A 56,745-nucleotide genomic window follows, 5' to 3' on the forward strand; every position below is an offset into this window, starting at 1 on the left:
AGAGGGGTTTTGGTTATCTAGTTCATTTATCTCTTAATCGTATTCGCCAGTCCCATCATTTCATCGGCCATCTTTATCGCCTGGCTCTGGAATTGAAGTAACCGCTGGGTTGAGATCATCTCGGTCGTTTCGTTCGCTAGATCAACGTTCGACATTTCGAGAAATCCCTGTCTCGTTTTAAATTCTTCCCCAGGAGCGACAAGCTCAAGCTGCTCAGTATCTTGAAGAGAGAATTCATTTCCTCCCACATTGGTGAGAGCCTCGGGCCGATTAATCTTGGCGATGCTAAGTTGATAGGTTTGTTCATTTCCAGTTGCATCTGTCGCCACAATTTCTCCAGTATCAGAGATGGCAAGTTTAGCCGGATCGCTGTTAAATGTAATCGCATTTCCGCTCGTGTCTAGAATCGGGTTACCGCTATTATTCACGAGTGACAAAGTCCCATTCTGATTTTGTAGTTCGAATGATCCGTCCCTTGTGTAGTGAATACTATCACCATTTTGAGTTCGGAAATAGACGTTCTCTCCTTCAAGCATGACGTCAAGATCTCTGCCAGTTTCTTGTGCTGATCCTTGTTCATTACGAAGGGTTGTTAAGCCGATTTTTGAGCCGAAACCAACGCGAAGATTTTCTGGTGTTTCTCTTCCAGGCTCCGTGGCCTCACCTGTTTGGTTCGCATACGTTTGAGTTAATAGATTTTGAAACGTCGCTTCACGGCTTTTGTACCCTGCTGTATTCACGTTCGCAATATTATTTGCGATTGTATCTATTTTCTTTTGTGTCTGACTAAGTGAAGAAGAGGCTGTGGCCATCTGGATATTCAATCGTAACCCTCCTAGTAAACGCGACCAACATCATTGACTGACTTGTCGATGCTTTGATCATAAGTTTGTAGTACTTTTTGGTTTGCTTCATATAAACGATAAGTATTCAGCATATCGGTCATCGTGGTCGTCATATCAACGTTCGATCCTTCGAGAAATCCTTGCTTCACGGCGTACTGGTTGATGTCTGTCGTCTGGATATTTCTCGGTGCATCATTTTCATTACCTTCCCATTCGAAGACACCATTTCCTTGCTGTGCTAGCTTGGATGGATCGCCCGTATAGCCAATCCATATTTGTTGCTCATTTCCGTTTCTTTCACGAATTGTTCCATCGTCGGTCATTGTAAAAGAATCATCATTGAGTTGAATTGGCTGAAGATCTTCCCCAAGAACTTGGTATCCTTCGCTCGTTGTTAGAAATCCATCTTCATTTACTGAGAAATTTCCATTTCGTGTATAGCGAATGTCATTATCTTCAAGGCGAACACCGAATAAGAGTAGGCCTTTTTTACCGGTTTCTGCATCAATTGGAAGGTTCTCATCGTTGAGAGCCATGTCTGTTTGTTTGCTCGTTTCTTTAAGGGAACCGTTTGAGAAATTAGGAATGCCTTCTTGTGTATAGACGCCTTGTTGAAGAGTGCCAATGGAAGAGTTAGGGGTAGGTGTGTTCGTATTTCTTTCTTTTAGTAGATATTCAGGGAAGGAACGGAAGGTTGCTTCATCCTGTTTGAAGCCCGGTGTTTCGGCATTTGATAAATTATTCGTTAAGAATTGTTGCTTTCGCTCACTTGCCATCATACCGGATGTTGCCGTATACATGCCTTTAAACATTATTTCGCTCCCATCGTAGTACTATCGAACGCGTACATTGAATTTTGTAACTCTATTATACCGTTTAAATATGGGAAAATTAAGTGAAAAAAGTCGTTTTTTAGGTTAAAACACTCATTTACTATTATTTTTGACAATGCTATGCTATCACTAACGAAAAAATTGTCGAATGAGTATAACTATGGTTTTGTATCCATTTTTTAACTTTAAAAACAGTTTTATACAAGGAGTGTGAAAAGCTTCGTGAACGTTTTTCAATCGATTAGACCGCTTGAACAAGCATTGAATGCGTCGATGGTGCAGCAGCGTACTATCACATCAAATATATCAAATGTTGACACCCCTAATTACAAACGTCAAACCGTTTCATTTCAAGACACCCTGCAGGATGCAACAAAGAATCTGCAGAGCTACAAATCCAACCCCAAACACGTCCCTTTTAGTAACGAAAATAATGCATCAAAGACCGTTGTCAAAACGGATCAAAATACACTTAATCAATCAAATGGCAATAACGTCGACACGGATGTTGAAATGGCCGAACTTGCCAAAAATCAACTCTGGTACAATGCGATGATTGAAAAGACCAACAGCCAGTTCCGTGATTTACAGAAAGCAATTAGAGGGAGCTAAATCATATGAATTTATTTAATGGGTTCAATACGAGTGCTTCAGCTTTAACTGCAAACCGTCTTAGAATGGATGTTGTTTCGTCCAATATCGCAAACGCTGAAACGACTCGCTCTGAGCTCGTCGATGGGGAATGGCAGCCATACAAGCGAAAAGTGGTAGAGCTTAAGGAAAATTCGTTCGAGAGTAAGCTTCAAGCCGCAATGGGAAATGGCGAAGCGCCAACAGGAGTGAAAGTGTCGAACATTAAAGAAGATAATGCTCCTAATAAACTTGTTTATAATCCCGCTCATCCCGATGCGAATGAAGAAGGTTATGTGGAAATGCCAAACGTGGATATGGTGAAAGAAATGGTTGATATGATGTCAGCATCTCGTTCCTATGAAGCGAACGTAACAGCGTTAAACGCAACCAAAAGTATGTATATGAAAGCGCTCGAACTTGGTAAATAACGGTCGGGCATAGGAGGATCTTATGAACACAATTAGTGCACTTCAGCAGCTTCCAACACAAGCGAAGTCTCAGGTTACTTCGGGTGAAGCAACGGCTGATTTTGGTCAGATGCTTCAGGATGCGATCAAACAGGTGAACAACAATCAAGTGGCATCTGAACAGATGACGAATAAGCTTGTGACTGGAGAAGTTCAGGATGTTCACGAGGTTATGCTTGCAGCACAAAAAGCCTCACTATCTCTAAATTTAACGGTAGAAGTGAGAAATAAGGTTATTGAGTCATACCAAGAAATCATGCGTATGCAAATGTAGTATGTCAGGGATGGATAAGAGATGAACCAACAACTACTAAATTTTACAAGTCGCTGGAAAGAAACATGGGGTAGCTATTCAACGAAAACCAAATGGCTCATCGGAGGGACTTTTCTGGTCACTCTTCTTCTGCTTCTATTCCTTGTTTTTTGGATGTCTAAACCTAATTTAACGCCGATTTATTCTAATTTAACGCCGACAGAAGCTGGTGAGATCAAAGGGGCCATTGAGCAGAAGGGAATTCCGGTAGAAGTTTCAGCGGATGGAACAACGATCAGCGTGCCAAAGGATCAGGCGTCTGATTTAAAAGTAAGTCTAGCGGCTGAGGGTATTCCAAAAAGCGGTAACGTTAACTACAGCATCTTTAGTGAAAACATGGGCATGGGGATGACAGATCGCCAATTCGATGTTGTAGAGCGAGATGCGATGCAAAATGAACTGAGTTATTTAATTGAACAAATTGGCGGTATTCAGGAATCAAAAGTGATGATTACCCTACCGGCTGAAAGTGTTTGGCTTGATGAAACAGGTGAGACAGCTTCTGCCTCGATCGTCCTTACGAGGGATCCTGGTGCTCAGCTTGACCAGGGCCAAATCACAGGCCTTTATCATCTTATAAGTAAAAGTGTTCCGAATCTCCCTGTTGAAAACATTGTCATCATGGACCAGAACGGAACTGCTTTTGATTACGGCGAAAGTGGCGGCGTTGATACAACTTTATCCGCTTACCAGCAGCAAGAGGACATTCGTAACGGCATCGAAAAAGACATGCAGCAAGAATTACAGCAAATGCTTGGCATGATTCTCGGACAAGATAAAGTGGTTGTTTCTGTAATGGCTAGCGTGGATTTCACAAAAGAAAAGCGCACGGAAGACCTTGTCGAACCTGTTGATGAAGAAACAGGTGAAGGCATTGATATTAGCGTTGAGAAAATCATGGAATCCTATTCCGGTGATCAAGCCGCTGCCCAGGATGGAACGGGTACAGATGAAGGCGAGATTCCAAACTATAATGCAGATGACCCAGATGCCAAGGGCGACGGCTCTTATGAAAAAGTAGAAGATCGCATCAATCGTGAAGTGAATCGTATTCATAAAGAAATCGAAGAAAGCCCTTATATGATTGATGATATTACAATTAACGTTGGTGTAGAGCCACCTGTCGCTGACGATATGACTAGTTTAACAGCAGCTCATATAGAAGATATTCGCACTGTGCTCAAAAATGTTGTCCGTACGTCTTTGAGTGAAAGTGATGTTCCGCTTGAGGATGCTGCTCTTGAAGAACGTATCTCTGTATTTGCGAATGAATTTAGAGGGCGTGCGGACTATGAAGAGCCAAAGCCAGACATCTTTTCTTCTGTTCTAGACAGTGTTCCAAGCTGGGTGATTTATGCGGTAGCTGGTGGCGTTGGTATTCTTCTAATTGGTGGAATCATTCTTCTCTTCCGCCGAAAAGGAAATAAGGATGAGGACGACTTCATGGAATTTGAACAGGCGTACAGTGTACCAGAGGATCACTACTTGCCGAGGGAAAAAGAAGAACGTGAAGTGGATATGACACCTGATGCACTAATTGGAAAAGATGAAATTGAAACTCTCGCAAAAAATGATCCGGAAGAGTTTGTGAAACTACTAAGACTATGGATGAACGAAGAGTAGGGGGATTGGATGGTGAGTAGTTTAGAAGAATTAACAGGAACTCAGAAAGCAGCGATCCTTCTCACTTCTTTAGGTGCTGACCTTTCGATTCAAACATTTAAACACTTATCTGAGAAGGAAATTGATCAGCTTGCGCTTGGCATTTCAGAGCTTCGCAAAGTTGAGCCCGATGAGCGAGAAGCCGTCGTGGATGAGTTTATCCAGATGGTAAAAGCAAAGGATTACATTGCCGTCGGAGGAATTGAATACGCAAGACATATCCTTGAGCAAGCGCTAGGACCGAAAAGGGCAGAAGAAATTTTGTCTCGCTTAAGCATCAATTTAAAGGTAAAGCCATTTGCATTCGCAAAAAAAGCAGATCCTGATCAAATTCTAAACATTTTACAGCAGGAGCATCCCCAAACGATCGCTCTTGTCTTATCTTATCTTGATGCGAAGCAATCTTCCAAAATTTTATCCTCGCTACCTCAAGAAAGTCAGGCAGATGTGGCAAGAAGAATTGCGCTGATGGATAGTACCTCACCAGAAGTGATTAGTCAGCTTGAAAAGATCATTGAAGGTAAGCTTAACGCTAGCGGTTCGCAGGACTATGCGTTTACTGGTGGTGTGGAATCAATAGTTCAAGTTCTAAGCAGTGTTGATCGAAGTACGGAAAGAACAATTCTTAGCTCGCTTGAGAAAGATGATCCAAGCCTAGCAGAAGAAATTAAGAAGCGGATGTTTGTCTTTGAAGACATTGTTACGCTTGATGACCGATCCATTCGCCTCGTCATTAGTGAAGTGAAAGATGAAGATCTTTCTATAGCGCTTAAGGTAGCGAGTGACGATGTGAAGGATACAATTTTCCGAAACATGTCTAACCGCCGGGTAGATACGGTGAAAGAAGAGATCGAATTGATGGGGCCACTTAGGCTTCGTGAAGTGGAAGAAGCGCAAACACGCATCGTTTCTGTCATCCGTTACCTCGAAGAAACAGGTGATGTCATGATTGCACGCGGTGGAGGAGATGATCTGATTGTCTAATATCATCAGAAAAACCTCTGGAGAGAAGCGAGCCGTTCCGAAAGTAATTGAGCAGCGAACGGTCGCAGAGCCAAAGCGAAATCGCATATTGCCTTCTCGTACTACGACAATTGAAGAAAAGAAATCGCAGCTTCTTGAGATGATGATCCGGCTAGAAGATCTTTATCATACAATTCGAACAAGACTTGGAGATGAAGAAGCGAACGTTCATCAAAATCTTGAGAAAAAGCAGGAACAAAAAGAGCTTGAGTGGCAGGAAATCACGAAGAAAACGTATCGAGAAGCAGAAGAAAGCGGATATACAGCGGGTTATGAAGCAGGCATGCAGCAAATTCATTTCGAGCTCGATGAAAAGAAGAAGGAAATGGAACACATGGTAAAGGGCGCTTATGACAAGAAGGAAGAATTAATTCAGGATGCTGAACCGTTTCTTCTATCGCTAAGCACAGCCATTGCGAAGAAAATCATTTTAAAAGAAATGGAACAAAATCCAGAGACGCTGCTTGGCATGGTGAAAGATACGCTAAAGAAAGTAAAGGATCGTGGAGAAGTCATTGTTCAAGTTTCAACAGAAGATTATCAGCATGTGATACCAATGGTTGACGAGCTTGAAAAACAACTTGATGTGAATGCGAGCTTAAAGCTTGTGCCGATGAGTGACTCGGAAGTCGGTTCAGGACTTGTTCATACGCCGAGCGGGTCGTACGATATTTCGATTAACAGCCAGCTTTCTGAGATGAAGAAACAGCTGCTTGCTATGTTTGAGGAGCGAACTGTCGATGAGCATTAATGTTGAGCCATATCTTTCGCAGCTTCATTCGATGGAAACGGTCCAGAAGTATGGCAAGGTGACACAGGTTATTGGGCTAACGATCGAATCACTTGGTCCAGAGGTTAAAATTGGTGAGCTTTGCTACCTTTATCCAGGACCATCAAAGGAACCAATTGAAGCAGAAGTAGTTGGCTTTCGCGAAAATCGTGTTCTGCTCATGCCGATGCATGACCTATCAGAAATTGGTCCAGGTTGCCTTGTAGTGGCGACAGGACAGCCACTTGAAGTGAAAGTGGGCTATTCACTACTTGGAACGATTCTCGATGGGCGCGGCAGACCTCTTGATTACTCGGATCTCCCTGGTGGACTGAAGGCTGTATCCACAAATCGAAAGCCACCAAATCCAATGACGCGTCCGCGCATTACGACCCCCTTTCAGCTTGGTGTTCGCGCTATTGATGGACTGTTAACAGTCGGTCAAGGACAGCGGATCGGTATTTTTGCCGGAAGTGGCGTTGGAAAAAGTACGTTAATGGGAATGGCGGCTCGAAATTCAGAAGCCGATGTGAATGTGATCGCCTTGATCGGTGAACGAGGACGGGAAGTAAGAGATTTTATTGAGCGTGATCTTGGTGAAGAGGGTCTTAAAAAATCGGTTGTCGTTGTGGCAACATCTGATCAGCCTCCACTACAGCGGATCAAAGGGGCGCTTACGGCAACGGCGATCGCAGAGTTCTTTCGTGATCAAGGAAAGAACGTCATGCTAATGATGGATTCTGTGACACGCTTTGCCATGGCACAGAGGGAAGTTGGGCTGGCAATTGGAGAGCCACCAACTAGTAAGGGATATACACCAAGCGTATTTGCTCTTTTACCCAAATTGTTAGAACGATCTGGCACAGCTGAACAGGGATCGATTACAGCTTTTTACACTGTTCTTGTTGATGGTGACGATATGAACGAACCGATTGCAGATGCGGTGCGAGGGATTCTAGATGGGCATATTGTCTTGGATCGGAAGCTCGCTCAAAAAGGCCAATATCCAGCGATTAACGTTTCAGAGAGTGTTAGCCGTGTGATGAAAGAAATTGTGACTCCAAAGCATATGAAGTCTGCAGAAGAATTTAAGCGACTTCTTGCTGTGTATGTTTCTTCTGAAGACCTTATTAATATTGGCGCTTATAAAGCTGGAACGAACAGCAATATTGATAAAGCGATCTCGATTCATCCGGAGATTGAGAAATATATTAAGCAGGGCATTGATGATCAGGCTTCATTTGAAGAAAGTCAGGACTGGCTTTTATCCCGATTTGGAAAGGATGACTAACCATCGCAGCTTTTCAATTCCCATTTCAACGGATTTTGGATGTAAAAGAAAATGAAAAATCACAGGCACAGCTAGACATGGCTGAATCACTCAAAGCACAAGTGGATATCGAGCATTCCATGCGTGATCTTGAGCAAGCGGTTCTTTCCATGCGTCAGAGACTGGAAGAGCGTCAACAAGAAGGGGTTTCCATTATAGATCTTCTTAAGGAAGAAGAGCATATTACCTATCTTGAGGGGCAGCTCCACCAGAAAAGAAATCAGCTGATTCAAGTTGAACATCAAGTGAGTGAGCAGCAGGACACGCTTGCTTCTAAAGTAAGAGAAGAGAAAACGTGGCAGTCAATCAAAGAGACGAGAAAAGAAGAGTTTTATCACGATATGAAAATGATTGAACAAAATGAGCAAGATGATTTAAATACCGTACGTGCGTATATGCTTGCAAGAAACGGCTAAGGGGTGAGGGGAATGCGAAAGCGACAGAAGAGTTCATGGAAAGAACGCATCATCCACGGTTTTCTCTTGCCGCTCGCGTTTATCGCTACGGTTATGCTTGTTGTTCTTCCGTTTCTTGGATACGATCTGTTCGCAATGGCCACTTCACTTAGTAAGAAGCCGATCGCATATGTAGAAGATAATTTTACAGCTGAGGCTACTGATCAAAATCAAGATGAAGTGCTAGAACAAGAAATCAATCAAAAGGATGGCGAAATCTCAGACTTGAAAAAGCAGTTAGATGAGCAAGAAATCGAGCTGAAGAAAAAACAGTCTGAGCTGGAATCGTTAGCTGAAGAAATGAAGAGCGAATTAGCTGACAAGGAAGAGCGACAGAAGAAGCTTCAGGAGTTAGCAAAAACGTATGAAGGAATATCAGCATCGAAGTCCGCGATGATTATGGAAAATCTTACGTTAAACGAGGCAGCTCTCCTGCTTGATGCAATGGGAAGCACAGAGCAAGCCGCTGTACTAGGCAAAATGAATGCAGCTGTAGCAGCAGATTTAACGATCGCGTTAAGAGATATTGAAAAAGCAGACGATCCTGAGATTGCTGCAATGCAAGAGAGAGTAACGCTCCTGATGAATGCGATTGATCGCGAAGATAGTTCGCTTTCTGTTTCAGACGTAGCTGATAATTTGTCAGAAATGACTGACGAAGAAGCGGCCCAAATCCTATCGGAGATGGCTCAGTCTAAAGAGGAGAAAGAAGTAGGGCTTTCCATTCTGAAAGAATTTGATGAAGAGAAGCGTACAGGGTTACTTGGAGAAATGGAAGAATCGATTTCTTCTAGTTACATAGCTGATTTAGCCAATTAAAAGGAGGTGAAATAGTGAACGCTATCCAGTCACTTGGAAAAAACATAATCGTTCAGCCTAAGGTTCGAACTGAAAATAGTCCAACTGGATTTTCAACGTTATTAAGTGCTTTAGGAAAAAAGCTTAATGTGAGTGAAAGTGAGTATTCAGAGACACATAACGAAAGCGAGTTAGAAGAGGGAGACAATAAGCCAACAAATAGTAGTGGTGAAGCCCCCGTGCACCTTCTCATGATGGGTGCTGTCAATGTTCCGCCAGTTCAACATGATCAAAACTCTTTATCGAAATCGCTTGCCCAACAAGGAACTGACATGAGTGGTGAACCACTACAAGTGAATGCTAATCGTATACAGGAGGAAGTAAGTCTACCCGGTTTTACAAAAAGTGAGTTTGTAGAAATCGAGCAAGTCTTACAAAATGAAGAACAAGTTCTTTCTGAAACGTTTGAGGTAGAGACGAAACTTCCATCTAATGTTATGAAACTTATGCAAGAGTTGAAGATGAAAGAGCCGAAAGAGCTCCTTTCAATGATGGAGAGAATGGCGACTGAACCGAAACAAGATAAAAAACTTGTTATGGACTCCGATCAAAACGTCCAGTTAGATGGAGAAGCTATTGAAGTTCAAGTAGAGACTCCAAAACATAGTGTTCCTGAAGGAAAAGAAACTAAGGCACTCGTCGAAAAGAGCGTATCTGGAGAAGTAGCTGATAATCAAGAGAAGCTTGTGACAGATCAAATGTCTGGAGATGAAATTCAGATAGACGAGAAGCCAGAAGCGCTTCCGCTAGCTAAAGGTAATGAATCTCAAACAACCATCAAGGAATCGACTACACCAGTTCCGGCTCGTTATGTTGCATCGGAGCTAAGTGAAATGATTACCGAGCGCATGCAACTATCGAAAAATGGAGATGAAACAAACATAAGAATTAAGCTTTCTCCAGAAAATCTCGGTCAACTTGATATTCGGCTAACAACTTCTGATGGGAAAGTGACAGCGCACATTATAACAGCGACTTCAGGGGCAAAGGACATGATTGAATCACAGCTTCACCAGCTACGTCATACGCTCATTCAACAGGGCATCCAACTTGATAAAGTGGAAGTCGTTCAACAGCCGCAGGGCTCACAACAATCGTTCATGCAGGATGGTCGCCAGGAGCAGGGTCAGGCGTTTCAACAAGGAAAGCACCGACAAGGGCGAAAAGGTGAATATGAATTAGAAGAGAATCCACTCGTAACGAATGAGCAAGAAGAAGGCGCATCTAGTGGGATTAATTACGCTATTTAGGAGGGGTGACATGAATACAGGTTCTGTCACAGCAACATCAGCTGTTCAAACACAAAAAACAGAGGCACCTGGTCAGTTAGGAAAAGATGATTTCTTGAAAATTCTCGTTGCTCAGCTCTCAAACCAGGACCCGATGCAGCCGATGCAAGATACTGAATTTATCGGGCAGATGGCGCAATTTAGTTCACTCGAGCAAATGACAAACATGAATAAGTCGATGAATAAATTTTTCGATAGTCAGTTACAAAGCTCGATGAAGGATTACGCACATTTAATTGGTAAAAGCGTTCAGTGGCAGGAGAATAACGAAGCGAACGCAGGTAAGGTAGAAGCTGTTTTATACAAAGAAGGCAAAGTACTCGCAGAACTTGATAGTGGCAAACAGGTAGATATCTCCCTATTAGAGCGTATCGAAACGGGGGAATAGTATGGTTCAAATCAATCAAGTTTATTATCCAAAGCAACCGATTCAACTAACTACAAAACAGGAGAATTCAAAAAAATCTTTTGCTGATCAACTAAAGCATTCGATCGATTCACAGATTTCATTTAGTCACCACGCACAGGTTCGACTTAAGCAAAATGGGATTTCCCTTTCGGACAATCAGCTCCAAAAGCTAAATGATGGAGTAGAAAAAGCGAGAGAAAAAGGATCAAACGAGTCGCTTATGTTAATGAAAGATCTCGCCTTTGTTGTTAGCGTCAAAAACAATAAAGTCATTACTGCTATGAAGCAGGATAGTATGGAGAATCAAATCGTCACAAACATTGACTCAGCACTTATTTTATAATGGCCGGACCGAGCAGGAGGCCGATTCGCTGTGGACCGATTGAAGCAGCGAAACAATTAGAGGGGGAAACAACTTGTTAAATTCAATGTACTCAGGCGTTTCAGGAATGAGAGGCTTTCAAACAAAGCTAGATGTTATCGGGAATAATATTGCGAACGTAAATACAGTAGGTTACCAGAAAAGTAGAGTGCTGTTTGAAGATCTACTCAGTCAGAGCGTGGCAGGAAACTCCGTAAATTCGAAACAGGTAGGTCTTGGTTCATCCGTATCGGCGATTAATATGGTAGATAGTCCCGGATCACCAATGACGACAGGGGTACAGACGGATTTGAGTATTCAGGGGGATGGGTATTTTACAGTAAGAAGTGACGGAACTGATTACCTTGCTCGTTCTGGGTCTTTTCAGGTTGATGCGACAGGAAATCTTGTGACAACACAAGGATACGCAGTGTTAGATGATCAAGGTAACCCTATTCAGCAGATCGGTGAAATTAAAAGTATTGATCGTAATGGGGTTATCACTTATACAGATACTCAAGGAAATGAACAACAAACTTTGAATCTAGGGATAAGCACAGTGCCAAATCCAGGTGGGCTTAATAAAGTAGGTAACTCACTTTTTCGTGAAACAGAAAAATCTGGGGATGCAGTACCAGGGCTTCCTCAAGACTCACGCGTCGTCGCTGGTCAACTCGAAATGTCCAACGTTGACCTAACCGAAGAGTTCACTGAAATGATTGTAGCTCAGCGTGGCTTCCAGGCGAACTCAAGAGTGATTACAACTTCAGATGAGATCCTTCAAGAAATCGTCAATTTAAAACGATAGGGGGTAAGGGCTGAGGAGTTTCCTCGGCCTGCTCTGTTCATATGATACCGTTAACTAAATTAAACCGTGAAGCGATGATGTTGAATGCCATTTACATTGAAACGATTGAGTCAACGCCGGATACGATGATTCTATTAACGAATGGAAAACGCTACGTTGTGATGGAGACAGTCGAGGAAGTAAAACAGCTTGTTACGGAATTCTATCGTGATATTCACGTATTAGAGAAATAATAGAAGAACGGGGGTGACCATGTTGTCTGATATGCTATCTCCAGCAACAGTTGATGCACTTCTTTCTGCCATCGACGATAAAGGGCAAAAGAAGTCAATGAAGGATAGAAAAGTGCAAACATATGACTTTAAAAGAGCGCTTCGCTTTTCTCGAGATCACATCAGAATTTTAACTCGTATCCATGAGAACTACGCACGTCTCATGACGACGTATTCATCGGCTCAGCTTCGGACGATCATTCAAGCCTCCGTTCATTCTGTTGATCAGATGCCATTTGAAGAATTTGTGCAGTCGATTACAGAGAATTCAATTCTTAGTCTCTTTGTTGCTTCACCATTGCAAGGACAAATGGTGCTTGAAGTAGCACCGGAGCTTGCCTATGCAATGCTGGATCGAATGCTTGGAGGTCAAGGGAATCAGCCTGAAAAACTGACACACTTAACGGAAATTGAAACGGTTGTTATTGAGCGGATTTTCGGTAAAATCTTAGAAAGCTTTCAAGATGCCTGGACATCGGTACTGAAGCTAAAAACTGAGCTTAAAGAGCCTGAAGTTAATCCACACTTTCTTCAAATCGTATCTCCAAATGAAACAGTCGTCACCGTGACACTGAATGTAAAAGTAGGCGAAGTAACAGGTAATATCCGTCTTTGTCTTCCACATGTTGTACTTGAGCCGATTATGCCAAGGCTTTCAGCTCATCACTGGCTTTCGAATCAGAAAAAGGATCGGGAGCCTCAGGAAAGTAAGGAACTTGAGAAGAGACTTAAGAAAACTAATTTAGGCATTATCGCTGAGCTAGGCCACTCTGAAATCACGATTGAAGAATTTTTAAATCTAGAAGATGGAGATGTGATTCGGTTGGATCAAACCGTCTCAGATCCATTGATTGTGAGGGTCGATAACCGGGTGAAGTTCCATGGACAGCCAGGGACTTCGAAAGGTCGGATGGCCGTACAAATTACAGAAGTGAAGGAAGAGGAGGAAGTAGGCCATGACGGATAATCGCCTTTCAAAAGATGAAATCAACGCATTATTTCAAGAGACAGCAGCAGGAAGGGAGGAACCTAACGTGTATTTTCATTCAATTGAAGAAGAAGCATTAAATGAACTTTTTAGCGTTGCGATCGGAAGCCTTACAACAACATTATCTTCCGTTTTCATGCAGGACGTTTTTGTATCAAATGTTCAGATGAACATCCTTCCTGACGATCGCTTTAAACAAGAATTAGCCCTTCCTTATGTTGAGGCCGCGATTCGCTATGAAGGGGCATCTTCCGGCGAATCGATCATTATGCTCAATCCACCTGATGCCCAAGATATGGCTGACATCTGGCTTGTGGCAAAGGGTGATGAAGGTGACGAGAGTGTTGATAAGAGTTTAACTGCTGTTATGACAGGAATGATGGAGAGCATACATAAAGGACTGAGCATGGCATCAGGTTCTTCATTTACAGGAACATTTACGAATCTTCAAGTTGTTTCAGAACCTGCTAATTCTATGTTATTGGAAAAAGCCGCTGAATCAGTGTATATGAACGTTTCGTTTGAACTTTCCATAGGATCGATTGTTCAAACGGTTGTACACCATGTCCTACCTGCATCTGTAGCAAAGCAAGTGAGTGAATTACTAATAAGTGAAGAAGATCTTCGGGAAGCCGTGCAGGAACAAGAGACACAGCAGGTAAAGGAGCATGAAGCTGAATTGCAGCAACAGCACCTATCGTTACATCAACAAAAGAATCATGAGGAAGAAGAAAGAGAATCGATGGATTCATTTGCGACGCGTGTGAAAGAACCTGAACCGAATATCCAAAACGTGCAGTTCACAAATTTTAGCCAGCAAGATCATCCGTACGGGGAACAAAGAAATTTGAACATGCTCCTAGATATTCCTCTTCAAGTAACGGTGGAGTTAGGGCGAACAAAGCGTATTGTAAAAGACATTCTTGAGCTCTCACACGGATCGATTCTTGAGCTTGATAAGCTTGCGGGAGAGCCAGTTGATATTTTGATCAATAGTAAACTCATTGCCAAAGGCGAAGTTGTCGTCATCGATGAAAACTTTGGTGTGAGAGTAACGGATATATTAAGTGCAGCAGAGCGTTTATCAAAGCTGCGTTAGAAGGAGTGCTTAAAAGTGAGACACCTTGTGATTGGCATCATGACACTCCTCAGCCTTGTTTTAGTAATGCCGCTTAACGCCATCGCAGCGGCAGATAATGGAAGTGTGAAAGACTGGCTCACAGAAAACGGGGATGACCCTGCTGATATAGAAGAGCAGCCTGCTGAAGTGGAAGGTTCAAACACAAATATTTTCTTTCTACTAATCAAGCTCGTTTTCTATACGATCGTCGTGGTTGGCCTCATTTATTTGCTGATTCGCTTTCTGTCCAAACGCCAACAAAAGCTTCAGCACCATTCCGTTTTCACTCAAATTGGCGGAACACCGCTTGGTAACAATAAATCCGTTCAAATGGTCAAGGTCGGGGATTCCCTCTACATGCTTGGGTTGGAGATAACGTGAACCTTCTTAAGGAAATTCAGGGTGAAGAAGTGAAGCGTATTTTAGATCAAGCTGAAGAACAGCGTTCGGGCTTTTCGTTTATGAATCAAAAGCAAGCAGGAATTCAAGAGATGATTCAGGCAAGTTTGAAGAAGCAAAGAAACAAACGTAAGGATTATTGGGATGACGGAAGCGGAAGGGACGATAAGTGATGGATTTACTCATAAACTTAACGATCCCAGGACTAGATTTCGGTTCAAACGCAACAGAAGATGTTTCCGTTACGATTCAGCTTGTCCTGCTTCTAACTGTGCTATCGCTAGCTCCTGCCATTCTTGTATTGATGACGTGTTTTACACGAATTGTTGTTGTCCTCTCCTTCGTACGCTCGGCGCTCGCAACACAATCTATGCCGCCGAATCAAGTGTTGGTCGGACTAGCACTCTTTCTAACTTTTTTCGTGATGTCCCCTGTTCTTTCAGAGATTAATAGCGAGGCGTTACAGCCTTATATAAACGAAGAGATTGGACAGGAGGAAGCGCTCGATGCCGCAGAGCTTCCGATTAAAGAGTTTATGGCAGGACATACACGAGAGAAAGACCTTGCCCTTTTTTATAAATACGCTGAGCTTGAAAAGCCCGAGTCGATCGAAGATATTCGGTTAACCGCACTCGTTCCAGCTTTTGCGATTTCAGAACTGAAAACGGCGTTTCAGATTGGATTTATTATCTTCATTCCATTTCTTATTATTGACATGGTTGTGGCCTCAACGCTTATGGCGATGGGAATGATGATGCTGCCGCCTGTCATGATTTCACTACCATTTAAAATTCTACTATTTGTGCTTGTCGATGGCTGGTATTTGGTCGTCGAATCACTTCTATTAAGCTTCTAAGGAGGACGACGATGACGCCGGATATGGTCATTTCACTTGCAGAAGATGCTGTTTATACGGTGATTATTATTTCAGCTCCGCTTCTCTTAATCGCACTTGGCGTTGGGTTAATCGTGAGTGTGTTTCAGGCGATGACGCAAATTCAGGAACAGACGCTTGCGTTCATTCCCAAAATCGTTGCCGTTCTGTTAACGATCGTTCTGTTTGGACCGTGGATGCTCACAACGCTACTCGATTACACAACGAACTTATATCAAAATCTTTATAGGTTTATCGGCTAGATATGGAAAGTGTCATTAACGCCCTTCCCTTATTTTTGCTTGTGTTTATGAGGGCGACATCTTTTTTTATAACAGCGCCGATCTTCTCAACACGAAGCGTTCCAAACCGCTTCAAAATTGGACTTGGTTTCTTTTTTGCGTTAATCGTCACGGCCGGATTAGGTACTGATGCAGAGCTAACGCTTGATCTCGCGTTCGTGATCATTATTTTAAAAGAACTTTTTATCGGGCTATCACTTGGATTTATTGCCTCCCTTATCCTGTATACAGTTCAGGTTGCGGGAGCGTTTATTGATTTTCAAATGGGCTTTGTGATGGCAAACGTAATCGATCCCCAGACAAGAGCTCAAGTACCGATTATCGGGAATTTCAAATACATGCTTGCTCTTCTCTTTCTAGTTTCCGTTGATGGTCACCACATGATGCTAGACGGGCTTGTTAGAAGCTATGAACTTCTACCAGCTGATGAGCTGCTGAGTCAGGCGGATAGTCAGTCCCTTGCAAAGTTTATCGCTGAAGTATTTGCAGGGATGTTCTTCTCAGCATTTCAGCTCGCGCTACCGATCGTTGCTTCCCTTTTTCTTGTGGATGTGGCGCTCGGCCTTCTTGCGAGAGCAGTACCTCAGGTGAATATTTTCGTTGTCGGTTTGCCGTTAAAAATCTTTGTCGGTTTCGTGCTTATTCTAGTGACGATTCCTACATTTTTCTTTTTACTGCGAGGGGTTTTTCAAGAAATGCTCGCTACGATGGGGCAGCTTATTCAAATACTGGGTGGGCAGTACGATGCGAACTTATCGCTTACAAATGGATCTCCAATTCTTTTCACAAGAAAAGACTGAGAAAGCAACACCACAAAAGAAGCAAGAATCTCGTAAAAAGGGTCAGGTGGCGAGAAGTGCTGAGATTCCATCCGCCTTTATGATGATTGGTGTGTTTCTGTTTATGTCTTTCATTGGTGGGTGGATGATTGAAAGCCTCGAGTCCATGATTCGAGGCAATCTTGTTCAGATTACAGATTGGACGCTCACAGAACAGAATGTTGATCGCATGCTTAAAGAAAATGTGTGGCAGGCGGCAATGATCGCAGCCCCGCTTATGGGAATTTCGCTCGTCATGGGAGTTCTAGGAAATTATATGCAAGTGGGATTTCTCGTTTCCACAGATCCCCTTCAGGCAAAGCTTGAAAGAATTAACCCATTAAAAGGTGCGAAACGAATATTCTCAGCTCGAACGCTCGTCGAACTATTAAAGTCGTTAATAAAAATTACGTTTATCTCAGCTTGCACCTTCATTGTTCTTTGGAATAAACGAGACGAAGTGATGCTCATTTCGCAAAAGTCGATCGGTGAAGCAATGGCACTTGTTGGTTCATTGATCGTTCAAACGGGCTTAGCTGTTGGAATTCTATTATTATTCCTTGCCCTATTAGACTATGTTTATCAGAAATATGACTTCGAAAAAAACATCCGAATGTCGAAGCAGGACATTAAAGATGAATATAAAAAGAGCGAGGGCGATCCGCTCATTAAATCAAAAATTAAAGAAAAGCAGCGCGCACTTGGAATGAACCGGATGATCTCGGAAATTCCCCATGCTGACGTCGTCATTACAAATCCAACACACTTTGCTGTTGCGCTTAAGTACGATCCAAAAGAAATGGATAAACCGACAGTTGTGGCAAAAGGAATGGACTTCGTTGCGCTAAAAATTAAAGAAAAAGCAAAAGAGCATGACATCATAACATCAGAGAACGTCCAGCTAGCTCGAGCGCTCTATCACCAGGTAGAGATAGGTGACGGCGTCCCTGAGGATCTTTTCAAAGCTGTTGCAGAAGTGCTCGCGTACGTTTATAGCATAAAAGGCTACCCGGGAGGAGGGAACTAACAATGAAAATAAAAGATTATGCCGTGCTCGTTTCTGTCATTATGATTGTGATCATGATGGTTATTCCGTTCCCTCCGCTCCTACTTGATTTTCTTATTATGCTGAATATTAGTCTTGCTTTAACAATTATCCTTGTCGCCATGAATACGAGAGAAGCGCTACAATTTTCGATTTTTCCATCGCTTTTATTGCTGACTACGCTCTTCCGACTTGGTTTGAACGTCTCGACTACAAGATCCATTCTGACGAATAAAACAGGTGGACAGGTTATTGAAACGTTTGGTTCTTTCGTTGTTGGCGGAAGTGTTGTCATCGGACTCCTTGTTTTTCTTATTCTTGTTATTATTCAATTTATCGTTATTACAAAAGGATCCGAACGAGTAGCAGAGGTTGGTGCTCGATTTACACTTGATGCCATGCCGGGGAAACAGATGAGCATTGATGCTGATTTAAATGCAGGAATGATATCAGATCGCGATGCAAAAGAAAGACGTCAGAAAATTGAGCGCGAAGCTGATTTTTATGGGGCAATGGATGGGGCCAGTAAGTTCGTAAAAGGGGATGCGATTGCTGGAATCGTCATTACGTTGATTAACATTATTGGCGGATTGATTATCGGCATGGTTGTGCACGGCATGCCAGTTGGTGATGCGGCAACTACTTTTACGCTGCTGTCGATTGGTGATGGTCTTGTCAGTCGAATCCCAGCTCTTCTTATTTCGACTGCTACAGGTATCGTCGTAACGAGAGCGGCATCAGACGGCAATCTAGGTTCAGATATTACTGCACAAATTTTTGCATATCCAAAGCTGCTTTACGTTGTTGGAGCGGTTATTACGCTCCTTGGACTTGCAACTCCCATAAACCCGCTTCTCACCTTTCCAATCGCAGGATTACTCGTCTATGGCGGCTGGACGATGCAGAAGAATCTTGATCAGACGAAGGAAGTTGAGCTAGCTGCTGGTCAAGAAGAAGTAGAAGAAATGAAGAAGCCTGAAAGCGTCACAAGTCTTCTTCAGGTCGACCCGATTGAGTTTGAATTTGGCTACGGATTAATTCCTCTTGCTGATCAAAAGCAAGGCGGTGATCTTCTTGATCGCGTGATTATGATTCGAAGACAAATCGCACTTGAGTTTGGAATTGTTGTTCCAGTTATTCGCATCCGCGATAATATTCAGCTTGAGCCAAACGAATACGTTATTAAAATCAAAGGAAACCGTGTTGCAGGTGGAGAGGTGCTATTAAACCAATATCTTGCGATGAGTAGCGGACTTGAAGATGAAACAGTCTCAGGGATCGAAACAGTTGAACCAGCCTTCGGACTTCCTGCTTTATGGGTAACAGAAGAAATGAAGGATCGCGCTGAGCTATCAGGATATACGATCGTGGATCCACCTTCTGTAGTATCAACGCACTTAACGGAAGTTATTAAGCGTCATGCGCATGAGCTGTTAAGTCGCCAAGAAGTGAAGCATCTTCTTGATAATGTGAGAGAATCGTCTCCTGCAGTGCTTGAGGAGCTAATCCCTAATATCCTTACAATCGGGGATGTTCAAAAGGTGTTGATGAGACTACTGAAGGAGAAAGTATCCATTCGTTCGCTCGATATGATTCTAGAATCGTTAGCTGATAACGGAGTTCGAACGAAAGATACGGATGTGCTAGCTGAATACGTGTGGCAGTCGCTATCACGCCAAATCACATCTCAGGTCGCCGTGCCTGGCGAAGCGGTTAAAGTGTTAACAGCTGGGGCCAGATTGGAGAAGCGATTCGCAGAATCTGTTCAGCAATCTGATCAGGGAAGCTACCTTGCGCTTGATCCTGAAACGTCACAGGCCATTTACCAGGAAGTACTTCAACAAGTAAGCCGCCTGCAGCAGTCAGGTATTCAGCCAATTCTACTAACGTCACCAGCGATACGCATGTATTTACGTCAGTTTCTCGAACGTTACATGCCGGAGCTGATGATCCTTTCCTATAGTGAATTAGAACCCGATGTAGAAGTCCAAAGTGTAGGAGTGATTAATCTACCATGAAGATTAAACGCTATGTAGTCAGCCATCTTCGCGAAGCAATGCCGCTGATAAGGCAGGAGCTTGGTCAGGAAGCCGTTATTTTAAATACAAAAAAGGTGAAAGTGGGCGGGATCTTTGGTTTTTTCCAAAAACAGCGTCTAGAAGTGCTCGCTGCCCTTGATGAAAAAAAAGGTAGAGAAGGAAGAAACTCGAGAATTTGCCACGCTATTGCAATCTGAAAAAAAGCGTCGTGAAGAAACGCCTGAACGGGTTGAAAAAAGTCCAGAGGTGATTCAAGAGAAACAAACGCCGCCACGACGGGAGGCGCTTGAAGCCAATGTACTTGATGAGCTGAAGTCTATGAAAGAAATCATGATGCGGCTGATGGAAAATGAACGGCTACCAAAACAGTTAAAGCCAGTTCAAACGTATTTAGAAGCACAGGAATTCTCTCATGAGATTCGTTCAGGAGTGATGGCGGAACTAATGATTAAATCAAAATCATACCCTACTTACACGAAAGAAGATGCTTTTGAGTGGATGAGACAGGAATTCGCAAAGCGAATCAAGAATTATCCTGATATAGGAATAAAAAAGAAGAAGCTAAGATGCTTCGTTGGCCCAACAGGCGTAGGAAAAACCACAACGATCGCAAAACTAGCAGGTCATTTATTATTAAAAGAGCGTCAATCTGTGGGACTGATTACATCAGATACTTATCGGATTGCAGCAGTTGAACAGCTTCGGACGTATGCTGATATTCTCGGTATTCCACTAGAAGTCGTTCAGTCTCCTGCGGATTTGGGTCAAGCTCTAGCGAACCTTTCATCATGTGATGTCATTCTAATGGATACAGCGGGACGCAACTATCAGCAGTACAGCTACGTTTCACAGCTTGAAGAACTGCTATCCGGTCAAGAATTATCGATCACGCTTATGTTAAGCCTCACACATCGCTATTCTGATATGAAATCGATCACCGATAATTTTCACTCTCTTGGTATTTCTGAGGTGATGATGACAAAGATGGATGAAACAAAAGTTCGCGGCCCCATTTTTAACTTGATGGAAGAATACAAACTTCCGATCTCGGTTCTAACGACAGGACAAAATGTACCTGATGATATGGTGACAACAACACCGGATTTCCTTCTTGATCTGGTCATGAGGGAGCGAGTGAATGTCTGATCAGGCAAACCAATTGCGGGAAGAAGTGATGAAGCGAATTCATCCGAATGCTAGTGGGAAAAAGACGAAGGTTATTGCTGTGACAAGTGGAAAAGGCGGCGTGGGGAAGTCGAATGTATCACTGAATTTTGCCCTCAGTCTTGCAGCGCTTAATAAGAAAGTGATTATTTTTGATTTAGATGTTGGCATGGCGAATATTGATGTGCTCATGGGTGTAACGCCTAAAGAAACGCTTATTTCCATGCTGGAAAAAAACTCTCTTTAAATGCTGTCATTGAAACAGGAGTAAATGGTCTTCAATACATTGCTGGTGGAAACGGAATTGGAAAGATCCTAACTATAACAGGCAATCAGCAGAATCACTTTTTCCAGGAATTTGGCTCTCTTCAAGGCAAAGTCGATTACATTATTCTCGATACGGGAGCGGGCCTTTCCTATGAAGGGATCCGGTTTTTGCAGGCAGCGGATGACGTTTTTCTTGTGATTAATCCAGAGCCACCGTCTATTACAGATGCCTATGGCGTTCTAAAAGCATTACATACAAGAAATGCTCAGTTACCTGTTAAGTTAATTGTGAATCGATCTACTAATACTGAGGAAGCAGAGCGTACAGCGCGCAATTTCCAAAAAGCCTCTGCAAAATTTTTGAATAAGTCGATTGATGTACTCGGATGGATTCCGGATGATCCTATCGTTCGTAAAGCGGTGATTGCTCAGTCGCCTTATCTACTAGAGTATCCAAATTCCAGAGCAGCGAAGGCCATAGATGATTTAGTTCATGCTTATCTAGATTTTCCTTCAAATTATAAGCTTGGTGTAAAAGGATTTCTAACAAAGATGCTGTTTCATAAATAAGTGGGAAGAATTTTTCAGGTGGTGAACTTCATGAAACCCAAAATGGATAAACAGACAATCGAATATTGGAGAGCATGGAAAGAGGAGAAGAATGAAGAGGCTGGTAACAAATTGATTGCCCTTTATCGTCCGCTCGTTGATTTCGCTGTACAGCGCTATGCGGCAGCTCTTCCGTCATCCGTTCAGCGTGATGATCTTAATAGTTTCGCGTATCAAGGGCTTCTTGATGCACTTGAAAAATTCGAGCCAGAACGTGATTTGAAATTTGAAACTTATGCCAGCTGGCGCATTAAAGGGGCCATCATTGATGGGCTTAGGCAGAATGATTGGGTGCCACGCTCCGTTCGTGACAAAGCACGTAAAATTGAAGAAGCCTACGCTGCTTTAGAACAGCAAAATCAAACGTCAAGCAGCGACCATGATGTAGCAGAGTATCTTGGTATGACAATTGAAGAAGTACAGCTGGTGATTCAAGATGCTTCTCTGTCTACAATGGTTTCCGTAGACGAGCCCGTGCACGATGACGATCAGCAGCAAATTGAGCGTTATAGTGTAATTGAAAATGAACAAGCTGATTTACCAGAAAAGCATTTGCACCAACATTTTATTAAAGAGTTACTAGCTGAAACGATTGAACGTCTACCTGAGAAAGAAAAACTTGTTGTCTCTCTTGTTTATTTTGAAGAGTTAACACTTACAGAGATTGCAAGAATCTTAGGTTTATCGACAAGCCGAATTTCGCAACTACACTCGAGAGCGCTCCTTCGGATGAAGGGTGTCCTCCGAGCTAATAAAGAACACGTTCAATCAATGTAATCGGAGTGATTTCCATGTATCCATTTATCTTTATAAGTATTGCCCTTCATCTCGTGAGCTTTCTATGTATTGTTCTCTTGTTTCTAAAGCAAACGAAGAGTTCAGATGTAAGTGAAGAGATCGCCACGGGGATGGAAGTGTATATTGAACAGCTAGAGGAAGAAAATGATCGACTGATGACTGAAGTGAAATCTTACGTTGATAAACGTGAAAACCAGCTTGATACGCGGCTTCGTGTGTTAGAACATGGGAAGACCGTATCGCCTGAGGTGGAGGAGCAAATGAAGCCGGTCATTATCCAGCACCCTTCTGCTAACAACGAACGCAATCAAAAAGCTCTTCAGCTTCATTCACAGGGTTTTTCGGTGACGGATATTGCAAGAATCCTTAATTGTGGTGTCGGCGAAGTTGAGCTGATTGTGAATATTCACGGAAGGTCTGAACAGCGATGAAAATTCAGCAGCATGGCCAAACGTCACTGGACTCTTTAAAAATGGATCTCCCAAAAGGTAACAAGCAGGTAGCGTTTCAATCAGTGATTCAGGAAGCATCAAAGGAACTGAAGGGAGCGGAACTAAAGCGACTGCTACAGCAAATTGATCGTCAGGGGGAGCTGCTTGGAAAGGAACGAACGTTTCAGAACTTATCGGCATACAAGCGAATGGTGAAACAGTTTCTTGAGGAAGCAGTAAGTCAGGGGCTAACGCTATCTGAGAAAAACAGCATGGACCATTATGGAAGAAATCGAACGTATAAGCTTGTAGAAACAGTAGAGAACAAGCTCGTTGAACTGCAAGAAGAGATGAGAGAAAAAGAGAAGAATGGAATGACCTTATTATCGCTTGTTGGTGAAATAAAGGGACTACTTGTTGATCTTTCTCTCTAGTTCAAACGACCCACCTAAAAAAGGAAGTATTGACTCATGGTCATTTGCATGAGTTTTTTCTATAATTAAAACAAGAACATACGTTCGAAATGATGGTTGTGATTTCTTGCTTCCAGGATACTTTCATTCCTACAGACAGAGAAAGGAGAGGTGAGGATGAAGAATGGATGTCGTTTAACAAATCAAATGTATGATGATTTAAAAGGAAATCTCCTATTTAAGTCATTCATTCAAGAAGAGAAGCATTGGACAAGCTTTATGGAGGCATATGCATCAGAGGATCGTGAGGCGGTAAATAAGCTCAATTCACTTTTTCAAAAGTACTATACAGAAATTCGTTTTATTGCTTACGTCACGAAGCTGATTCGCTACACGGCCATCAACTTTGACCGAAAGCGAAGACTTGGGCACCTTCGCTTTCCTCTTATGCTCGATCAGCCTGTAGGTATGTCTGGTGATGCCTGGATTGATTTCATTGAAAGTACGGAAACGTGTGGTGAAACGATTTCATTTGCCGAAAGTTTTCAGCAGAAATCACTTTATTTAGGATATACCCGATTAACGCCAAAACAGAAGGAAGTTCTTGAACTTTTTTACCGATATGAAGCTTCTGATACGGAGATTGCAAAAATGGCGGGGATTTCTCAACAGGCAGCGAGCAGAAGGCGTAAACGTGCGCTTGAGAAGCTAAGAGAAGCAGGAAAGGAGGGGGATAAATGAGCATAACTACGGTGATTAATGCCATTATTGGAGATCTTGGATTTCCGATCGTCGTTTCACTATATTTACTCGTGCGGCTAGAAAAGAAAATTGATGATTTAACAAGTGCGGTGGCGGATCAGGAAACTGACAAGAAGGGATGACTATGGAGAAAAGACTATATACGCTTTTACAACAGGCAAAGCAGGAAGAGAAAGAAGAACTCGGCGCTATTATTCATCAATTTGAGAAGAAAATTGAAGCAGAGCTCAGGCAAACTTCCCCTCAAAACAGAGATGATTTGCGTCAGGAATTAGTATTAAAAGTTCTTGAAGCGGTGGAAAAATACAATATGGAGGATGTGCCAAACTTTGAACAATTTATTGAAGATCAAAAAGGGAAGGGGTAAGAAACTTTTTCCCTTTTTCTTCCGTATAAAGAGGTAGAGGTGAAGCGGATGCTTAAGGTTGAAATCGAACAAGCAGGTTATGAAAAGAAAGATAGCGCCATTCGTCTGATCGAATTTGAAGTGAAAGGCGGCGAACTTCTTGGCTTATTAGGTTCAAATGGAGCTGGGAAAAGCACAACAATCAAGACGATATTAGGGCTACTGAAAGAGTGGAAAGGAAGCGTGACGTTTGAGAAAGGATCGCGCTATGCGTATGTGCCAGAGCAACCCGTCTTCTATGATAGCTTAACGCTGTGGGAGCATTTGGAGCTTGCTGCAGCGGCGGTTCTTGGAGACGAGGAATGGGAAGAGCGAGCTCAAGAACTGATTCGCTATTTTCAACTGGAGCACGTAATCCATAACCTACCGTCAAGCTTTTCAAAAGGAATGCGACAGAAGGTGATGCTCATAACGGCTTTTATGCTCAAGCCGGATGTTTATATCATTGATGAGCCTTTTCTTGGACTAGATCCGCGCGCTACGAAGGATTTTCTCGCGCTTATTGAAAAGGAGCGGTCTCGTGGAGCAGGTATTTTAATGTGTACGCATGTGCTTGATACGGCAGAGCGAATTTGTGATCAATTCGTTCTGCTCGCAAACGGAACGCTTCTTGCTCAAGGTACGCTTGAAGACATGCGAGAGCAGTCAGGCGCTCGGGAAAGTTCACTTCTTGATTGTGTTGATGCCTTTATGGAGCAACGAATATGACGTCGTTCCAGCTATGGTGGCAACGCGAACGTGACGATCAGCGTTATAAAATCCGAGATCTTCGCTCAGCACTCGATTGGACGGTATGGCTGTATATTCTTATCCCAGGTCTCGTGATTGGAGTGGCGTACTACCGCTCCTGGTGGATTCTTCCGCCTGAATGGCTCGCGGAAGTACCGGAACAGTTGGCGGTTCTGCCGTTATTTATAGTTGCAACTTTCTGGACATTACGACTGTATACAGAAGAAGCTGATCAAGTCTATTTGTTGCAAAATGTGAGTCTTATGGACGGATTAAAGAAATGGGGAATATGCTATTCTCTTCTAAAAGGACTGGTCGCGACGATCATTGGAATGACCCTTGTTTTACCCTTGCTTATTACAGGATGGGGGTTGGGCATAGAGCAATGTGCCGTCACAGGCCTATTTGTCCTTTTAGTCAGTTGGAATATAAAAACTAGCCGGTATTTTATAGAGTTATTTGTTCCTTCTATTTGGGTGAAATGGCTCCCGATTGGTTTAGTGAACCTGATCTCGATCATCGTATTGCTTCTCATGAGTGGGATAGGATGGCGGTATGAATGGGCAGTTGCTCTTGGAGGAGGAAGTTTGCTTCTCCTTTTACTTGTTCAGTTACGAGCACGAATGAATATGCAAGGGACTTTTTTCCATGATGTGGTGATGGAGCGCGGGCATAAGCAGAGCGTGACGAAATTTTTGATGGGGCGAGTAGGTGTTGCGCCAATGCCCCTTTTCACTCGAAAGCAGCCTATGCTTTTTAGAGGATCTGGGCGAATCAGTAAGAAAAAGTCTCCAGAAGTTAGAATGAGAGACGTTTATTTGAAATGGCTTCTTCGATCAATGGGGAAGGTTCAGTACTATATACAAGTCATTGGCTGGGGTACAGCGGCGATATTACTGTTACCTCTTATTGTCAAAGTGGTCGTGCTTCTATTTGCGCTCTATGCGCTGATTGGCCTTTCAAGGGCAGACTGGAGTGAATTCTCATCTAGCAGCTACGCCAATCTATTTCAATGGCATCAATCGATCCAAGAGGAAGCGGGGAAACAAGCATTAAAACTAGTGTCGATGCCATGTTTTCTTCTACTGTGTATCGTGACGGGGATTGCCTTCCCAGGTTGGCTAGGAGTCGTACTCTTTCCGCCAGGCGGATGGTTTGTATTTAAGGAGAGTCTCCAGATCGTTCATAGAAACATGCAATCATAAAAAGTTTTTTATCATAAATCGAAAGGTGTATGAACAATTCGAGATTTCGTTGCTTCGATCAAGCGCTTTCCGCTATGATGGGAGAGTAGATTCAGATGAAGGAGCGGATAATGTGATAAAGGTATTTTTAATTATTGGTGCGATTAATGCGGCACTTGCAGTTGGACTAGGCGCATTTGGGGCACATGGATTAGAAGGAAGACTATCAGAAAAAATGCTAGAGACGTTTAAAACCGGTGTACAATACCACATGTATCACGCTCTTGGTTTAGTTGGTGTAGCCATTGCTGCTGACAAGCTTCAATCAGCAGGGCTCATGCAATGGGCTGGATGGCTCATGTTTGCTGGGATCGTCCTCTTTTCCGGAAGCTTGTACGTGCTTAGCTTGAGCGGAATTAAGATCCTTGGTGCAATTACTCCACTAGGCGGCGTCGCGTTTATTACAGCCTGGATTTTGGTTGTTGTGGCTGCGTTTAAGGCGTAGAGGTGCGGGGGTCGGCGGTTGATGGTGCCTGTCACCGCCCGCTATTTGTCGAACCGTGGCAGGCCGGTGCGGTTTATTGGCCAAAACAAAAAGCTGCCGGAAATCCGGCAGCTTTTTCTATACCCGCTATCGCGGAGAATATTGCGTCGTTTGTTGAAGAGGGTAGTTGTATTCAAGCTCTTCATCAAATGTAATATAGTCCAAATAAACCATGAGTAGAATATACCGCTTGCCTGTTTGAGGATCGGATAGAATAATGTGATCTCTTCCGGCTGCTTCTACAATTCCTTTAAATACTTTGGCGTTCCATTTCTCATTGTTCTCGAAAGTCATGTACACGGTGGCGATTTTTCCAAGGTTTAGGCGCAGGATGTTTTCAATGTATGATTGCTCGACGGGTAGCTGTCCTGGAAAGCCTCCGCCTCCCTGTGTTGATGCTCCCTGAACCTGCTGGCCTTGGGGATAGCCTGAAGGATACTGTGCCATCTGTCCGCCTTGCCCTTGCTGCGGCATTTGACCATAGCCGCCCCCCTGGTTTTGTGACGGTGAAGTGTTCCAGTATTGATTGTTCATCATAACCCTCCTTAAGCATTCTCTTAGAAGCTGTTGTACACGTCTGCACATTCACTTTCGGTAGGCTTGTAGAAACAGTGGGATTTGAAGCGTCCTGCATTCCACTGGTTATACCACTGGTCAGGGCAGGTGCCGCCTGGTTTAAAGAACCAGAGAGAGTTGCTGGCAGGATGGTATTTCATCCCTTTGATGGCTTTGCGAGCAAGACGCTTATCTTTTTCGCGTGCTCGTTGGTAAAAGTAGCCTTTCTGAGTCGCTTCAAAACCGCCGGGACTCTGATAAACCATGTTGTTCATCGTGTTGATGTTCTTAAAATCAAGGCATCTCACCTTTACACGGTTTACCCCTACATTGCCTACCATCAGCATTCCTAATTGCCCCTCACCTTCTGCTTCTGCACGCATCAAGCGAGCCAAAAGGTTTACATCATTTTCGTTCGTCTGAATCACCGCCATAGCCACACCTCATCTCAGTTGTACCCCATGTGCAAGAAGTAAGAAAGATGCCATGACTCTACGTAACTCATTGTATGTGCAATTTGAAGGAATATGACTTTGACGTGGACCACTCAGATACACAAAAAATCCCTTCAGACAATAAAGTGTCAGAAGGGATTTTTTCTATTAAACGTATAGGAATTGAGGCAGGCGCTCTTTCGGTAGGTGCGTTCCAACGTAGAAGCTACCAAATTCACCAAAACGAGCGCTTACTTCATCGAAGCGCATTTCGTAGACAAGCTTTTTAAACTGAAGCACGTCGTCTGCGAAAAGCGTAACGCCCCATTCCCAGTCATCAAAGCCAACAGAGCCTGTGATAATCTGCTTTACTTTGCCAGCATAGCTACGGCCGATCAGTCCGTGACTACGCATCATTTCACGACGCTCGTCCATTGAAAGCATGTACCAGTTGTCGTTTCCTTCGCGCTTTTTGTTCATTGGATAGAAGCACACGTAAGGAGCTTCTGCTAATTCTGGCTTCAAACGGGCCTGAATGCGCGGGTCATTATCAGGGTCGCTATCTTTTCCAGCCATATAGTTACTAAGCTCAACGACAGATACGTAAGAGTATTCTTTAACCGTATATTCAGCTAATGCCGTTTTATTAAAAGCATTTTCAATTTCATTTAACTCTTCCATAGTTGGGCGGAGAAGCATTAACATAAAGTCCGCTTTCTGACCAATGATGGAATAAAGCGTATGACTTCCTTGTTTATGGCCTGCTGTGACTTCCCATTTTTCAAGGAACGTTAGAAATTCATTCATCGCAAGATCACGTTCTTCGCTTGAAAGCTGTTTCCATGCCGTCCAGTTCATAGTACGGAAGTCATGAAGGCAATACCAGCCATCGAGAGTAACTGCTGCTTGATTCATATCTGATTCACTCCTTATCTTTTATCACACCAATAAGGCAGGTTACATTCATACAGCAACTGCCCCTAATGGTCCGATTGGTTCAACTAACCATCAGCGCAAATCATTCAATGCCCACTTTGATGGAAGTTTCCCTATATCCACTACCTACTATACCAATACTTGTACCTCTTTAAAAGCGATTGAGAGTGACGATTGAATGAAAAAGATATTCAGAAATCCGATGGTAAATCAGTATCAATGTTTAAATACGATTACGTTAGCTTATATTTAGAAGAGAATTAAGATTGAAAACTACTATAGTCCCTTTTGATTCGTCTGAAAAATAGAACTTTTTCATGCAAAGGCTTACACTTGCGGATTTATTTTCGTTTTTCGGGAAAAAGGGTTATCGTAGGAGTTGGATATTAAAAATAATGAGGTGAAACCAATGAGTGATCTTTTTACAAACATGAAAGACCAGGTTAAAGCAGGTTATCCGACAATCGTTTTCCCTGAAGGAACAGATGAGCGCGTATTAGCAGCAGCAAACCGCCTAGCAGAGGATGGCATCCTTAAGCCAATCGTTATTGGAGGAGAAAATGCAATCCAGGATAAAGCGTCAAGCCTAAGCCTTACATTGCACAGCGACCTTACAATTATGGATCCAGCAACGTATTCTGAAATGGATGCCCTTGTGGAATCATTTGTTGAGCGTCGTAAAGGTAAAGCAACAGCTGAACAAGCGCAGGATATTCTTCTTAACGTGAACTACTTCGGTACAATGCTCGTTCACACAGGCAAAGCAGATGGCCTTGTCAGTGGTGCGGCTCATTCTACTGGTGATACAGTTCGTCCAGCGCTTCAAATCATCAAAACAAAAGAAGGTGTGAAGAAAACATCTGGTGCTTTTGTAATGGTAAAAGGTGATGAGAAGTACGTTTTTGCTGACTGTGCAATTAACATTTCTCCTGACAGCAATGATCTTGCTGAAATCGGTGTAAGCAGTGCTGAAACTGCAAAAATGTTTGGAATGGACCCTAAAGTAGCGATGCTAAGCTTCTCTACTAAAGGTTCTGCAAAATCTCCTGAAACAGAGAAAGTTGAAGAAGCAACACGTTTAGCGAAAGAAATGGCGCCAGATCTAGTGATCGACGGCGAATTCCAATTCGATGCTGCTTTTGTTCCAGAAGTAGCACAAAAGAAAGCACCTGAATCACCACTTAAAGGACAAGCAAATGTATTTGTATTCCCAAGTCTTGAAGCAGGTAACATTGGCTACAAAATGGTTCAACGTCTAGGTGGATATGAGGCCGTTGGTCCAGTCCTTCAAGGATTAAACAAACCAGTAAACGACCTATCTCGCGGATGTAGCGAGGAAGACGTGTACAAGCTAGCATTGATTACAGCAATGCAGAGCCTATAATAAATGAAAGCCCCTGAAGGCACGCCTTCAGGGGCTTTATTTATTAGCCAAGTGCTTTTTCATTTCGAGTAAACACTCGCTGGTAGTTGAAATCGTAAAGAGACAGCTCTGGAATGGAAAGATGTGCCGTTGTTAATGATTCGGTATACTGCTTAAGCGTTTTAAGAGTGTTCATCATAATGTCGGAAACGCTTAGCTCTTCCCCAATGAGTTCACTTAACGAAGCCATCGTTTCGGGAGAGATTTCAGGGTAGGTGAATTTCGTTGGTTCTCCATTTACGCCCCGCTTGTAAAATTCTTGAATGACAGATGCTCGCTCCGAACCACTTCCATCGACACAGAGGTAAACTTGAACAGCGACTCCGCCGCGAAGTCTGCGTTGCGAAATGCCGGCAAATTTTTTCCCGTTAATGCTTAGGTCGTATCGACCTGGACAGTAAGATCCTACAATTTCCCTATCTTCAATTGTTACGTTATATGGCGACAAAATTTCCTGAATGAAATCGACCATTGCTTCGTACCCCGTATCAATGTCAATATGCTGCTGCTTTTCAGCTAAAACAAGTGAGAGATTTAACACTCCTGCATCAAGGATGACAGCAAGACCTCCAGAGTTTCTCACAATTACGCGATAACCTAAACTTTCTAAATAGTGAACGGCTTCCTCAAAGTTGGGAAGGCGTGTATCTTGTATACCGAGAACTATCGTATTGTGATGCACCCATGAGCGCAAAATCGGTGGGGATTCACCACTTCCAGCAGAATTACAAAGGGTATCATCCATTGCAAAAGATTGCAGCGCATCAAAGGATGGGCCTAGTGTTGATTGATCTATAATTCGCCATTTTGGCTGAAAAAGTATGGAATCGTTTGTTGGCATTTTCTTATCCCTTCTTCACTAACTAATCGTATTTATTATAGCAGAAGAAATGAGACATTAGACATCATCCGACAGTATTTCCCGGGTGATGACAAAACACTCGTCCTTTTTTCCTAATTTACTTCTTATTTTCCCTTTAAAACTTTGATTTTATAAAGAAATATATCTATTACGAAAAAAAGGAAATTGCGAGAATTGTCTAAAATGATATAATCATAATTACGGTAGTTTCAAGTTAGCGAGCGAGCGGGTATATACAGTAAAGAAATGGGAATGTATGTAAGAGCTTTCATATATGACTAAGATCATACGAAGAATCTACATATAGGAGAAACAACCAGCGTTGAATCGTTCTTCATGAACAGGAAACGGTGGTATTTACGTCGATTTGACGAAAGGGGACATGTTTATGAAGCTAACACTTAAAATTATTGCAGGTCTAGTTCTAGGTATTATTGTTGGTGTTATCTTTAACTTATTTGCACCAGATGCATTTGGACCTGTCGATCAATATCTATTTGGTCCTGTTGGACAAATCTTTCTTAACTTAATTAAGATGCTTGTTGTACCAATTGTATTCTTCTCAATCGTGGTAGGAACGGCTGGAATAAGCGATCCGAAGAAGCTTGGACGTATGGGTGGGAAAACCGTTGCGTTTTTCCTTGTTACAACAACCATTGCTATTTCAATTGCGATGGCGCTTGCTTACTTAATTAAACCGGGTGTTGAAGGTTCATTCTCAGGAAATGCTGATTTTAAAGCAGAAGAAGCACCTCCTGTGTTGGATACTATTATTAATATTATCCCAACGAATCCGATATCGGCCATGGTTGAAGGAAACATGCTCCAAATTATCGCATTTGCTATCTTCGTAGGTTTTGCCCTTGCGATTCTTGGCGAGCGTACGAAAGCCTTAAGTAATCTTTTTGAACAGGGTAACGACGTTATGATGTATCTTGTTAAGATTATTATGGAAACAGCGCCATATGGTGCATTTGCACTTATTGCTTCCGCTGTTGGTGGACAAGGTAAAGAAGCGTTACAGTCAATGGGAATGTATTTCCTAGTAGTACTTGGCGCACTCCTCATCCATTTTCTCTTCACATATGGTAGTGCGATTTATTTCCTTTGTAAAGAGAATCCAATTAAATTCTATAAAGCTTTTGCACCCGCAATGGCTGTTGCCTTCAGTACATCTTCAAGTAGCGGTACGCTTCCTGTATCTATGAAAACCGCTCAAGAAAATCTGAAGATTCCTAAGCAGGTGAGTAGTTTTGTACAACCGCTTGGGGCAACCATTAACATGGACGGAACGGCAATTATGCAGGGTGTAGCTACGATCTTTATCGCTCAAATTACCGGGGTTGATCTTACCTTTACACAACTCATCATTGTTGTCGTCACAGCAACGCTCGCTAGCATAGGTACAGCTGGTGTGCCAGGTGTAGGCCTTATCATGCTCGCAATGGTTCTAAAGCAAGTTGGATTGCCAGTAGAGCCAATTGGATTGATTCTAGCAGTTGACCGTCTACTTGATATGACACGTACTGCTGTTAATATTACAGGTGACGCGGCATGTGCGATGTATATTGCGAAATCTGAAGAGAAGCGTGAAGGAAAAGAAGCAGAGACTGTTCTATAACATCATAAAGTATGAGATTCGAACCTTTTAAATGAAAAAAGGAAACAATTTCTCGTATATATAGCTATTGTTAGTCGTTCCATTCTTTCCATATGCCCGTTCAACAGGAGCCTTCCCTCATGATGTGTTTGATCACAAAGTGAGGGAAGGTTTTCATTTTGGAATGGGTGTTATATAATGAATGAATGATTTTGACGGAAGGAGCCTATCGCGGAATGCTCGAACGATTAAGCGAAGAAAAAGTATTTAAAGACCCTGTCCATCGCTATATTCATGTCCGATACCGTTTAATCTGGGAGCTAATTGGTACTAAGGAATTTCAGCGTTTGCGAAGGGTTCGCCAGCTCGGAACAACGTACCTAACTTTTCATGGAGCAGAACATAGTCGCTTTAGTCACTCGCTCGGTGTATACGAGATTGTAAGACGTATTAACGAGATTTTCTCTCAATATGATAGCTGGAACGAAGAGAACAGGCTATTAAGTATGTGTGCTGCGCTGTTACATGATGTAGGTCATGGACCTTTTTCACATTCATTTGAAAAAGTGTTTAACCTGGACCATGAAGACTTTACTCGGATGGTTATCCTTGGGGACACTGAAATCAATCAAGTGCTTCGAAAAGTAAGCGATGATTTCCCGTTGGAAGTGGCTGATGTAATTGCCAAAACACATAGCAACAAACTTGTGGTTAGCTTAATTTCAAGTCAAATTGACGCCGATCGAATGGATTATCTTCTTCGTGATGCCTATTTTACTGGAGTGAGCTATGGACAATTTGATATTGAACGAATTTTACGCGTCATGCGACCTGGTGATGATCAAATTGTGATTAAACAGAGCGGTATGCATGCAGTTGAAGACTATATTATGAGCCGCTATCAAATGTATTGGCAAATTTATTTCCACCCCGTGACACGAAGTGCAGAAGTGATTCTAAGTAAAATTCTCCATCGTGCAAAAAGACTGTTTGAAGAGGGGTATCATTTTCAACACGATCCGATTCACTTCTATTCACTATTTAAAGAAGATATTCGTCTAGAAGACTTTCTTAAGCTAGATGATTCTGTCGTTATGTTCTATTTCCAGATCTGGCAGGAGGAAGAGGATGATATTCTAAGAGACCTCTGTGAACGATTTATGAATCGAAGACTGTTTAAGTACATTGAGTTTAATCCAATGCAGCAAATGAATGCGTGGAGAGAGCTTTATGACTCTTTTCATGAAGCAGGTATTGATCCAGATTACTATCTTGAGGTTGATTCATCTTCTGATTTACCGTATGATTTCTATCGGCCTGGAGAAGAGGAAGAACGTTTGCCGATCCATTTGTTGAAACCAGGTGGGGATTTGCGTGAGCTTTCCCGTGAATCTGATGTGGTTGAAGCGATTTCTGGTAAGAAGCGAACAGACCACAAACTGTATTTCCCTGCAGATTTCATTCTTGAAGGAAATACAGATGCTACTCGTCGTATTAAGTCATTGCTTCAAATCGATTAGCTGTTCAAAAAGAAAAGTGATCCTGGCATGAAGACGACTTCCGCTACAGGCATCGCTAAATAGTGGTGTTTAAAACGTTGAGTTTAATTTGGGAGTGAGCTCCCGTTTCAACTGAACGTTTAAGCATCTTCTAATAGATAAGAAAGCTTTTTGGACAACCTGTAAAAAGTACATGGGAGGGGTGCAGGTTGCTAGAAGATCACGCGAAAGTGATAGCTGTGTTGAAGGAAGCCGGAGAGGTCATTGGACGTAAGAAATTACAGAAAATCATTTACATTTGTAAGAAGCTACAGTTTCCATTTTACGAGAAGTATCAATTCCATTTCTATGGACCGTATTCAGAAGAATTGACGCTACGAGTGGAAGAGCTTTGTAACCTTGGTCTTGTTACAGAGGTGAAGGAAAGCAAAGGTGGCTATTACCAATATAAATACACGGTAACAGATGAAGGTCATGAATTTCTCGGTCATTATGATTTCCAAATGCCGGAATTACATCAATGCATCGATGAAATTAATAGTCAAAGTTCACGTTTTCTTGAGCTTGTTTCAACCATTCTTTTCTTCGATCGCCTTTCAAAGGAAGAAGTGGTTGAGAAGGTTCATACCATCAAACGTAAACAGAATTATTCTGATGATGAAATTACTGAGGCCTATACATTTATAGAAAAGCTAGGATGCTAATGGTCATTTGTATCTAGTTTAATAGAATAAGATATTTCTACAAACAAAAGGTGCCCTTAGGGGCACCTTTTGTTGCGGAAATTAACTTTTTATCGAAAATTTCTTCTGACTCATTTCAGAGAGTTTTGTAAGGTCGACTTTTGAAAGAATGACACCAGCAACAATGATTGCAATCATTTGGAGAAAAGAGAATACCAGTGTGCTGATATAAGGAAATAGAAGTTCGGATATGTTAGGCAAGGTTCCTGCCATCATAAAGACTAGCGTAAAAGAAGAGACGGTATGGAAGGTTATCCCTGAAATCAATGCAATTGTATGTCTCGTTTTAAGAAGGGTAGGAAGCCAGAATGTCGAAAGTAGAAAGTAGCCGACTAGGATAATAAGTAGTGAAAAGAAACCTGCTAGTCCCGTATACTGATAGCCTCCGGCTGCTAAAATAATCGTATAAATAAGGGACGCAAGTAGGCCAATTGAGAAGCCGATTGCGGGGGAAGAATAAAGATATTTTTTCATAATCATACCACCTTTTACAAATACTTCGAGTTCACTACGTAAATACCCGTTTGATGATTAGTATAATCGTTTCTCTATATCAAAAGTTGGAAAAACAAGTCGAGAAAATAGAACTTATTTGTCGAATGACAAAAAGGGTTCAAAAGTCTTACATTATTGAAATGGAGTGAGGGAGATGAAAGAAGTGAAGGTAGGGTTAGTTGGATTTGGTTTTTCGGGAGCGACTTTTCATGCGCCAGTGATTGAATCTGTACAGGGGTTAACCATCACAAAAGTGGTTTCTTCTAATCCGAAGAAAGTAATTGAGCAGTTTCCAAAAATGGAAGTGGTCGCTTCAATAGACGAGCTTTTAAAGGATAGAGAAATAGAGTTAGTCATTATTGCGACACCGAATGAATTTCATTTCCCAATGGCGAAGCAGGCTCTTGAAGCAGGGAAACATGTTGTTCTTGAGAAACCATTCACGGTAAGTGTAGAAGAGGGAGAAGAGTTAATTCAAATAGCTAAAAACCATGACAGATTGCTAAGTGTGTATCATAACAGGAGATACGATAATGATTTTCTTACGATTCAGAAGCTCATAAAAGAAGAGGAGCTTGGAACGGTCGTTTCGTACGAGGCGCATTATGATCGGTACAGTGCGAAGGTGCATGATCGTTGGCGAGAGCAGGATAAGAAGGGATCTGGTATTCTCTTTGACCTGGGTTCTCATTTAATCGACCAGGCACTGACTCTATTTGGCGAGCCTGAGGCCGTATATGGAGATGTTTTGACTCAAAAAGAAGAAGGGAAAACGGACGATTACTTTCACCTAATTTTGCATTACGGAAAAAGAAGAGTGATTCTCCACGCTGGCTCTCTCGTAAAAAAACACGGACCTCGCTATCAAATTCATGGGATAAAGGGATCGTTTGTAAAATGGGGTATTGATCCTCAGGAAGAAGCGCTGAAAAAGGGGCAATTACCAGGTGATGAGCACTGGGGAGAGGACAAGAGCGATCAGTACGGCGTGCTAACGAAAGATGATCACGATAGAGTGATTCCAACCACACCTGGTTCTTATCAATCGTATTACATAGAACTGCACCGAGCAATTTGTGAACAAAGTACTGCGCCTGTAACAGCAAGAGAAGCCCTTACAGTGATCAAAGTGATCGAGCTTGCATTAAAGAGTAGTGAAGAGAAAAGGTTAGTGAAATGGGTATGAAAAAAGATCTGCCCTGAATGGGCAGATCTTTTTGGTTAAGCATGTGGGAGGAAAGCGAGCTGGTAGAAGAATAACACAGCGAAAAGATAAAGAAGCGGATGAACCTCACGCCATTTCCCTTTTACGATCTTTAAAATGGGGTACGTAATAAACCCAAGCGCGATTCCTGTTGCAATACTTGCCGTAAGTGGCATTGTGAGAATGATCAAGAAGGCAGGAAACGCCTCATCAAATTCACTCCAATCAATTTTACCAACGGCGCCAATCATTAAGCTTCCGACGATGATAAGAGTGGGAGCTGTGATGGCGGAAAGTCCAGATAGAGAACCGACAAGTGGTCCAAAGAAAGCTGAGACGATAAAGAGTACAGAAACGACGACTGATGTTAACCCAGTTCGCCCGCCGGCAGCAACACCAGCAGAGGATTCAAGGTAAGCACTAGTTGGGCTTGTTCCAAAGATCGCTCCGACAGTTGTTCCGATCGAGTCAGCAAGAAGTGCCTGACGTGCACGTGGCATTTTCTTTCCTTTCATCAAACCAGCCTGTTCTGCCACACCGACCATTGTGCCCGTCGTATCAAAGAGTGTGACGAGTAGGAATGAGAAGACAACGGCATATAATCCGTATTCAATCATATCCTTAATGGCCTGAAGTGGACTTCCGAAGATGAAAAGTTCGGGAGCAGAAGGTGCTTGTATGAAGCCTTCCTTAAATTCAAGCTGTCCTGTAAAAATAGCAATGATAGCCGTGATGATCATTCCGAAGAAGAGTGCACCTGGAACATTTCGGGCCATCAGAATAAGTGTAATCATAAGTCCAAAAAGCGCTAGAAGAACTTCAGGGGAATGAAGATTTCCTAGACCAACAAGGTTTTCTTCATCCGCGACGATAATCCCTGTCATGCGAAGTCCGATAAACGCGATGAAAAGTCCGATACCTGCTGTAATACCAAGCTTCAAATTCGTAGGAATGGCTTCGATAAGCTTTTCACGAAACGGTGTTAATGAAAGAATAATGAACAGTAGTCCAGCAATAAATACGGCACCAAAGGCAACCTGGTAGGATACGCTTGCTTGTCCACCTACTACGGAGAACGCAAAATAGGCGTTCAGCCCCATACCTGGAGCGATCGCGATTGGATAATTCGCGAAAAGTCCCATCCATAGTGTTCCAACAACTGCTGCAATAATCGTGGCAACGAAGACGGTATCGAATGGCACGCCTGTTGAAGATAGTATAATTGGGTTAACTATTACAATATATACCATTGTCAGGAAAGTCGTTAATCCTGCAAGGAATTCTGTTTTAACGTTTGTTCCATTTTCTTTTAACCGGAAAAAGGAGTTAAACATGATAATACCTCCATTAAATACGAACGTTTTTTAAACACAAATACTATAATATTCGTAATAAAGCTGTTTGACAAGGGGTAATCTAAAATAGTTGATGATAAAGGTGTGAATGGCTGTCGGATGAATACACTAGTGCAATTGTGATAAAATGATAGCGGACAATTGTGAATGAAGGAGGTACTAAGAATGGCAAATGAAGAAGAACAAAAACCAAAAAAGAAGCCTTCAACAGGTTTTAATATTTTAAGTGGGGACTCCACAGATGGACACGGCGGTTACGGAGTAGGAACAATTAACCTCGATAACGTTTCCCCTGTGATTATCGATCCGACAACGGATGAAATTTATGTTGATGTTGGCGCATTGCATGCACGTAGTGCCCTTGAGAAACGGAAGAAGCTCGTTAAGACACGTGAAGAAGTACCTGATGGCCATACTGCTTGGATCGTATGGGTTACCCTTCAACGAAGTGAAGAAGGACCTTTCTATTATGGCATTGGTGCCTGTGAATTCTTCTTAAATGCCGAAGCGAAGCGGGCATGGAAAAGCATGCCAGAGCATGTGAATAATATGGATAAATCCATGAAAGGTAAAGTGGTCGTGGACCATATGGATGACAAATCCAAGAAAATGCTTCGTGAGTATTTGATTGAGTTCGATAAAGACGTCTATGAGCGTTCAAGTGATGACGTGAAATTAGGACTTCAAGACTAACTTTCATATCGTTTTCTGACTAATTGATAAAATCACTTGAGGTTTCCTAAAACTGAGCGTAAACTTATGTATACGCAACACATATAGCTAGGACCCAAAGCAGCCCGGGGAATCTTCCCCGGGCTGTTCTGGTTGTCTCCGAAAATGAAGTGAGCGCTTCCATGTTATACTCTTATATGTAGAAAGGGTGAGCTAAATGTGGAATCAAATCCCTCGTGAGAAAAAGAAAGAGCTTATTGAGCGCATTCAATCATATTTCTATGATGAACGTGATGAAGAAATAGGTGAGCTCGCAGCAGAGAATTTTCTCCATTTTGTTATGGCAGAGATCGGGCCAACTCTATACAATGCCGGTATTTCAGATGCAATTGGCATGACAGAGCAGAAGTGGATGAGTATTGAGCAAGACCTTGAAGCATTAAAGAAAGCAGATCCAAAATAAAGGGCTAATCAAAAGACGGATGTACACATCCGTCTTTTTTAACGGACCCATTGGAAGAAACGCTCCAAAAGTCCTTTCTGTTCATTTTCTTTTCCATTAGGGACCGTTCCGGGATGATCTTCACAAAGGTGAGTTGGTTCGGTTCCTTCTATATAATAAGTTAAGCGTTTCACAGGACAGTTTTCAGTAGCGATTAAACCTGTTTGCGCATCAATTTCGACACCGACAACATTTTCAGGCTCCTCAAAATCGGTCGCTTTTTCTTCCGCCAGTGCATCCTCAATGAAATTCACCCAGATTTTCTTCGTATACGAACCATCGTTTCGATGATTTAGCTTCTCTCCTTTGTCATAACCAACCCAGACGGCCGCTGTTAACTGAGGCGTAAATCCAACCATCCAGCTATCAGTTGAAGTAGAACCTGTTTTAGCGGCAGCTGGACGTGTTAATAGATGATCAACGCCTGAGCCTGTTACACGCGTATAATCATTTAAGGATTCATCGAAAACACCCGTCATCATGCTTGTCGTGACAAAGGCAGCATCAGGATCCAATACAAGTTCAGATTCAGATTTGTGTTCGTAGATGACCTTTCCATCTCGATCCGTGACTTTTTCAATATAATAAGGTGAGACGCCATATCCACCGTTAGCAAACATACTATAGGCTTCCGTCATTTCCATCATACCTACGGGCTTAGTGCCGAGAGCTAATGAGGGAATAGCAGACAGCTTACTTCTAATGCCGAATGATTTGGCTGTATTCACGAGCGTTTTTTCTTCTAGAAACATGTGTGTTTTCACAGCGACTATATTATCTGAAAGAGCAAGTGCCTGGGCGAGTGTGATTTCATCATTCGCGTAAACATCCCCATAATTATGAGGTGAGTAGGTTTTGCGTTCATTATCATAGTAAAAAGTTGTAGGTTCACTGCGAATAAGCGTAGACGGCGTAAAGCCATTTTTGATTGCGGCATAATAAAGCAGCGGCTTAAACGTCGATCCTGGTGTCCTTTTGGCCATCGTTGCTCGGTTGAATTTACTTTCTGTATAATCGCGGCCACCAATCATTACTTTTACAGCTCCTGATGTAGGCTCCATGGCTACGAGAGCAGCTTGTATGTCGCTTTTTTTATCAATACTTGATTCTACCCATTTTTCGGCAGCATTTTGCATTGATGTATCAAGCGTCGTATAAACGTGTAATCCTCCTTGCTCAATAACACGTTCATCAAGTGAAAGTACGGATTTTAATTGCTTCTTAACCTCTTGTGCAAAATATGGAGCAATTTCAGGCTTAGTATCTTCTGTAAAGGTTTCGAGAGCCATCTGTTCCATATCTGCCTGGTTTGCTTCTGATTCGGTTAGAGCATGATTTGTTACCATCGCTTGAAGGACTGTGCCTTGTCGTTCCTCTGCTCTTTCTGCATCAGCATATGGAGAGTAATAACCTGGTCCTTTTGGAATGCCGGCGAGCATGGCAGATTCAGCAACCGAAAGATCCTCAGCTTTTTTTCCGAAGTACGTTCTTGCGGCTGATTCTATTCCGTATGATCCGTGACCATAATAAATGGTATTTAAATATCCTTCTAGAATATCTTCCTTTGAATAATGAACTTCAAGTCGATAAGCATAGAAAGCTTCTGCGATTTTTCGTGTCCACGTTTTATCATGTTCCAAAAATAGATTACGGGCGTATTGCTGCGTAATCGTACTTGCTCCTTGAACCTTGGCCATCGCTTTTATATCAGCGAGAATAGCCCCGCCAATGCGTTTGAAGTCAAAGCCCATATGATCATAGAAATGCCGATCTTCAATGGCAATCGTGGCATCTATGACATGAGGAGAAATGTGATCAAGGTCAACCCAGTAGCGATTCTGACCGTCTTTATTACTCTCGCTAATTACATTTTCTTTATGATCATAATAAATCGTTGTTTGCGGTACTTGAAGCTCAGGAGCTCCCATGAAAACAGTTAGCAAATAGAGCGATCCAACGGATAGCCCGATTATTACAATACATATCATCATTAGCCTACTTAGAAGCATTGTCCAACGCTTCCAATAATGGAATCGCTCAGTTCTGAGCCATTTCATGTGGTTCACCCCCACATCATCTTAAATCTAGTATGTGACAATCTAGAAACTCTTAAACACGTTACTCTTCGGTAATTGTCCTTTTTATCCAACGCGGATAGGCTAGATTGGGCGAATGCGTTTCTTCAGATGAACAAGGGAAAATATTTGTCCAGCTTTTGAATAGGATGAACTATAATGAATGTTACTGAGAGCAGGGAGAGAAGAGTATGGAGATGATGATTGCGATTATCCTTGGAATTGTAGAAGGGATAACGGAATTTCTGCCCGTTTCATCTACAGGTCATTTGATTTTAACGGGATATTGGCTTGGTTTTATTGGTGAACGGGCGAAAACATTTGAGATTGTGATTCAGCTTGGCTCTATTTTAGCTGTGGTCGTGATGTATCGGCATCGATTTGCGGATTTATTATCACCAAATAGCGAGAGAAAAGGATTAACCCTGATTCATCTTATGCTTGGAATGATTCCAGCTGTCGTAGCAGGATTTCTTCTTCATAGCTTTATTAAAAGTTATCTTTTCTCCCCTTACACGGTTGTGATCGGACTTGTGATTGGTGGCGTGTTAATGATCGTAGCTGACTTAAAGAAGGGGGCGCCAATTAGCTCGAGCCTGGATGAATTAACATGGAAGCAGGCTTTTTCTATTGGAGTATTTCAATGTCTTGCTCTCTGGCCTGGATTTTCAAGGTCAGGTGCAACGATTTCAGGCGGCGTCTTGCTCGGAACAACTCATAAAACAGCTGCTGAATTTTCATTTATTCTAGCTGTACCAATGATGGTGGCGGCGAGTGGATATGATTTATTGCAAAGTTATCAGTATTTATCTGTATCCGACATTCCTGTGTTCCTAACAGGCTTTTTAACAGCCTTTTTAGTGGCGCTTTTGGCTATTGTAACATTTATTAAATTCATTGAACGCGTCCGTCTCATCCCTTTTGCGATTTACAGATTTGTGCTTGCTTTTTTTGTTTGGATGATTTTATTTTAGTGTTAATAGAGTCGTTCACTTAAATAACTTTTTGAGCCGACAGTTGAAAGTATAAAATTCTCTTGCTTTTTACACAGAGTCGACTATACTTTTCTTGTACTTTAAGAATGCTTAGATACATTTTTTTGCTACATACTAATGGTGTTTGGACCTATGTGGTTCGGGAACGGACTTAGTGTAGCAATGACATAGAGGAGTGGTTTACATGGAATTATGGTACACAGAGAAACAAACGGAACGCTTCGGCATTACGGCGAAAATTAAGCAGACGCTGCATACGGAACAAACGGACTTTCAGCGTCTTGATATGATTGAAACAGAAGAATTCGGTAACATGCTCGTACTCGACGGTATGGTTATGACAACGGAGAAGGATGAGTTTGTTTACCATGAGATGGTCGCACACGTGCCCCTTTTCACACATCCAAACCCAAAACACGTTCTTGTTGTTGGTGGCGGTGATGGAGGCGTTATTCGTGAAGTATTGAAGCGTCCATCTGTTGAAAAAGCAACGCTTGTTGAAATCGATGGCAAAGTGATCGAGTATTCGAAAAAGTACTTGCCTACTATCGCAGGAGCGCTAGATGACGAGCGTGTTGAGGTTCTTGTTGATGATGGCTTTATGCATATCGCGAAAAGCGAAGGCGAGTATGACGTGATCATGGTTGATTCCACTGAGCCGGTAGGACCAGCTGCAAAGCTTTTTGAACGTGGCTTCTATGAAGGCATTTCAAAAGCACTAAAAGAAGATGGTATTTTCGTTGCGCAGACGGACAACCCTTGGTTTAAAGCGGACTTAATTACGCAAGTATCAAAAGATGTAAGAGAAATCTTCCCGATTACGCGCGTATACACAGCAAACATTCCAACTTACCCGAGTGGCCTGTGGACGTTTACGATTGGATCTAAAAAGAATGATCCGCTTGAAGTACCTGAAAGTCGCTTCCACGAGATTGATACTAAGTACTATACGAAAGAGCTTCACAATGCTTGCTTCGCACTTCCGAAATTCGTACAGGACCTTGTAAAATGAGCATGAAATTCGATGAAGCTTATTCAGGTAACGTGTTTATTCTAAGTAACCCATCCTTCGACGAAAGTAATGTGGTTATCTATGGTATGCCAATGGACTGGACAGTTAGCTTTCGTCCCGGATCTCGCTTTGGGCCAGGACGCATTCGTGAGGCTTCATTAGGACTTGAAGAATATAGTCCTTATGCAGATCGTCATCTTGAAGAAATTCGTTATTTCGATTCAGGAGATATTCCACTTCCATTCGGTAATCCTCAGCGAAGCATTGATATGATTGAAGAATATCTTGATTCGTTGCTTGAAGCGGGAAAATTCCCACTTGGTATGGGTGGGGAGCACCTTGTAACGTGGCCCATTCTAAAAGCTTTTCACAAAAAATACGATGATCTTGCGTTGATCCATATCGATGCACACGCGGATTTGCGTGAAGAGTATGAAGGAGAGCCTCTTTCTCACTCCACACCTGTTCGTAAAATTTGTGGATTGATTGGTGCTGAGAACGTATACTCATTCGGCATTCGTTCTGGTATGCGTGAAGAGTTTCAATTCGCCAAAGAATCCGGTATGCACATGCATAAATTTGAAGTAGCAGAACCACTTAAAAAAGTCCTACCAACGCTTAAAGGACGCAATGTGTATGTAACGATTGATATCGATGTTCTTGACCCTGCTCATGCGCCTGGGACAGGCACAGCTGAAGCAGGTGGGATCACATCCAAAGAGTTGCTTGAGGCGATCTCAGCCATTGCTGGTTCTGAAATAAACGTCGTTGGTGCGGATCTTGTTGAAGTTGCACCAGCTTATGACCCATCCGAACAAACGCCGATTGCGGCTAGTAAATTTATCCGTGAAATGCTTCTCGGCTGGACTCACAAAAAATAATCCAGAGAGGCTGTATTCATTTTGAATACAGTCTTTTTTTTGTTTGGATGCTCTGTATGTTCCGTGCGCGACTTTTAGCTTATTCGAGTGAAACCTTAGTTTCACACTGTATATATGAGCTAAAAATCAACACAGAAAATGAGCTGGGGTGGACAAGGCGCTGCCGCTTCTGATGATCTAGCTTCAGCGCCTACCCCCTCGAGGTCTTAAGTCATCTCTCATTGTGACAAAGAACGTCACATTGAGAGCAGCCTTAAGCTGGTCGGGGGTGGACAAGGCGCTGCCGCTTTTCTTATAATAAGAAAGTTAATGATTTAGTAAGGACGTGAAGTGATGAGTGATCATCCGATTGAAATAACCATTGATTCCCGTATCCAATCGGGAAAAGAAAAAGAATCTACAAACTATTCCGTGCAGGGAAACCTCGTTGAAAAGGGAGAGGCGCTTTATTTACGCTATGAAGAAAGCCTTGAGATTGGCAAGGTTTCAACTACTGTTAAAATAGATAAAGAGCAAGTGACCGTGATTCGAAGAGGGGCGCTATCGATGCGTCAGCAATTTGCGCCAGGACAAGTGTCAGAATCTCTATATAAAACACCGTTCGGATCGATGCCGATGCAAATCCGGACAGAACGGATTGAGCAATTGGTAGACAAGGAGAAACACAAAGGACGCCTAACGCTTCGCTATTTGCTTAATCTCGAGGAAGATGAAACGCAGCGACACGAACTGTCGCTAAGCTGGAAAGGAGCAAGTCAATGAACAGTGTGGAACAAAAGAAAGAACAGCTAAAAGAAGAAATCAAGCAGGCCGTATTAAAGGCTAGTCTTGCATCAGAGAGTGAAATGCCGGAAGTGATTTTGGAATCACCTAAAGACAAGGCTCACGGTGACTATGCGACGAACATGGCGATGCAGCTTGCTCGTATCGCGAAAAAAGCGCCGAGAGCTATTGCTGAGGATCTTAAAGCAAATCTTGATATGACAAAAGCAGGGATTAAGCAGATTGATATCGCTGGTCCTGGGTTTATTAACTTTTTTATGGATACTGCTTATTTAACAGAGCTCATTCCAACGATTCTTGATAAAGGAAACAACTATGGCCGATCTGCAGACAAGAATGAAAAAATCCAAGTAGAGTTCGTTTCAGCGAACCCAACTGGAAGCCTGCACCTTGGTCATGCACGAGGAGCGGCTGTAGGTGATACGCTTTGTAATGTGCTTGATCGTGCCGGTTATGATGTTTCGCGTGAATATTACATCAATGACGCTGGGAACCAGATTCATAATTTAACGGTTTCTCTTGAAGCTCGCTACATGCAAGCACTTGGAAAAGAAAAGGACATGCCTGAAGATAGCTATCAAGGTCAGGATATCGTTCAGTTCGGGAAAGATCTTGTCGAGAAGGAAGGCGACCGTCTACTTCAACTCGATGAGAAAGAGCGCTATGCTTACTTCCGCGAGTACGGTCTTGAGCGCGAGCTTGAGAAGCTAAAGAAGGATTTGAAAGAATTTGGTGTTGAATTCGATGTCTGGTTCTCTGAGACTTCTCTTTATCAATCAAGCAAAATCGATGATGTTCTTGCGAAGCTAAATGAACGCGGTGAAACATTTGAGCAGGACGGTGCTACGTGGTTCCGCTCGACTACTTACGGCGATGACAAAGATCGCGTCTTGATTAAAGGCGATGGTTCTTATACGTATCTAACTCCGGATATTGCTTACCACCAAGATAAACTTTCTCGTGGATTCGATAAGCTGATCAACATTTGGGGAGCTGACCACCACGGCTATATTCCGAGAATGAAAGCGGCAATCGAAGCACTTGGTTATAAGCGTGAGCAGCTAGAAGTGGAAATTATTCAAATGGTGAACCTCTTTAAAGATGGTGAAAAAATGAAGATGAGTAAGCGAACAGGTAAAGCTGTTACGCTTCGTGAATTGATGGATGAAGTCGGTATCGATGCAATGCGCTATTTCTTCTCAATGCGCAGCTCAGATTCTCACCTTGATTTTGATATGGACCTTGCCGTATCACGCTCAAATGAAAACCCTGTGTATTACGTGCAATATGCGCACGCTCGCGTATGCAGTATTCTTCGTCAGGGAGAAGAGATGGGGCTAACAGAAGACGCGGATCTATCTCTCATTACATCTGAGAAAGAAATGGACCTACTTAAGAAGCTCGGTGAATTGCCTGAAGCGATTGCGGAAGCAGCGGATAAGCGTATGACGCATCGCATTACAAACTATTCATTTGAACTTGCTCAAGCACTACACAGCTTCTACAATGCTGAACGAGTTCTTGATCCAGAAGATCTTGCGAAAAGTGCGGCTCGTTTCAAACTTATGAAAGCCGTTCGTCAAACGATTCAAAACACCCTTGAAATCATTGGCGTAACTGCACCAGAGAAAATGTAATAGAAAAATCCTATCGCATGAGCGATAGGATTTTTTTATTTATGCGAATGATACGTTGATTAATTTTAAACTGGTTTAGTAGGTTAAAAACTCTTACACGTTCACATTTTTTATAATGAATCGGTTATTCGGTCATACTTTAAAAAAGGGGTGATGTGATGAAGACAGTTTTGATTGCAACGTTAACAGGATTTTTGGTCGGGTTAATTTTTGCGTTTTTGAAGCTACCCATCCCAGCTCCACCTGCATTCGCAGGCATTGCTGGGATTGTTGGGATATACCTTGGATTTAAGGCGTATGAATGGTTATCAGGGTTCTGGTCACTGTAGATTGAGCTTTTTGATAGCTGCATCGATAGCGAAATGATTTTTTATTTCCATAACACAGAACCTCCACTAAGTCTTTTGACGCCACGTATCGCTGAAAGATCGTCGACAAGCTGCAGAGCTGCGAGGTCTTTTTTCTTTGCTTCAATCATGATGTCAGCATCTTCTCCGTATTCCTTCAACATGTCTATAAACGGAATGGCAAACTCACTGTCCACATAATCTGCATGACTCCGGTAGGCGCTAGCAGATTTGGGAGAGGAAAGGTGGTATTTCGGTAAAAGTCCTTTTGGCTTCCATGTTTCATGAACGCGTTCAAAAAAGCGCTCAGGTAGTCCGTCGCCTGGATTCGCTAGATGATGATGGTAATCGAAAATAAACGGGACGCCTGTTTGCTCACATGCCTCGAGCGTTTCTTTCGCATTGTATGTTTTATCATCATTTTCAAGCGTCACATGCGAGCGAAGATGAGAAGGAATGGAATCGAAATTCGCGTAAAAACGCTTAAGGGTTTCGTCTTTATCTCCGTAAGCTCCACCAATATGTATATTAACGATGGAGCGAGAGTCTAGTCCCATCGCATCTAGCATAGCAACATGATAGTCCAAGTCACCTATAGCATTGTCCGTTACGTGTTGTTTTGGGCTTGTAAAAAGAGTGAATTGGTTCGGGTGAAAGCTCACACGAAGGCGGTGCTTTTGAACAAGCTCACCGATCTCTTCAAACATGTCACGGAAAGGCGTAATGTAATCCCACTTTGCTTCAGGATGCGTCGCAAGCGGAACAATGGAAGAAGACATACGATACAAATCAATTTCATGTGCAATATTGTAGTGCAGCGCACGTAACGTACTCTTTAAATTCGTTTCTGTAATTGTATGAAGTTTCTCTGAACGTTCTTCTTCAGAAAGCTTTGACCAGGTGGAAAAAGTCATTGTACGCGCCGGTGAAGCTTCGTGCAACGCAAGTGCGTTTGATACATATCCAAATCTGAGCTTCATAATAAGTGGTCTCCTTTCAAAAAAAGGGCTGGTCATTTCTTTCCCTGTGCAAGCGAATTGAAACAAAGGAAAGCACATCGAACTTTTTAAAGAAACGGACTGAAGAGTCTTGCTAGTGGGGCAAGCACTCGGTTTCCGATCGTTCGATCTTGAAGTCTCTTCAAGTCGAGACGTTCACATTGTAGAATGTCTTTTTGGATCGCTTCTTTGATTTCAACAATGAGAGAAGGAGTGCTGATAATGCAGTTGATTTCGCCATTAATGTGGAAACTTCGTTGATCAAAATTCGCTGTGCCAATGTCACACAATGTCTCATCAATGATCATAACTTTGGCGTGGTAGAAGCCATTCATATATTGATAAACTTCTCCACCGGCACGAATCAGTTCAACGAGGTATTCATATGAAGCTTCTTTTACAAGAGGATGGTCGGCACGCATTGGCAAAATAACCTGGACTTTAATACCGCATTTCAGGGCGCGTAGCAGGCTCGTTTGAACAGTTTGTCCTGGAATGTAATAGGGGGAGCCAACGATAATAGATGTTGTAGCTTTATCAATATACGAGGCAAAAGCTTCCTCTACGCTATTACCATTCGTAATATGAAACGAGACTTTATGCTGACCTGTTTCGAGCGGCGGTATATAAACGTTATGCTTATTAATAGGGGAATGACTCTCTTCCCAATCAAGGAAAAATTGATCTTGAAGTCCTTGTACGGCTTCGCCAGTCACGCGAAGGTGATAATCTCGCCAATATCCAAACTTAGGATCCTTCCCTACATATTCGTTTCCAACGTTAAAGCCACCAACGTAGCCAATCTCTCCATCAATAACAGTGATTTTTCGATGATTACGCTCATTTATGGAAGTGAAAAATCGTGGGAAAGAAATTTTTCTGGAATAGGAAAAAACGATGCCACAGGAGGTCATTTTTCTTATGGTGGCTTTCTTTAAGCTGTGACTACCTCCATAGTCCACGAGTAAATAGACAGAGACGCCAGAGGTTGCTTTTTGACAAAGATGCTCGATAACCATATGTCCCGTGGCGTCATCTCGAAAAATATAAAACATCATATGAATTTGATAGACTGCAGCATCAATATCATTTATTAGTGCTCTAAAAAAATCATCTCCATCATTAATGAAAGTCAGGTTTCCCGTCATTTTTTGACGTGAAGAGGAAGGAGCGAGTTTTCTTTTCTTATTGCCTGTATGAAGGTCGGTTATTAACCACAATATGAGTGCGAGTAGGACTGTTAAAAAGATCTCCACGATTTTCCCCTCCTTTCAATAGTTGCTGTTGACTTAGTTTGTCCTAAACTTAAAAAAAGTAAAAAAAATTCTCTGACTGAATGCTCATTCAGTTATTTATGTGTTATACTGAAGTCAGAAAATTACTTTCATTCTGACTTAAAAGCGTTTTCATAAATTGTTTGAACTGTCGGGGAGCATCTTTGTTCAAGCATCACGAAGCGGCTAAGAAGGAATGACACGAAAGGAGAGGTTTGCCAGCATGGATGTTTTATTGATCGCTAACTGGATTGCTTTCATTCTTGTAACCGCTTACGCGTTCTTCTTGTTTGGGTATGTTGTGAAGACTCGATATGAATACATTAAGCTTGGAAAGAAAGCAGAATTTGATCATTCCATGAAAGAACGACTAGAAGCTATTGTAGTCAAAGTGTTTGGGCAAAAGAAATTACTTAAAGATAAGAAGAGTGGAACCATCCATGTGATGATGTTCTACGGTTTCCTTCTCGTTCAATTCGGTGCAATCGATATGATTGTGAAAGGTTTATCACCGGGGTCACATCTTCCTCTTGGACCGCTTTACCCAGCGTTTACGTTTTTCCAGGAGCTCGTGACGTTAATGATTTTAACAGCAGTTGTATGGGCATTCTACCGTCGCTATATTGAGGCAATCGCTCGTTTAAAGAAAGGTTTTAAAGCGGGACTTGTACTATTGTTCATTGGACTTTTAATGATATCCGTTCTTTTTGCAGGCGGTATGGAAATTATCTGGCATGATGCTGGTTATTCATGGAGTGCGCCAGTTGCTTCGGGAATTGCTTTCTTATTCTCATGGATTAATGAAACAGCAGCGATTGCGCTATTCTTCTTTTTCTGGTGGATTCACCTGCTCGTGCTTCTTACATTCATGGTGTATGTACCGCAATCCAAGCACGCTCACTTAATTGCAGGACCAGTCAACGTTTTCTTGGGTCGTACAAACAAAGTAGGGCAGCTTGCATCTATTAACTTTGAAGATGAAAGTCAAGAAACTTACGGTGTGAATACGATTGAAGATTTCAATCAGAAGCAGCTAGTTGATTTGTATGCCTGTGTGGAATGTGGACGCTGTACGAATATGTGTCCAGCAACGGCAACAGGAAAAATCCTTTCTCCGATGGATTTGATCGTTAAGCTTCGTGATCACCTGACAGAAAAAGGCGCAGCCGTTACATCAAGAACGCCGTGGGTTCCTGCATATGCATTTTCTAACACAGCAGGAAATCAAATTGCTTATCAATCACGAGGTCAACAGGAAACAGCTGCAGCAGCTGAGGGACTTGTAAGCGATGGATTAATTGGCAACGTGATTACAGAAGAAGAAATTTGGGCTTGTACAACGTGCCGTAACTGTGAAGATCAATGTCCAGTTGAGAACGAGCACGTTGATAAAATCATCGATATGCGTCGTCACCTTGTCTTAATGGAAGGGAAGATGGATAGCGATGTGCAGCGTGCGATTACGAACATCGAACGTCAGGGCAACCCGTGGGGGATTAGCCGTAAAGAGCGTGAGAATTGGCGCGATATGCGTGATGATATCGTTGTTCCAACAGTAAAAGAAAAAGAAAAAGCAGGCGAAGAATTCGAATATCTCTTCTGGGTTGGCTCGATGGGCTCTTACGATAATCGTAGCCAGAAGATTGCCGCTTCCTTTGCGAAGATCATGAATGAAGCTGGCATTTCGTTCGCTATTCTTGGTAACAAAGAAAAGAACTCTGGCGATACGCCACGACGTGTAGGAAACGAATTCTTGTTCCAGGATCTTGCACAGAAAAACATTGAAACGTTCCAAAAGCATAATATTTCTAAAATCGTTACAATCGACCCTCATGCTTACAACTCACTTAAAAATGAGTATCCAGAGTTTGGACTTGAGGCAGAGGTTTATCACCATACCGAATTATTGTATGACTGGATCAAAGAAGGAAAACTGAAGCCGAAACACGAAGTAAACGAGAGAATCACGTATCATGATTCCTGTTACCTCGGACGTTACAACGAAGTATACGATCCACCACGTGAAATTCTTCGCAGTATTCCAGGCGTTGAAGTGATCGAGATGGACCGCAACCGCGAAAATGGTATGTGCTGTGGCGCCGGCGGCGGTTTGATGTGGACGGAAGAAGATACAGGATCTCGCATTAACGTAACGAGAACGGAACAGGCACTTAGCGTGAAGCCATCCGTTATCGGAAGTGCGTGTCCTTACTGCTTAACGATGATGAGTGATGGTACGAAAGCGAAGGAAGTAGAAGAAGAAGTAGCAACACTAGATATTGTCGAGATTTTAGAACGCTCCATTGTTCAAAAAGAAACTGTTCTCCAATAGACTGTTTGGCAAAGGGTTAGCTTATGCTGGTTTTTACGACCGGCATGAGCTCTTTCCTTTGTTACTTTGTCGGTAAGGTGAGCGAGCGTTCAGTCGCAATTTAATCAATTATGGTAGCGTTTTCAAAAATGGGAGGAGAGGTTTTTGTGGGCAGAACGGTCATTGTTAGCGGTGTGAGAACGCCGTTTGGAAAATTTGGTGGGGCTCTTAAATCAATAGAAGCATCTAAGCTTGGTGGAACAGCGATTAAAGAAGCTTTGGTTCGCGCTGGAATTGATCCTGCGGATGTAGGAGAAGTGATTATGGGGTCTGTCCTTCAAGGTGGTCAAGGTCAAATTCCATCTCGTCAGGCAACAAGACACGCTGGTATTCCTTGGGAAGTAAAGACGGAAACGATTAACAAAGTATGCGCTTCAGGTCTTCGTAGCGTGACGCTCGCTGATCAAATCATTCGCTCTGGTGATGAAGAAGTCATTGTTGCCGGCGGAATGGAATCGATGAGCAACGCCCCATACATCATGAAGGACGCGCGCTGGGGCATGCGAATGGGCGACAAACAAGTGGTTGATCTCATGGTGCATGATGGCTTAACGTGCTCGTTTGATGGTTGTCACATGGGCGTTTATGGAAACACGACAGCGGAAGAGTATGAGATTTCTAGAGAAGAGCAGGATCGCTGGGCGACAAGAAGTCAGGAGCGTGCTGTGAAAGCGATGGAATCGGGGGTTTTTGCAGAAGAAATTATCCCTGTTAACGTGCCACAGCGAAAAGGAGATCCTCTCGTCGTTGAACATGATGAAGCACCTAGAAAAGGCACAACAGAGGAGCAGTTAGGAAAGCTAAAGCCAGTCTTCGGTGCCGACGGAACCATTACAGCTGGGAATGCACCAGGTGTAAATGATGGAGCTGGGGCGCTTGTCCTTATGTCTGAAGAACGTGCTTCAAAAGAAGGCAAAGAAGTCATGGCCACAATTCTTTCTCATACAGCAATTGCTGTTGAAGCAAAGGATTTTCCTAAGACGCCGGGTCTCGTGATCAATGAGCTATTGAAGAAAACAGGAAAATCAATTGAAGAAATTGATCTATTTGAAATCAATGAAGCGTTCGCAGCTGTAGCGCTAACGAGCGGAAAAATTGCCTCACTCGATGAAGAAAAGGTCAATGTGCACGGTGGTGCAGTGGCACTTGGTCATCCAATTGGAGCAAGCGGTGCACGCATTTTAATAACACTTATTCATGAATTGAAGCGAAGCGGCGGTGGCATCGGAATAGCAGCGATCTGCAGCGGCGGTGGTCAAGGCGACGCTATTATGGTTCAGGTATAGAAGGGAGCATGATGATGGAAATCAAAACAATTATGGTGATTGGTGCAGGACAAATGGGAGCTGGAATTGCACAGGTGTGTGCAGCTTCTGGTTATACCGTGTATTTAAATGATTTGAAGCAGGAGTTTCTTGATAAAGGCCTTGAGAGAATTGAGAAAAACCTCTCGAAACAAGTTTCCAAAGAGCGGATTACGCAGGAAGATCTAAGCGGAACGATGGCACGTTTGAGAGCGACGACAGATCTGCAGGATGCAAAGCATGTAGACATCGTCATTGAAGCAGCTGTTGAGAACATGGAGGTGAAGTGTAACCTTTTCGCACGGCTGGATGAAATTGCGCAAGATCATACGCTTCTTGCAACGAATACATCCTCTCTTCCAATTACGGAAATTGCGGCATCAACAAAGCGCCCTGAGAAAGTGATTGGTATGCACTTTATGAACCCGGTGCCTGTCATGAAGCTTGTTGAAATTATTCGCGGTCTAGCAACAACAGACGAAAGCTACCAGGCCGTTGAAAAGCTAGCGGTGGATCTCGGTAAGACAGCGGTTGAAGTAAACGACTTCCCAGGATTTGTTTCCAACCGAATTTTGATGCCAATGATCAACGAAGCGATCTACACCGTTTATGAAGGTGTGGCATCCCCTGAGGATATCGATAGCGTGATGAAGCTCGGCATGAATCATCCAATGGGACCATTAACTCTCGCAGATTTTATCGGTCTTGATACGTGTCTTTATATTATGGAAACGCTTCAAGAAGGATTCGGCGATGATAAATACCGCCCATGTCCGCTATTACGTAAATATGTAAAAGCTGGCTGGCTCGGACGTAAGACAGGAAGAGGCTTCTACCAATACCAGGATTAACACCACGAGGAGGAACGAGCATGGAGCTTGTATTTACGGAAGAGCAGAAGATGATGCAGAAAATGGTGCGTGATTTTGCGGAAAAAGAAATCGCGCCAATCGTTGAAGAAATGGAAGAGACGGATCGTTTTCCACGCGAAGTGATTAAACGAATGGGCGAGCTTGGTTTAATGGGGATTCCGATTCCAGAAGCTTATGGCGGAGCGGAAATGGATTATACGTCATACATCATTGCAATCCATGAGCTCTCAAAAGTGAGCGCCACGGTCGGCGTGATTCTATCGGTTCATACATCCGTTGGGACACTGCCGATACTAGCGTTTGGTACAGAAGAACAGAAAAAGCGCTACATTCCGAAGCTAGCAACCGGAGAATACCTTGGTGCGTTCGCGCTGACGGAACCTAGTTCAGGATCAGACGCAAGCAGCATGAAAACGCGCGCTGTCCGAGATGGCGATCACTACATTTTGAACGGCTCAAAGATTTTCATTACAAACGGCGGCGAGGCGGATACGTATGTTGCCTTTGCAAGAACAAATCCAGAGGAAAAAGGAAGCAAAGGCGTAACTGCTTTTATTATCGAACGTGACATGCCTGGATTTAACGTTGGGAAGAAAGAAAAGAAAATGGGGCTAAACGGCTCGAATACGGTTGAAATCATTTTCGAAGATTGCCGTGTGCCAGTTGAGAATCGTCTCGGCGAAGAAGGTCAGGGATTCAAAATTGCGATGGCAAACCTTGAGAGCGGCGCATCGGGATCGCGGCACAGTCACTAGGAATTGCTGAAGCGGCGCTAAATTACGCGACGGCTTACGCGAAAGAGCGTCACCAGTTTGGTAAGCCGATCGGGCAAAATCAAGGTCTCGGCTTCAAGCTTGCCGATATGGCAACAGAAGTAGAGGCAGCGAAACTCCTAACCTATCGTGCGGCTGACCTGAAAAACCACGGGATCCCTTGCATGCAGGAAGTCTCGATGGCGAAGCTCTTTGCATCGAAAGCAGCCGTGAAAGCCTCGATTGAAGCGGTTCAAGTCTATGGCGGTTACGGTTACACGAAAGATTACCCTGTAGAACGCCTATTCCGAGACGCGAAAGTATGCGAAATCTACGAAGGAACGAGCGAAATCCAGAAAATCGTCATTAGTCGGAACTTGATGAAATAGAGAAAAGCGGAAGTGACCGAGGTTCTGGTCACAGCAGCTGGATCAGAAAAGCCAGGTATATCCGTTTTATTGTCCAAAAAACCATTATATTGGCCAAACTTCATTTTTATTAGCCAAATTCGAGATATATTGTCCAAAATCAACTTTTATTGTCCAAACCACCAAAAAGGAGAGAAACAGGATGAATTTTCAACTATCAGAAGAACATGAAATGCTACGGAAAATGGTGCGCGACTTTGCGAGGAAAGAAGTAGAACCAACAGCGGCTGAGCGTGATGAAGAAGAGCGCTTTGATCGAAAGCTTTTTGATCAAATGGCTGAGCTTGGTTTAACGGGCATCCCATGGTCAGAAGAGTGCGGTGGTATTGGCTCAGATTATTTAAGCTATGTGATTGCAGTGGAAGAGCTATCGCGCGTTTGTGCATCTACTGGTGTAACGCTTTCTGCGCATACCTCCCTTGCAGGCTGGCCGTTGAATGCGTTTGGTACAGAAGAGCAGAAGCAGAAGTTCTTACGTCCAATGGCAGAAGGTAAGCTAATGGGAGCTTACGGTCTCACAGAGCCAGGGTCAGGATCAGATGCGAGTGGGATGAAAACGACGGCGAAGCTTGATGGCGATCACTACATCTTAAATGGCTCGAAAATTTTCATTACAAACGGCGGCGAAGCGGAAATATATATCGTGTTTGCTCAGACCGATAAAGAAAAGGGTCATAAAGGGATTACGGCGTTTATCGTTGAAAAAGGAACCCCTGGTTTCTCAATGGGTAAGAAAGAGAAAAAGCTCGGCATTCGATCTTCTCCTACGCTCGAAATCATTTTTGAAGACTGCCGTGTGCCGGTTGAAAATCGTCTTGGCGACGAAGGACAGGGATTTAAAATTGCGATGAAGACGCTTGATGGTGGGCGTAACGGAATTGCGGCTCAAGCTGTCGGCATTGCACAGGGTGCGCTTGATGCGGCAACAGCTTATGCGAAGGAGCGTAAGCAGTTTGGCAAGCCGATCGGCGCAAATCAAGGCATTGGCTTTAAGCTCGCTGATATGGCAACCAAAATTGAAGCAGCTAGACTATTAACTTACCAGGCCGCATGGAAAGAAAGTCAGGGTCTTCCTTACGGCAAGGAATCGGCGATTTCTAAGCTATACGCTGGAGATATCTCGATGGAAGTAACAACAGAAGCGGTGCAAGTCTTTGGTGGCTATGGCTATACGAAGGATTATCCAGTTGAGCGCTATATGCGTGATGCGAAAATTACGCAAATCTATGAAGGTACAAATGAAATTCAGCGTCTTGTTATTTCAAGAATGCTGATGGCTGATTAAGAAGCGCTATGCATCCACTCGCAGAACGACTTTCAAATCAGGATGAACGTGCGCTCGCAAAGGCGATCAGTCTTGTTGAAAATGATGCTGAAGACAAACTGGAATTACTGAAGGATATCCACCCGATGACGGGGCGTGCCCACTATATTGGGATGACCGGATCACCCGGTGCCGGTAAAAGTTCGCTCGTTAACAGGCTGATTACCCACCTTAGAAAGCAGGATCTCACTGT

General features: G+C 42.9%; 65 protein-coding genes and 1 pseudogene (1 of these 66 only partly in view). 55 read left to right on the forward strand and 11 right to left on the reverse strand.

The features are described from left to right. Positions 1-26: 26 nt before the first annotated feature. Both ACIFPW_RS14030 and ACIFPW_RS14035 read right to left on the reverse strand, forming a co-directional pair. A complete protein-coding gene (locus ACIFPW_RS14030) occupies positions 27-824 on the reverse strand; it encodes a flagellar hook-basal body protein (RefSeq protein WP_430245154.1) in 798 nt (265 codons plus the stop codon). Positions 825-835: 11 nt separating this feature from the next. Next, positions 836-1,657: a flagellar hook-basal body protein gene (locus tag ACIFPW_RS14035; RefSeq protein ID WP_303532564.1), complete on the reverse strand. Its 822-nt coding sequence runs from the start codon at positions 1,655-1,657 to the stop codon at positions 836-838. A 243-nt stretch (positions 1,658-1,900) separates the two neighbouring features. Here ACIFPW_RS14035 and flgB point away from each other — a divergent pair, with 243 nt between their 5' ends. The 36 genes from flgB (at position 1,901) to ACIFPW_RS14215 (ending at position 27,180) form a co-directional block, all read left to right on the forward strand. Beyond that, positions 1,901-2,290: a flagellar basal body rod protein FlgB gene (flgB, locus tag ACIFPW_RS14040; protein ID WP_430245157.1), complete on the forward strand. Its 390-nt coding sequence runs from the start codon at positions 1,901-1,903 to the stop codon at positions 2,288-2,290. A gap of 5 nt (positions 2,291-2,295) precedes the next feature. Continuing rightward, positions 2,296-2,739 carry a flagellar basal body rod protein FlgC gene (gene flgC / locus ACIFPW_RS14045; RefSeq protein WP_226615807.1) on the forward strand — a complete coding sequence of 148 codons (444 nt, stop codon included), beginning with the start codon at positions 2,296-2,298 and terminating at the stop codon, positions 2,737-2,739. A 22-nt stretch (positions 2,740-2,761) separates the two neighbouring features. Further along, a complete protein-coding gene (gene fliE, locus ACIFPW_RS14050; RefSeq protein ID WP_303532558.1) occupies positions 2,762-3,052 on the forward strand; it encodes a flagellar hook-basal body complex protein FliE in 291 nt (96 codons plus the stop codon). Between the two features lie 21 nt (positions 3,053-3,073). Further along, a complete protein-coding gene (gene fliF / locus ACIFPW_RS14055; protein ID WP_303532556.1) occupies positions 3,074-4,714 on the forward strand; it encodes a flagellar basal-body MS-ring/collar protein FliF in 1,641 nt (546 codons plus the stop codon). A 9-nt stretch (positions 4,715-4,723) separates the two neighbouring features. Continuing rightward, positions 4,724-5,737 (forward strand): flagellar motor switch protein FliG, encoded by a 1,014-nt coding sequence (fliG, locus tag ACIFPW_RS14060; RefSeq protein ID WP_430245159.1) that lies wholly within the window; start codon positions 4,724-4,726, stop codon positions 5,735-5,737. Beyond that, the gene (locus ACIFPW_RS14065; protein WP_430245162.1) at positions 5,730-6,527 is read left to right on the forward strand and encodes a FliH/SctL family protein; all 798 of its coding nucleotides are present in this window, start codon (positions 5,730-5,732) and stop codon (positions 6,525-6,527) included. The genes fliG and ACIFPW_RS14065 overlap by 8 nt, the downstream gene beginning before the upstream one ends. Further along, positions 6,517-7,836, forward strand: coding sequence for a flagellar protein export ATPase FliI (gene fliI / locus ACIFPW_RS14070; RefSeq protein WP_430245164.1), 1,320 nt, complete (start codon positions 6,517-6,519; stop codon positions 7,834-7,836). Before ACIFPW_RS14065 ends, fliI begins: the two co-directional genes overlap by 11 nt. A gap of 35 nt (positions 7,837-7,871) precedes the next feature. Beyond that, on the forward strand, positions 7,872-8,291 hold the full coding sequence (locus tag ACIFPW_RS14075; protein WP_430245166.1) for a flagellar export protein FliJ: 420 nt from the start codon (positions 7,872-7,874) through the stop codon (positions 8,289-8,291). A gap of 12 nt (positions 8,292-8,303) precedes the next feature. Next, positions 8,304-9,149 (forward strand): hypothetical protein, encoded by an 846-nt coding sequence (locus ACIFPW_RS14080; protein WP_430245168.1) that lies wholly within the window; start codon positions 8,304-8,306, stop codon positions 9,147-9,149. Positions 9,150-9,163: 14 nt separating this feature from the next. After that, a complete protein-coding gene (locus ACIFPW_RS14085) occupies positions 9,164-10,438 on the forward strand; it encodes a flagellar hook-length control protein FliK (protein ID WP_430245170.1) in 1,275 nt (424 codons plus the stop codon). A gap of 10 nt (positions 10,439-10,448) precedes the next feature. After that, entirely contained in the window at positions 10,449-10,865 is a 417-nt protein-coding gene (flgD, locus tag ACIFPW_RS14090; protein ID WP_430245173.1) for a flagellar hook assembly protein FlgD, read from the forward strand. Between the two features lies 1 nt (position 10,866). Further along, a complete protein-coding gene (locus ACIFPW_RS14095) occupies positions 10,867-11,229 on the forward strand; it encodes a TIGR02530 family flagellar biosynthesis protein (RefSeq protein ID WP_430245175.1) in 363 nt (120 codons plus the stop codon). A 73-nt stretch (positions 11,230-11,302) separates the two neighbouring features. Next, positions 11,303-12,055: a flagellar hook-basal body complex protein gene (locus tag ACIFPW_RS14100; protein ID WP_226615797.1), complete on the forward strand. Its 753-nt coding sequence runs from the start codon at positions 11,303-11,305 to the stop codon at positions 12,053-12,055. Between the two features lie 41 nt (positions 12,056-12,096). Next, positions 12,097-12,288, forward strand: a complete 192-nt coding sequence (locus ACIFPW_RS14105) for a flagellar FlbD family protein (RefSeq protein WP_303532536.1) — start codon at positions 12,097-12,099, stop codon at positions 12,286-12,288. 22 nt (positions 12,289-12,310) lie between these two features. After that, complete coding sequence (gene fliM, locus ACIFPW_RS14110) at positions 12,311-13,294, forward strand: flagellar motor switch protein FliM (protein ID WP_430245178.1); 984 nt, start codon at positions 12,311-12,313, stop codon at positions 13,292-13,294. Then, positions 13,284-14,414 (forward strand): flagellar motor switch phosphatase FliY, encoded by a 1,131-nt coding sequence (gene fliY, locus ACIFPW_RS14115; RefSeq protein ID WP_430245180.1) that lies wholly within the window; start codon positions 13,284-13,286, stop codon positions 14,412-14,414. Before fliM ends, fliY begins: the two co-directional genes overlap by 11 nt. Before the next feature lie 15 nt (positions 14,415-14,429). Continuing rightward, entirely contained in the window at positions 14,430-14,816 is a 387-nt protein-coding gene (locus ACIFPW_RS14120) for a flagellar biosynthetic protein FliO (RefSeq protein ID WP_430245182.1), read from the forward strand. Continuing rightward, the gene (locus tag ACIFPW_RS14125) at positions 14,813-15,007 is read left to right on the forward strand and encodes a hypothetical protein (protein ID WP_430245184.1); all 195 of its coding nucleotides are present in this window, start codon (positions 14,813-14,815) and stop codon (positions 15,005-15,007) included. The genes ACIFPW_RS14120 and ACIFPW_RS14125 overlap by 4 nt, the downstream gene beginning before the upstream one ends. Beyond that, positions 15,007-15,690: a flagellar type III secretion system pore protein FliP gene (gene fliP, locus ACIFPW_RS14130; RefSeq protein ID WP_226615792.1), complete on the forward strand. Its 684-nt coding sequence runs from the start codon at positions 15,007-15,009 to the stop codon at positions 15,688-15,690. The genes ACIFPW_RS14125 and fliP overlap by 1 nt, the downstream gene beginning before the upstream one ends. Before the next feature lie 11 nt (positions 15,691-15,701). Further along, positions 15,702-15,971, forward strand: coding sequence for a flagellar biosynthesis protein FliQ (gene fliQ, locus ACIFPW_RS14135; protein WP_098445458.1), 270 nt, complete (start codon positions 15,702-15,704; stop codon positions 15,969-15,971). 2 nt (positions 15,972-15,973) lie between these two features. Further along, positions 15,974-16,810, forward strand: a complete 837-nt coding sequence (gene fliR / locus ACIFPW_RS14140; protein ID WP_430245186.1) for a flagellar biosynthetic protein FliR — start codon at positions 15,974-15,976, stop codon at positions 16,808-16,810. Then, positions 16,755-17,855: a flagellar biosynthesis protein FlhB gene (flhB, locus tag ACIFPW_RS14145; RefSeq protein ID WP_430245188.1), complete on the forward strand. Its 1,101-nt coding sequence runs from the start codon at positions 16,755-16,757 to the stop codon at positions 17,853-17,855. Before fliR ends, flhB begins: the two co-directional genes overlap by 56 nt. A 2-nt stretch (positions 17,856-17,857) precedes the next feature. Beyond that, positions 17,858-19,891: a flagellar biosynthesis protein FlhA gene (gene flhA, locus ACIFPW_RS14150; RefSeq protein WP_430245191.1), complete on the forward strand. Its 2,034-nt coding sequence runs from the start codon at positions 17,858-17,860 to the stop codon at positions 19,889-19,891. After that, positions 19,888-20,109, forward strand: coding sequence for a hypothetical protein (locus ACIFPW_RS14155; RefSeq protein ID WP_430245194.1), 222 nt, complete (start codon positions 19,888-19,890; stop codon positions 20,107-20,109). Before flhA ends, ACIFPW_RS14155 begins: the two co-directional genes overlap by 4 nt. Then, positions 20,051-21,058 carry a flagellar biosynthesis protein FlhF gene (flhF, locus tag ACIFPW_RS14160; protein ID WP_430245196.1) on the forward strand — a complete coding sequence of 336 codons (1,008 nt, stop codon included), beginning with the start codon at positions 20,051-20,053 and terminating at the stop codon, positions 21,056-21,058. Before ACIFPW_RS14155 ends, flhF begins: the two co-directional genes overlap by 59 nt. Beyond that, positions 21,051-21,323, forward strand: coding sequence for a P-loop NTPase (locus tag ACIFPW_RS14165; RefSeq protein WP_430245198.1), 273 nt, complete (start codon positions 21,051-21,053; stop codon positions 21,321-21,323). Before flhF ends, ACIFPW_RS14165 begins: the two co-directional genes overlap by 8 nt. 188 nt (positions 21,324-21,511) lie before the next feature. After that, positions 21,512-21,913 carry a MinD/ParA family ATP-binding protein gene (locus ACIFPW_RS14170; protein ID WP_430245201.1) on the forward strand — a complete coding sequence of 134 codons (402 nt, stop codon included), beginning with the start codon at positions 21,512-21,514 and terminating at the stop codon, positions 21,911-21,913. A 30-nt stretch (positions 21,914-21,943) separates the two neighbouring features. After that, on the forward strand, positions 21,944-22,729 hold the full coding sequence (locus ACIFPW_RS14175; protein WP_430245203.1) for a FliA/WhiG family RNA polymerase sigma factor: 786 nt from the start codon (positions 21,944-21,946) through the stop codon (positions 22,727-22,729). A 14-nt stretch (positions 22,730-22,743) separates the two neighbouring features. Beyond that, positions 22,744-23,181: a DUF6115 domain-containing protein gene (locus ACIFPW_RS14180; RefSeq protein ID WP_430245205.1), complete on the forward strand. Its 438-nt coding sequence runs from the start codon at positions 22,744-22,746 to the stop codon at positions 23,179-23,181. Next, a complete protein-coding gene (locus ACIFPW_RS14185; protein WP_194218327.1) occupies positions 23,178-23,615 on the forward strand; it encodes a YaaR family protein in 438 nt (145 codons plus the stop codon). The genes ACIFPW_RS14180 and ACIFPW_RS14185 overlap by 4 nt, the downstream gene beginning before the upstream one ends. Before the next feature lie 156 nt (positions 23,616-23,771). Next, the gene (locus ACIFPW_RS14190) at positions 23,772-24,335 is read left to right on the forward strand and encodes a sigma-70 family RNA polymerase sigma factor (RefSeq protein WP_430245207.1); all 564 of its coding nucleotides are present in this window, start codon (positions 23,772-23,774) and stop codon (positions 24,333-24,335) included. Further along, positions 24,332-24,478: a YvrJ family protein gene (locus ACIFPW_RS14195; RefSeq protein ID WP_194218329.1), complete on the forward strand. Its 147-nt coding sequence runs from the start codon at positions 24,332-24,334 to the stop codon at positions 24,476-24,478. The genes ACIFPW_RS14190 and ACIFPW_RS14195 overlap by 4 nt, the downstream gene beginning before the upstream one ends. 2 nt (positions 24,479-24,480) lie before the next feature. Then, positions 24,481-24,723, forward strand: coding sequence for a helix-turn-helix domain-containing protein (locus tag ACIFPW_RS14200; RefSeq protein ID WP_430245210.1), 243 nt, complete (start codon positions 24,481-24,483; stop codon positions 24,721-24,723). A 48-nt stretch (positions 24,724-24,771) separates the two neighbouring features. Next, complete coding sequence (locus ACIFPW_RS14205) at positions 24,772-25,470, forward strand: ABC transporter ATP-binding protein (protein ID WP_430245212.1); 699 nt, start codon at positions 24,772-24,774, stop codon at positions 25,468-25,470. After that, the gene (locus tag ACIFPW_RS14210; RefSeq protein ID WP_430245214.1) at positions 25,467-26,696 is read left to right on the forward strand and encodes an ABC transporter permease; all 1,230 of its coding nucleotides are present in this window, start codon (positions 25,467-25,469) and stop codon (positions 26,694-26,696) included. The genes ACIFPW_RS14205 and ACIFPW_RS14210 overlap by 4 nt, the downstream gene beginning before the upstream one ends. Positions 26,697-26,811: 115 nt before the next feature. Then, the gene (locus ACIFPW_RS14215; protein ID WP_194219551.1) at positions 26,812-27,180 is read left to right on the forward strand and encodes a DUF423 domain-containing protein; all 369 of its coding nucleotides are present in this window, start codon (positions 26,812-26,814) and stop codon (positions 27,178-27,180) included. 126 nt (positions 27,181-27,306) lie between these two features. On the opposite strand, the gene gerQ is transcribed toward ACIFPW_RS14215, so the two are convergent. The 3 genes from gerQ to hemQ form a co-directional block, all read right to left on the reverse strand. Then, positions 27,307-27,756 (reverse strand): spore coat protein GerQ, encoded by a 450-nt coding sequence (gene gerQ / locus ACIFPW_RS14220; protein ID WP_283153318.1) that lies wholly within the window; start codon positions 27,754-27,756, stop codon positions 27,307-27,309. Between the two features lie 20 nt (positions 27,757-27,776). Continuing rightward, on the reverse strand, positions 27,777-28,208 hold the full coding sequence (locus tag ACIFPW_RS14225; protein ID WP_283153319.1) for a cell wall hydrolase: 432 nt from the start codon (positions 28,206-28,208) through the stop codon (positions 27,777-27,779). A 168-nt stretch (positions 28,209-28,376) separates the two neighbouring features. Beyond that, positions 28,377-29,123: a hydrogen peroxide-dependent heme synthase gene (gene hemQ / locus ACIFPW_RS14230; RefSeq protein WP_430245216.1), complete on the reverse strand. Its 747-nt coding sequence runs from the start codon at positions 29,121-29,123 to the stop codon at positions 28,377-28,379. A 430-nt stretch (positions 29,124-29,553) separates the two neighbouring features. Between hemQ and pta the strand changes: the two genes are divergently transcribed. Further along, entirely contained in the window at positions 29,554-30,528 is a 975-nt protein-coding gene (pta, locus tag ACIFPW_RS14235) for a phosphate acetyltransferase (RefSeq protein WP_194218335.1), read from the forward strand. Positions 30,529-30,571: 43 nt separating this feature from the next. On the opposite strand, the gene ACIFPW_RS14240 is transcribed toward pta, so the two are convergent. Continuing rightward, on the reverse strand, positions 30,572-31,408 hold the full coding sequence (locus ACIFPW_RS14240; protein ID WP_430245218.1) for a lipoate--protein ligase family protein: 837 nt from the start codon (positions 31,406-31,408) through the stop codon (positions 30,572-30,574). 409 nt (positions 31,409-31,817) lie between these two features. Between ACIFPW_RS14240 and ACIFPW_RS14245 the strand changes: the two genes are divergently transcribed. The 3 genes from ACIFPW_RS14245 (at position 31,818) to ACIFPW_RS14255 (ending at position 35,232) form a co-directional block, all read left to right on the forward strand. Continuing rightward, positions 31,818-33,050: a dicarboxylate/amino acid:cation symporter gene (locus ACIFPW_RS14245; RefSeq protein WP_430245220.1), complete on the forward strand. Its 1,233-nt coding sequence runs from the start codon at positions 31,818-31,820 to the stop codon at positions 33,048-33,050. A 215-nt stretch (positions 33,051-33,265) separates the two neighbouring features. Beyond that, positions 33,266-34,549, forward strand: a complete 1,284-nt coding sequence (locus ACIFPW_RS14250) for an HD domain-containing protein (protein ID WP_194219552.1) — start codon at positions 33,266-33,268, stop codon at positions 34,547-34,549. Positions 34,550-34,737: 188 nt separating this feature from the next. Further along, a complete protein-coding gene (locus ACIFPW_RS14255) occupies positions 34,738-35,232 on the forward strand; it encodes a YwgA family protein (protein WP_430245222.1) in 495 nt (164 codons plus the stop codon). A gap of 81 nt (positions 35,233-35,313) precedes the next feature. Here the strand turns inward: ACIFPW_RS14255 and ACIFPW_RS14260 are convergent, their stop codons facing one another. Beyond that, the gene (locus ACIFPW_RS14260; RefSeq protein ID WP_430245224.1) at positions 35,314-35,745 is read right to left on the reverse strand and encodes a hypothetical protein; all 432 of its coding nucleotides are present in this window, start codon (positions 35,743-35,745) and stop codon (positions 35,314-35,316) included. A gap of 175 nt (positions 35,746-35,920) precedes the next feature. On the opposite strand from ACIFPW_RS14260, the gene ACIFPW_RS14265 reads away from it, so the two are divergent. Continuing rightward, positions 35,921-36,952 (forward strand): oxidoreductase, encoded by a 1,032-nt coding sequence (locus ACIFPW_RS14265; RefSeq protein WP_430245226.1) that lies wholly within the window; start codon positions 35,921-35,923, stop codon positions 36,950-36,952. Between the two features lie 35 nt (positions 36,953-36,987). Here ACIFPW_RS14265 and ACIFPW_RS14270 read toward each other — a convergent pair whose 3' ends face one another. Further along, a complete protein-coding gene (locus tag ACIFPW_RS14270; RefSeq protein ID WP_430245229.1) occupies positions 36,988-38,304 on the reverse strand; it encodes an NCS2 family permease in 1,317 nt (438 codons plus the stop codon). 186 nt (positions 38,305-38,490) lie between these two features. Between ACIFPW_RS14270 and ACIFPW_RS14275 the strand changes: the two genes are divergently transcribed. Both ACIFPW_RS14275 and ACIFPW_RS14280 read left to right on the forward strand, forming a co-directional pair. Next, complete coding sequence (locus ACIFPW_RS14275) at positions 38,491-39,018, forward strand: YwhD family protein (RefSeq protein WP_303532471.1); 528 nt, start codon at positions 38,491-38,493, stop codon at positions 39,016-39,018. A gap of 196 nt (positions 39,019-39,214) precedes the next feature. Next, entirely contained in the window at positions 39,215-39,460 is a 246-nt protein-coding gene (locus ACIFPW_RS14280; RefSeq protein ID WP_194218343.1) for a DUF2164 domain-containing protein, read from the forward strand. Positions 39,461-39,498: 38 nt separating this feature from the next. On the opposite strand, the gene ACIFPW_RS14285 is transcribed toward ACIFPW_RS14280, so the two are convergent. Next, positions 39,499-41,556, reverse strand: coding sequence for a transglycosylase domain-containing protein (locus tag ACIFPW_RS14285; RefSeq protein ID WP_430245231.1), 2,058 nt, complete (start codon positions 41,554-41,556; stop codon positions 39,499-39,501). A 209-nt stretch (positions 41,557-41,765) separates the two neighbouring features. On the opposite strand from ACIFPW_RS14285, the gene bacA reads away from it, so the two are divergent. The 6 genes from bacA to ACIFPW_RS14315 all read left to right on the forward strand — a co-directional run bounded on the left by bacA (position 41,766) and on the right by ACIFPW_RS14315 (position 47,211). Beyond that, positions 41,766-42,548, forward strand: coding sequence for an undecaprenyl-diphosphate phosphatase (gene bacA, locus ACIFPW_RS14290; protein ID WP_430245234.1), 783 nt, complete (start codon positions 41,766-41,768; stop codon positions 42,546-42,548). A 205-nt stretch (positions 42,549-42,753) separates the two neighbouring features. Further along, positions 42,754-43,581 carry a polyamine aminopropyltransferase gene (speE, locus tag ACIFPW_RS14295; RefSeq protein WP_430245236.1) on the forward strand — a complete coding sequence of 276 codons (828 nt, stop codon included), beginning with the start codon at positions 42,754-42,756 and terminating at the stop codon, positions 43,579-43,581. 2 nt (positions 43,582-43,583) lie between these two features. Beyond that, entirely contained in the window at positions 43,584-44,462 is an 879-nt protein-coding gene (speB, locus tag ACIFPW_RS14300) for an agmatinase (protein ID WP_430245335.1), read from the forward strand. Positions 44,463-44,795: 333 nt separating this feature from the next. Then, positions 44,796-45,224, forward strand: a complete 429-nt coding sequence (locus ACIFPW_RS14305; RefSeq protein ID WP_194218347.1) for a DUF1934 domain-containing protein — start codon at positions 44,796-44,798, stop codon at positions 45,222-45,224. Continuing rightward, positions 45,221-46,882 (forward strand): arginine--tRNA ligase, encoded by a 1,662-nt coding sequence (argS, locus tag ACIFPW_RS14310; RefSeq protein ID WP_430245238.1) that lies wholly within the window; start codon positions 45,221-45,223, stop codon positions 46,880-46,882. Before ACIFPW_RS14305 ends, argS begins: the two co-directional genes overlap by 4 nt. A gap of 158 nt (positions 46,883-47,040) precedes the next feature. Continuing rightward, entirely contained in the window at positions 47,041-47,211 is a 171-nt protein-coding gene (locus tag ACIFPW_RS14315; RefSeq protein WP_194218349.1) for a XapX domain-containing protein, read from the forward strand. A gap of 41 nt (positions 47,212-47,252) precedes the next feature. On the opposite strand, the gene uvsE is transcribed toward ACIFPW_RS14315, so the two are convergent. After that, positions 47,253-48,209: a UV DNA damage repair endonuclease UvsE gene (gene uvsE, locus ACIFPW_RS14320; RefSeq protein WP_430245240.1), complete on the reverse strand. Its 957-nt coding sequence runs from the start codon at positions 48,207-48,209 to the stop codon at positions 47,253-47,255. Positions 48,210-48,295: 86 nt separating this feature from the next. After that, positions 48,296-49,483 (reverse strand): cardiolipin synthase, encoded by a 1,188-nt coding sequence (gene cls, locus ACIFPW_RS14325; protein ID WP_430245243.1) that lies wholly within the window; start codon positions 49,481-49,483, stop codon positions 48,296-48,298. Positions 49,484-49,724: 241 nt separating this feature from the next. Here cls and ACIFPW_RS14330 point away from each other — a divergent pair, with 241 nt between their 5' ends. From ACIFPW_RS14330 to meaB, 6 genes and pseudogenes are all read left to right on the forward strand, one after another. Then, complete coding sequence (locus tag ACIFPW_RS14330; RefSeq protein WP_430245245.1) at positions 49,725-51,833, forward strand: heterodisulfide reductase-related iron-sulfur binding cluster; 2,109 nt, start codon at positions 49,725-49,727, stop codon at positions 51,831-51,833. A gap of 146 nt (positions 51,834-51,979) precedes the next feature. Beyond that, positions 51,980-53,158 carry an acetyl-CoA C-acetyltransferase gene (locus ACIFPW_RS14335; protein WP_430245247.1) on the forward strand — a complete coding sequence of 393 codons (1,179 nt, stop codon included), beginning with the start codon at positions 51,980-51,982 and terminating at the stop codon, positions 53,156-53,158. 14 nt (positions 53,159-53,172) lie between these two features. After that, complete coding sequence (locus tag ACIFPW_RS14340) at positions 53,173-54,027, forward strand: 3-hydroxybutyryl-CoA dehydrogenase (RefSeq protein ID WP_430245249.1); 855 nt, start codon at positions 53,173-53,175, stop codon at positions 54,025-54,027. Between the two features lie 20 nt (positions 54,028-54,047). Continuing rightward, positions 54,048-55,189, forward strand: a pseudogene (locus tag ACIFPW_RS14345) (acyl-CoA dehydrogenase). 181 nt (positions 55,190-55,370) lie between these two features. Further along, the gene (locus ACIFPW_RS14350; protein WP_430245251.1) at positions 55,371-56,513 is read left to right on the forward strand and encodes an acyl-CoA dehydrogenase; all 1,143 of its coding nucleotides are present in this window, start codon (positions 55,371-55,373) and stop codon (positions 56,511-56,513) included. Positions 56,514-56,521: 8 nt separating this feature from the next. Continuing rightward, a protein-coding gene (meaB, locus tag ACIFPW_RS14355) for a methylmalonyl Co-A mutase-associated GTPase MeaB (RefSeq protein WP_430245253.1) crosses the window boundary here: on the forward strand, positions 56,522-56,745 show its start. The gene runs 736 nt beyond the window's last position; only the first 224 of its 960 coding nucleotides appear in the window; it begins with the start codon at positions 56,522-56,524; the stop codon falls past the right edge of the window.

This window comes from Pseudalkalibacillus sp. NRS-1564 (assembly GCF_050467905.1).
Classification (GTDB): Bacteria; Bacillota; Bacilli; order Bacillales; family Guptibacillaceae; genus Guptibacillus; species Guptibacillus hwajinpoensis_B.

Coding starts and splice junctions, on each gene's coding strand:
- fliP (WP_226615792.1), top strand. CDS start 15,007: ATGGATTTACTCATAAACTTAACGATCCCAGGACTAGATTTCGGTTCA.
- flgD (WP_430245173.1), top strand. CDS start 10,449: ATGAATACAGGTTCTGTCACAGCAACATCAGCTGTTCAAACACAAAAA.
- ACIFPW_RS14245 (WP_430245220.1), top strand. CDS start 31,818: ATGAAGCTAACACTTAAAATTATTGCAGGTCTAGTTCTAGGTATTATT.
- bacA (WP_430245234.1), top strand. CDS start 41,766: ATGGAGATGATGATTGCGATTATCCTTGGAATTGTAGAAGGGATAACG.
- pta (WP_194218335.1), top strand. CDS start 29,554: ATGAGTGATCTTTTTACAAACATGAAAGACCAGGTTAAAGCAGGTTAT.
- fliY (WP_430245180.1), top strand. CDS start 13,284: ATGACGGATAATCGCCTTTCAAAAGATGAAATCAACGCATTATTTCAA.
- fliG (WP_430245159.1), top strand. CDS start 4,724: ATGGTGAGTAGTTTAGAAGAATTAACAGGAACTCAGAAAGCAGCGATC.
- ACIFPW_RS14270 (WP_430245229.1), bottom strand. CDS start 38,304: ATGTTTAACTCCTTTTTCCGGTTAAAAGAAAATGGAACAAACGTTAAA.
- ACIFPW_RS14095 (WP_430245175.1), top strand. CDS start 10,867: ATGGTTCAAATCAATCAAGTTTATTATCCAAAGCAACCGATTCAACTA.
- flhA (WP_430245191.1), top strand. CDS start 17,858: ATGAAAATAAAAGATTATGCCGTGCTCGTTTCTGTCATTATGATTGTG.
- ACIFPW_RS14080 (WP_430245168.1), top strand. CDS start 8,304: ATGCGAAAGCGACAGAAGAGTTCATGGAAAGAACGCATCATCCACGGT.
- flhF (WP_430245196.1), top strand. CDS start 20,051: ATGAAAAAAAAGGTAGAGAAGGAAGAAACTCGAGAATTTGCCACGCTA.
- speE (WP_430245236.1), top strand. CDS start 42,754: ATGGAATTATGGTACACAGAGAAACAAACGGAACGCTTCGGCATTACG.
- ACIFPW_RS14225 (WP_283153319.1), bottom strand. CDS start 28,208: ATGGCGGTGATTCAGACGAACGAAAATGATGTAAACCTTTTGGCTCGC.
- ACIFPW_RS14250 (WP_194219552.1), top strand. CDS start 33,266: ATGCTCGAACGATTAAGCGAAGAAAAAGTATTTAAAGACCCTGTCCAT.
- ACIFPW_RS14260 (WP_430245224.1), bottom strand. CDS start 35,745: ATGAAAAAATATCTTTATTCTTCCCCCGCAATCGGCTTCTCAATTGGC.
- fliQ (WP_098445458.1), top strand. CDS start 15,702: ATGACGCCGGATATGGTCATTTCACTTGCAGAAGATGCTGTTTATACG.
- ACIFPW_RS14280 (WP_194218343.1), top strand. CDS start 39,215: ATGTGGAATCAAATCCCTCGTGAGAAAAAGAAAGAGCTTATTGAGCGC.
- ACIFPW_RS14175 (WP_430245203.1), top strand. CDS start 21,944: ATGAAACCCAAAATGGATAAACAGACAATCGAATATTGGAGAGCATGG.
- ACIFPW_RS14180 (WP_430245205.1), top strand. CDS start 22,744: ATGTATCCATTTATCTTTATAAGTATTGCCCTTCATCTCGTGAGCTTT.
- argS (WP_430245238.1), top strand. CDS start 45,221: ATGAACAGTGTGGAACAAAAGAAAGAACAGCTAAAAGAAGAAATCAAG.
- ACIFPW_RS14240 (WP_430245218.1), bottom strand. CDS start 31,408: ATGCCAACAAACGATTCCATACTTTTTCAGCCAAAATGGCGAATTATA.
- ACIFPW_RS14265 (WP_430245226.1), top strand. CDS start 35,921: ATGAAAGAAGTGAAGGTAGGGTTAGTTGGATTTGGTTTTTCGGGAGCG.
- ACIFPW_RS14305 (WP_194218347.1), top strand. CDS start 44,796: ATGAGTGATCATCCGATTGAAATAACCATTGATTCCCGTATCCAATCG.
- ACIFPW_RS14155 (WP_430245194.1), top strand. CDS start 19,888: ATGAAGATTAAACGCTATGTAGTCAGCCATCTTCGCGAAGCAATGCCG.
- flgC (WP_226615807.1), top strand. CDS start 2,296: ATGAATTTATTTAATGGGTTCAATACGAGTGCTTCAGCTTTAACTGCA.
- ACIFPW_RS14165 (WP_430245198.1), top strand. CDS start 21,051: ATGTCTGATCAGGCAAACCAATTGCGGGAAGAAGTGATGAAGCGAATT.
- gerQ (WP_283153318.1), bottom strand. CDS start 27,756: ATGATGAACAATCAATACTGGAACACTTCACCGTCACAAAACCAGGGG.
- ACIFPW_RS14185 (WP_194218327.1), top strand. CDS start 23,178: ATGAAAATTCAGCAGCATGGCCAAACGTCACTGGACTCTTTAAAAATG.
- uvsE (WP_430245240.1), bottom strand. CDS start 48,209: ATGAAGCTCAGATTTGGATATGTATCAAACGCACTTGCGTTGCACGAA.
- ACIFPW_RS14330 (WP_430245245.1), top strand. CDS start 49,725: ATGGATGTTTTATTGATCGCTAACTGGATTGCTTTCATTCTTGTAACC.
- ACIFPW_RS14200 (WP_430245210.1), top strand. CDS start 24,481: ATGGAGAAAAGACTATATACGCTTTTACAACAGGCAAAGCAGGAAGAG.
- ACIFPW_RS14350 (WP_430245251.1), top strand. CDS start 55,371: ATGAATTTTCAACTATCAGAAGAACATGAAATGCTACGGAAAATGGTG.
- fliI (WP_430245164.1), top strand. CDS start 6,517: ATGAGCATTAATGTTGAGCCATATCTTTCGCAGCTTCATTCGATGGAA.
- ACIFPW_RS14205 (WP_430245212.1), top strand. CDS start 24,772: ATGCTTAAGGTTGAAATCGAACAAGCAGGTTATGAAAAGAAAGATAGC.
- fliR (WP_430245186.1), top strand. CDS start 15,974: ATGGAAAGTGTCATTAACGCCCTTCCCTTATTTTTGCTTGTGTTTATG.
- fliF (WP_303532556.1), top strand. CDS start 3,074: ATGAACCAACAACTACTAAATTTTACAAGTCGCTGGAAAGAAACATGG.
- hemQ (WP_430245216.1), bottom strand. CDS start 29,123: ATGAATCAAGCAGCAGTTACTCTCGATGGCTGGTATTGCCTTCATGAC.
- ACIFPW_RS14285 (WP_430245231.1), bottom strand. CDS start 41,556: ATGAAATGGCTCAGAACTGAGCGATTCCATTATTGGAAGCGTTGGACA.
- ACIFPW_RS14035 (WP_303532564.1), bottom strand. CDS start 1,657: ATGTTTAAAGGCATGTATACGGCAACATCCGGTATGATGGCAAGTGAG.
- fliE (WP_303532558.1), top strand. CDS start 2,762: ATGAACACAATTAGTGCACTTCAGCAGCTTCCAACACAAGCGAAGTCT.
- ACIFPW_RS14275 (WP_303532471.1), top strand. CDS start 38,491: ATGGCAAATGAAGAAGAACAAAAACCAAAAAAGAAGCCTTCAACAGGT.
- ACIFPW_RS14190 (WP_430245207.1), top strand. CDS start 23,772: ATGAAGAATGGATGTCGTTTAACAAATCAAATGTATGATGATTTAAAA.
- flhB (WP_430245188.1), top strand. CDS start 16,755: ATGCGAACTTATCGCTTACAAATGGATCTCCAATTCTTTTCACAAGAA.
- ACIFPW_RS14340 (WP_430245249.1), top strand. CDS start 53,173: ATGGAAATCAAAACAATTATGGTGATTGGTGCAGGACAAATGGGAGCT.
- speB (WP_430245335.1), top strand. CDS start 43,584: ATGAAATTCGATGAAGCTTATTCAGGTAACGTGTTTATTCTAAGTAAC.
- ACIFPW_RS14315 (WP_194218349.1), top strand. CDS start 47,041: ATGAAGACAGTTTTGATTGCAACGTTAACAGGATTTTTGGTCGGGTTA.
- ACIFPW_RS14195 (WP_194218329.1), top strand. CDS start 24,332: ATGAGCATAACTACGGTGATTAATGCCATTATTGGAGATCTTGGATTT.
- ACIFPW_RS14210 (WP_430245214.1), top strand. CDS start 25,467: ATGACGTCGTTCCAGCTATGGTGGCAACGCGAACGTGACGATCAGCGT.
- ACIFPW_RS14105 (WP_303532536.1), top strand. CDS start 12,097: ATGATACCGTTAACTAAATTAAACCGTGAAGCGATGATGTTGAATGCC.